Origin of the sequence: Clostridium sp. RTP31139st1_H3_RTP31139_211217 (assembly GCF_040227035.1) — a bacterium.
GTDB classification, from domain to species: domain Bacteria; phylum Bacillota; class Clostridia; order Clostridiales; family Clostridiaceae; genus Clostridium; species Clostridium saudiense.
In genome coordinates, this window is the sequence record NZ_JBCOAB010000001.1 from 115344 (window position 1) to 173014 (window position 57671).

The window sequence follows — 57671 nt, forward strand, 5'->3', positions numbered from 1 at the left end:
CCTTATAACTCATAGCCCAGTTCATCATTAATCCTAGTGTTGTAACTTTAGTAGTAGCTGGTCCTAGTCCTAACATTGATAATTGTGCCTCTGCTAAAATCCCACTTGAAATTTGTAGTATAAAAGCCATTACAACATATGAAGCAACGTAAGGAAGTATATCAGTTAACACTATTCTTATTAAACTATGACCTGAAAGTTTCGATAAATTAACATGATCTCTGTTTCTTAACGAAATAACTTGAGCACGAACTGATCTAGTAGTCCATGTCCAAGATGTTAATCCAATAATAGTAGCTACTAATGTTACACCTCTTGCATTTTGACCAACACTATAAGATATTAATATTAAAATTACGAATCCAGGTATTACAGTAAATAAATTAGTAAGAAACATAATAATATCATCAACTATCCCACCAACATAACCTGATAATAATCCAAATATTAGTCCTATCCCTGTTGCTATTACCCCTGCAATTAATCCAATTTTTAATGAAGTCTTAGTTGCATAAACTAATTCAGTTAACACATCTCTACCAAAATTATCAGTTCCTAAATAAAAGGTTCTTTGATTTGGTATATCATTAATATTAACAAATAGATCTGAAGTAATAGTTGAATTTACAACTAACTCACCAGTAGCTTCATCCTCATTAGCTATTACAATTTCAGTATCTTCTAAAATCCCATCTATCTTAGTATTTAATCTTACATAATACTTTTTCTTAGCAGCAATTAATCCATCTTGTTTATTATTAGGATCATAATATTTCTCCCAAAGCTTTATAAGACCTTTTGCATCTGTTACATCTATATCCTTTATATCAACACCTGCATAATTTTCTAACCATGTACCCATTTGTGATCTATCCTCCATAGATAAAGCACTTTCAAGTTTTACTGCAGATGTATCCATTTTAAAAGAATAATTTTTGCTTTCTACCGTATCAGATACAGATACATAAGTACCTGGTTTATAAAATAATCCTCCAACCATTTCAAGAGGACTATATGCTACAACTAAAGGATAAATTATGATTGTTGCCAAAATAGCTATAAAAATAATAAAGCCCATTATAAACTTTTTATCATGGAAAATTTGTTTTAATGTATTTTTCATTGTCTATCCCCCCTAGTCTTGTTGTGATGCTTTAATACGTGGATCTATAACACCATATAAAATTTCTACAAATAAATTTGCTAATAACACCATAATTGTTATTATTAATGTACATGCAGAAATCAAAGGATAATCACGTCCCTTAATTGCAGAAAGTATAGTTGTTCCTAATCCTGGATAACTAAATATTATTTCTGCAACTAATGCACCACCAATCATTGTACCAATAGACATTGCTAAACCTGTAATTTGCGGAAGCATTGCATTTCTAAATACATAACCTGTAATTTGCGGAAGCATTGCATTTCTAAATACATAACCTGTAATTTTTTTATCTTTTATACCTAAGAAACGACTATACTTAACATAATCAGCATTTAACTCATATATAGACATTGATCTCATACCAATAGCTTGACCACCTATTGTAATAAAAACGATTGACCAAAATGGTAATTGATAGTGATATAATATTTATTTAAAAAATGTCCAGCTGAAATTAGGAATTAAATCAAATCCATATCCACCACTAGTTGGGAACCATTTTAAATTAACTGCAAAAGTAAACAATAGTATTATAGCCATTCCGAATGCAGGTACATTACTAAAAAATAAGAATAATGGTAAAATTCCTTTATCATATATCCCTTTTCTATATGCTGCTACAGCACCTAGTATATTTCCTAAAAGCCAACCAAGGGTTATAGCAGGTAACTGCAAACAAGCTGTCCACCATACAGAAGATGATACTATGTCAGATACTGTTCTAGGATATTGGCTAAATGATACTCCAAAATCACCCTTTATAGCATTTTTAATAAAAGTAAAAAATTGTGTGGTCATAGGCTTATCAATTCCAAACTTTTCAGTATACTCTTCATATACTTGTTGAATAGCCGTTGAGTCAGTCATTCCCTCTGTTGCTCTTGCTGCAATAGATGCTACTGGATCTCCTGGCATTAATCTAGGCAATACGAAATTTAATATAATTGCTACAATAAAAGTTATAAGATACCATATTATTTTATTTGTGTAATATTTTTTATACCCCTTCAAACTTTTCACCTCATATCTCTGCATCATATATTCATTAATGTAAATTTAGCTAGTAAGAAAATTGACCATGTCATTCTTTCTTAAGACATGGTCAATACTTGTCACTAAATATTGCTAGTATTTAATAGCATATTATTCGACATTCTTAATGTGATATAAAGCTGCTATACCATATCCATCAGTACAATCTAGTGGTGGTATGTTAGTTCCGTCATCTAATTGAGGGAAGTTTGTCCAAACGCTTTCATTTACAGTATGGAAAACTTGTGGTCTATACATTAATGCAAAAGAAGGAACATCTTCTAGATAAATTTTACTTAACTCAGTATAATATTCCTTTAGCTTAGTTTGATCTTGTTCTAATGGAATTAAAGCTAAAAGTTCATCTGCCCTTTCATTTGTATATCCACCAAAGTTACCACTCCAGTTAACTTCTAAATCGTTATATGTGCTTGAAAGGAATCCCATAGCTCTAGTCCAAGGATTTGAAACTGATGCACCAGCTGGACTATACATACAAATTTCAAAGTTACCTGTAGTCATATCATCATAGAAGGTATTAGCATCAGGGAAATAAGTTTCAATATCTATTCCAATTTCTTTACCAGCAGCAGCCACTATTTCTAATGAAGCATTCCAATCTGACCATCCTTCTGGGCATTCTGCTTTATATGATAGGTTTTCACCATCTATTTCACGAATTCCATCACCATCGGTGTCAACTATGCCTGCATCATCTAATAGTTTCTTTGCCCCTTCTATATCTCCACCATTAAATTGTAAATCCTTCAATGCATCATTATCTACTAATGCTTGTTCTGCATCTGTTGGATTCATAATGCTTCTTGGTGCTTCTGAGAAAGATGGTGAATATCCTGACATTGCCGTAGATATTATTTGATCATAATCAACTGCCATTGCAATTGCCTTACGAACTTCAACTTTATCTAACCCTTTAACTTCTACATTAAACCAAGCTGAAGGCATTGTTGCACATAAATAATATGGAGAATCGTCAATATAAGTTGATATTGGTTTACCAGATTCCCACATTTTCCAAACTTCTGATATAAATTGTTGGGATACATCTACTTCACCATTTGAAAATGCTAAATCTCCTGAAGCATTATCTTTAAATATTGTATGTGCTATATACTTAGGAGCAGGTAAACTTCCCCATAGACTTTGTCCCCAATAATTATCATCCCTTTGAAAAACTACTTTTTGATCATCATCATAATATGGCTTATATGGTCCAGACGCTATTAAATCATCCATTCTATCTTCTTTTACCTTTTCAGCATCATTATTATTTCTTTCTTCTACAGTTTGTAAGTATGCTTTTTGCATAACATATATTTTAGGAATATATTCAATTACCTTTAAAGGATTTATAGGATTTCCACTCTCATCTAACTTAGAATAAAATACAACTGTTTTAGAGTCGGTTGCTTCAACTTTCTCAATATAATTCTTATAATCATTACCTGTTGATGATCCATACTTAACATGTGTGTCAAAGGTATAAACTACATCATCTGCAGTTACATCTGTTCCATCACTCCACTTTGCATCATTATTAATTTTAATTGTTAACTGTGTTTGCTCATCATTCCATTCATATGTTTCCCCTAATAATGGTTCTAATGATCCATCTAACATATTGTATAGAAATAAAGTTTCATAAATTAACACTCTAGCTGAATCATTTTGTGTAATTCCCATAGCATTATTAGAATTAGCACTCATTGGATTAAAGTTATTTATAGTCCCCCATTGTTGACCATTAAAATATAAAGTCTCGTTTCTTGGTGTTGAACCTTCTGAACTATTATCATCCTTTGTAGTTTCATCTTCTGAAGCAATATCTTCATTTGTATCATCACTTTTTGTATCATTACCAGTATCATTACTTGAACTTGAGCCACAGCCAGCAAAAAGTGTTGCTGACATCATGCTAGCTATAACCATTGCTAACACTTTCTTTTTCATATCTTCTCCCCCAATTCAATAAATATTTTATAATTTCAATAAGTTTTAAAAGGACACCCTTTCTATACTCACATTATAACGGTAAATTTTTACAAAATAAGTATACTATTTTTCGTTTTTAGTGTTATTTTTTTATATTTGTGATTTTATTATCATAAAGTAACAATCATCCTACCATTTTTAATATTTTTTCTATACTCAGAAGATGTTACACTATAAGCTCCTTTAAACACTTTTAAAAAATGTTTATCGTTTTCATATCCAACAGCTTCACCTATTTCAATAATCTTCATATCCGTTTCATCTAAAAGTCTTTTTGCTTCTTGTAACCTTATATCTTTTAAATAATTAACAAAGTTTTTACCAGTATACTCTTTAAAATCTAGTGAAAAAACTGAATAATTCATGGAAACATAATTAGATACCATTGTCATATTAATTTCATTTTTATAATTTTCATCTATATATTTTATTGCTTCTTCCATTTTTATTTTAATTTTATACTTTTCACATTCATTAGTAATCTTTATGTTAATTATTTTTACTAATTTAAATAATTCATTACTATAAGTATCAATATTTGTACATTTATAAATATTTAAAAGTTCTTTTATATTTAAATTTTTTTCTTCTATTATTCCACCATAATTACTTTGTATTTTATTTAATATTTCTGTAACTATACCTTCAAATTGAGGTATTTCAATTTCACAGCATTTTACCATATTAACTAATATTGCGAAATATTTACAAGCCGTCTCTAACCTTGCTGTCCCAATTAGCTGTATAATATTATCAATTTCACATACCTTTGTTGCTTTTTCTTCTCTAATACAATTAGGATTATTTAACCTTATAAAATAATTGTCTTTTCTTTTTCCTATAGCTTCTTTTGAAGCTAGATAAACTAAGTTTAAATCATTATATACTTTACTTACACCAACACCATAACCTTTAAGTTTTCCCTCAAGTAATTCATTAACATTTTTAGGATTTGTCATAATAATATTATGACCACTAATTGAATCAAAAAAAAATTCATTATCTGATATATTCTTTTCTTGCTTATAATTTGTACAAATAATAACATAGTTTGTTTCTTTAACTTTATGTTTTAACTTTATAATAGTTTTGTTAATTGAATCTCCATAAAAGTCTCTATGATAAAATGCATGTTTGATTTGATCATATAATAAATTGACATTATCCTTATATTCTTTTTTTTCATCATTTAGTTCATTTTGAAGTAGCCTCATTATATTAATCATATCATCTTTATTTATTGGTTTTAATAAATACTCTCTTACCCCACTTCTTAAAAGATTAACAGCATAGTCAAAATCATTATACCAACTAATAACAATAATCTTTGTATTACATCCTAATTTTTTTATTTCACGTGCAAGCATTATACCATCTAATTGTGGCATATTTACATCTGTAATCAATACATCTATTTCTTCATTTTTTATTATATCTAAAGCTTTTTCTCCATTATCACACTCTATTATTTCACTAATTGGAATATGTGCACTTTCTATAATTGAAATAACCCTATTTCTTACCTTCTTCTCATCATCCGCAATTACTAACTTGTTCATATCATCCCTTCTCCCCCTAGATTGGATATAATAAAAATTAAAGTTTAGAATTTAAAGATCTGTAAAAGTATTTTTGTGCCATCCATTTATTTACATATAATATATTTTATCATTCTTTTTATTTATTAAGAATAGAAAAATTAATTAAATTGAATTTCTATATAATATCATTGTAATAATTATTATCTTTAAAACTAAAAAAAGAATAGGCATTGCCTACTCCTCTTCTAATTAAATTTAAAAAGATAACCTTTTCTTATACATTTATAAGAATGCTAATAATTTTAAGCTTTATGCTTAATTTTAAACTTTTTTATAGTTGAAAAAATAGTTGCACATATAATTCCTAAAACTCCTCCAAGTGCAAAGAATAATAATATATTTTCTGCTATCGCACCAATAATAATTCCAATTCCAACACCACCAGCTAATCCTTTAGTTAAATATTCATAATCTTTTTCTGATAAAATTAATTTCTTCCACAACTCTTTTACACCTCATAATATATTGCCAAATTTTCTCTTATACTAATTAGACTTATACATTATAAAAAAAGTTCTCTATTATTTATATTTTCACATATTTATTTTCTCCAACTATAATAATATTGAATAACATTATTATATGAAAATTTTATATTATTGCTACTATAAATATATTTTATCTAAATATACTAATACACCTAGCTTAACAAAATCAAACTAGGTGTATTATAAGAAGTAATTATATTTTTTATTTTATAAACATTAATTATTTTTTTCATCAATTAATTCTTCAAGAATTTCAGCTGCATCTTCTACACAACCCCTACATGAACGTAGTACATTTCCTGTGCCTATTCCTTTTAACTCTTTGCATACTACAGATGAATTTTTTTCCTTAAATCTTTTTTCTATTTCATTTAATAACTTTACATCATCCCTTATTGGCTCAGCAGGATTATCTGGATTTACATTTCCTTTTAAATAATTAACTATAACGTATGCTCCCATTACAGCTCCACATACTTTATAAGCTCCTCCACTATATCTTCTAACCATATCTTTCATGGTAGATTCATCAACATCTACAAGATCACAAAAAGCACATGCTACTGCCTGTGAACATGTATATCTATTTTTGTGTAATTCAATTGCTTTTTCTTTCCTTAAGCCCATTTTAAATCCTCCCTTTTCATTTGACTCATAAATTTATTATACATTTTTCTCTTTGTAATGTCACTTACTTGGAAAAATATAGGTCTCCAAGGTAAGATTTAATTACCTTAAAGACCTATATTTTATTTAAATAAATTTATTATTCTTTCCCATAAAGTAGGACTTTTTTCTTCATCCTTTAAAACTTCTATAGTTGCTTTTTTTATTTCTGGCATCTTAATTACAAATTGTACTGATTGCACATTTGTATTTTTTTCTGAAGTAAATGATACTATTTCATCACTTGTTCCATCTAAATTATCAACCATTTTATCAATTTCATCTGTTATTTCTGTATCAAGATTGGCTGTCTTATCATTTAATTCTGTTGTTCCATTTGATAATTCCGTAGTTCCACCTTTTAATTCCGCAACACCTGAACTTAATTTTTCAGCTCCACTTTTTAAAGTAGATGTTCCGTTTACTAAATTTGTTGATCCTTCTACAAGTTGAGAATATCCTTGCAGTAATGTTTCTACTCCATTTGTATATTCATTAATTCCTACATCTAATTTATTATATTCTGATATTAATGTATTTATTGCTGTAGATAGGTTTGACATATTATATATCATATCATTTAATAATGCAGATAAACCTTGAATTGCATTATTAAATTCAGCATATTTAGTTTGTAATTCAGTTGCATAATTGGTGTTATTTAAAATTGTATTTGATTCTGCCAAAGTAGATATTGGAACCATAGTATTACTAATTATTGTTGCTGTTAAAACTATCATTATAATTTTATTTTTACTTTTTTTCATATAAATCATTCTCCCTTCGATTAGCCATTTACTGCTTTATTTTCATTTTTTATTTTAATTTTGCTTTTATTTTTAAAAACTAACTTGTTCTATTTCTTTTAGTTCATTACTTAACTCCTTTTCTGTTGCAAAATCACCTTTTGGAACCATAATAACTAATGAATTAGATTTACCAAAAGTATCTTCTATTATCTTTGTATCACTACCTAACTTAGTACTTTTATCAAATATTTTTGAAGATCCATAATCAAAAGTATTTTTTGTCTGTGCTAAATAGGATGGTACCATTACGATTAAAAAAATAATAACTAAAGGTATCATTATTTTTCTAACACAATTTGCAAATTTATCAAATTTAGGTATTAATAATTTATGTTCAGTTTTATCAATAATCTTGTAACAATACATTGTAAGTACAGGAAGTAAAATAATAACAGTTACTAAACTTAGAGCTATAGCTTTTGCCATTACAATTCCCATATCTGGACCAATTTTAAATCTCATTAATATTAAGGCTGCAAATCCAATAACTGTTGTTATCCCACTTGAAAAGATTGAGCCAACACTTTTAACAGATGCTTGTACCATTGCTTCCTCTGGTTCTAACCCCTGCAATCTAAACTCTGTAAATTTATGCAATAAGAAAATTGCATAATCCATAGATACTGCTAACTGTAATACATTTCCCGCTGCATTTGTTACAAAGGAAATCTCTCCAAATAAAAGATTCATTCCTTGATTTAGCATTATTGCTACGCCTATAGTTAACATAAACAATATTGCTTCAAACCAAGAAGTTGTTGTAATTGCTAATACGATTAAACATATTGGTATTATAAATAATATAATTTGACTAACTTCTTTAGAGGTAGCTTCTGTTGCAACTACAGTATTAACAACTGAACCTGCCATTGCATTATCATCACCAATTAAATTTCTTATTTCATTTACTGCTTCAATTCTTTTATTTTGATCAACAGTAACTGTAAATAATGCCGCTTCATCCTTGTAATAATCTTGAACTGTTTCTCTATCTAAAGTTTCAATAGGTTCTGTTATATTAACAACATCATCTAACCATGTAACATCTTGTACACCATCAATATTTAATAATTTATCTTTAATTTCTAAAGCCTCGGGTATAGTAATATTAGATACCATTACCCTTGCATTAGGTATTCCACCTTCAAATTCATCTTCCATAATATCTAAAGATATTGTAGACTTAGAATCATCTGGAAGATAATCGTTCATATCATAATTAACTGATACAAATTTACTGCAAATAAAACATAAAACTAGTGAAAGTCCAAATGTAAAAATTACAGTTTTTTTATGTTTAATAATTTGTCTAAAAAAAATTTCCATACTGCGTCTCACCTCTAACTAATTATCATTCGGTTTAAGTATATTTATGAAATACCAACAATACAATTACCAATAAAGTAATTCACTGTGGTATAATACACACATTGAGTACAAATTGTGTATTAATTTATTAAGGTTTTGTTAAAAGTATTTTATAAACTTATGTTTTGATAAATTAAGAGTTGAATAATAATTAAGTTATCTTTAAAATGTATAAAAAGTATAAATTGTTATATTATATAAATATTTTTATTTGAATGGAGCTTTTATATGGATAGACGAGTACGAAAAACCAGACTAAAACTAAATGAATCTTTAATGATACTAATAAAAGATAAAAACATTAATCAAATTACTGTTAAAGAACTTACAGACTTAGCTGACATAAATAGAAAGACTTTTTATTTACATTATAAGGATATCTTTGATATGGTAGACAACATTAAAGAGCAATTACTAGTAGAACTTGAGAGTGTAATATTATTTCACAATTCATCTTGTACTAACTCTGATGAGCCTTATTCATTAATGAAAGATATATTGGAATTTATTGATAAGAATAGTGAGCTATTATCAATTTTCTTAGGTCCTCATATTAATGCGGATTCTATTTTTATAGAGAAAATTAAGGAAATTATGAAAAGACTATGCATAGATGTTTGGAATAGATTATATCCTAATGCTGATCCTAAAAAATATGACTACTATTATTCTTTTACTTATTATGGAATAATAGGGCTAATTCAAGATTGGATAAATACTAGTAAACAAGAAAGTATAGAATACATGGCGAAACTTACTAGCGACTTGGTAGAAAGTTCCTCAAAAATATTATATTCATAAAATACAAAAATAATTAGACCATAGGTGGTCTAATTATTTCAATAGCTTATTTAAAATACTCAATTCCTATAGCATTTCTTACATCTCTTAATGTATTAGATGCTATTTTTCTTGCATTATTACTACCTTCTTTCAGTACCTCATATACATAATCTAAATTTTTCTCATATTCCTTTCTCCTATTTCTAATTGGTTCTAGCTCAGCTTGAATTATTTCATTTAAATATTTTTTTACTTTTACATCACCAAGTCCCCCTCTTTGATAATGCATTTTCATTTCTTGCAATTTATCTATTTCATTGCAAAAGGCATCTAAATAGATAAAAACAGTATTATTTTCTATAGTTCCTGGATCTTCTACTCTAATATGATTAGGATCAGTATACATTGACATTACCTTATTTTTTATTACATCTGGTTCATCACTAAGATAAATTGCATTATTTAATGACTTACTCATTTTTGCTTTTCCATCAATACCAGGTAATCTACCTAATCCTTCCTTTGGTAATATAGCCCTAGGCTCTACTAGAACATCTTCTTTATAAATATTATTAAAACTTCTTACTATTTCTCTTGTTTGTTCTATCATAGGAAGTTGATCTTCACCTACTGGTACTATATTTGCTTTAAACGCTGTAATATCTGCTGCTTGACTTACTGGATAAATCATAAATCCCGCAGGAATACTCATATTAAAATTTCTTTCTTTTATTTCACTTTTAACTGTTGGATTTCTTTCTAGCCTTGCAACTGTAACTAAATTTAAATAATGCATTGTAAGTTCATTTAATTCTGGAATTTGTGATTGAATAAAAATAGTAGATTTTGATGGATTTATTCCTACAGATAAATAATCTAAAGCAACCTCTATTAAATTATTTCTTATTTTTTCAGGGTTTCGTGCATTATCAGTTAATGCTTGTTGATCTGCAATCATAATATAGCTATTATATAATTCACTATTTTGCAAGGTAACCCTATTCTTTAAAGAACCTATATAATGTCCTATATGAAGTTTTCCCGTTGGTCTATCTCCTGTTAAAAGTGTTTCTTTTTTCATTACTTTCACTCCTTATTTCATAACTTTTTCTATCTATTGTTTATTCAAAACTTCTAGATGTATTATTCTTGAATAATAATTTTAAAAACAAAAAAACTCCCTCCTATAACTAATAGGACGAAGTTATTATCCGTGTTGCCACCTAAATTGTATAAATAAATTTATACCACTCTAACTAAAGTACTAACATACTTTAACTGCTGTAAGGTGCAGTTCACCACTAAGATACTCTTAAAACTTTAATTTCACCTTGTTCCTCAAAGGTCCATTCATTAAATTTTTTCTTGCTAAGCTTCCACCACTCCTAGCTCTCTTTATTGAACCTAAATTTAATTACTCTTCCTCTTCATAGGATTTTTTTATACTTTTAATGTATTATATTCCTCTATTTTGTAAATGTCAAACATTTGAGAAGACTAATTTAATATCGCCTTTAATTGTTAACCATTTAATATATTTTGATTGACAAACTATTTTATCTTCAATATAATACTTTCTATGGAGGTAATTATGTTAATAAAAGGAAAAGTTTTAAAAATTTTAGAAGAAAATAAAGGTAAAAATATTTCTGGTGAGGAAATTGCTAAAAAACTTAATATTTCGAGAACTTCCATATGGAAAGCAATTAATGCACTTAGAAGTGAAGGCTATACAATAAATGCTGTTACTAATAAAGGTTATTCCCTAGCAACAAATACAGATTTTATTTCTAAAGAAGGTATTTCTTTATATTTAAATAATGAATATTCAAACATTGATATCTATACTTACAAATTAGTCTCTTCTACTAATGATGTTGCAAAAACTTTAGCTTTAAATGGTGCTAAACATGGTACGGTTATAATTTCCGAAGAACAAAGTGTAGGTAAAGGTAGGCTTGGTCGAGTATTTTATTCACCAGCTAATACTGGAATTTATATGAGCATTATACTTAGACCTAATTTAACTGCAATGGATTCAGTTTTAATAACAACTTCTGCTTCTGTTGCTATATGTAATGCAATTCAAAAAGTAACAGGAATAGAATGCCAAATAAAATGGATAAACGATATTTACTTAAACAATAAAAAAGTAGGAGGAATATTAACAGAAGCTTCTACTAATTTTGAAAGTGGAACTATTGATTATTTAATTTTAGGAATAGGACTTAACTTTAATAAGCCTAAAGAAAGTTTCCCTAAAGAACTTGAAACAATAGCCTCTTCATTATTTAGTAATAACAATGGAAATATCAATAGAAATATTCTTTGTGCAGAAATAGTAAATAATATCCTAAGTATGATTCCTCAAATTAAAAGTTATGACTTTATATCTGAATATAAGAAAAGAAGTATTATTTTAAATAATGAAATTGTCTATATAAGTGCTGGTGTTTCATCCATTGGTAAAGCTATTGATATAAATAATGATGGTTCTTTAGTTGTTAAACATGATGATGGTTCTATAAAAGTTTTAAATTCTGGTGAAGTAACTATTAGGAGGTTAAATTAAATGAATAAATTATCAACGAAATCACTTATTTTATGTTCACTTTTTGCTGCATTAATTGCTGTTGGTGCTTTTATTAAAATTCCAATACCTGTAGTACCATTTACTTTACAAGTTTTATTTACTACACTAGCAGGCCTTTTATTAGGACCTAAACTTGGAGCTATTTCTGTAGGGATTTATTTACTTATAGGTTTAATAGGTATTCCTGTATTTACTCAAGGTGGTGGACCAAGTTATATTTTCCAACCAACCTTTGGTTATTTAATAGGCTTCTTAATAGGCACATATTTTACTGGATATATTGCGCATAAAGATAAGGATCCATCTCTTAAAAGACTAATATTTGCAAGCATTGGTGGATTAACAATTGTATATATTATAGGTATGATTTATTATTATTTAATTGCAAATTATTACTTAAATTCTCCAATCACAGCTAGTGCTGTAATGTTGTATTGTTGTCTTTTATTTATCCCAGGTGATATTGCTTCATGCATTGTAAGTTCATTAATTGCTAAAAGAACTCTCCCTATAATAAAAGGTCAATTACTTACAAATGAATTTAATAGTCAAACCTAAAGAAAAGATTATAGATAATATATTTTAATAAATATAAAACTTTAGTATAAAAAAACAATACCATATAGCATAATACTACTTATGGTATTGTTTTTATTATAAATTACTTGAAATATACCCTATCTTTTCTAACTATTTAATTCTTCTATTAATTTCTTAACAGTTGTAATTTTGTCTAACCTATATGCATTTTCACCACAAAATACAAGTGAATTATCAACATCACCTTTTACTGCACGCACTAAAGCACCTGTTATGCAATAAGGTATAGTTGCCATATCACATTTCTTTAAGCATTTATAACATTTACTTATTTTTTCATTTGTTAACTTTCTTTCTTCCATGAATTTATTACTTATAGCTCGCCCTGGCATACCAACTGGACTTTTTACAATCATTACATCTTCCTTTTTAGCATTTATATATGCCATCTTAAAATTAATATGAGCATCACATTCTTCAGTTGCTACAAATCTTGTTGCCATTTGAACTCCTGCGCATCCTAAATTCATATAATGATTAATATCATCTCTATCATAAACGCCACCTGCAAATATTACCGGTATTTTCTTATTATATTTTTCTTCATATACCTTTACTATTTCAATAATTTCAAGCACTTCTTTGTCATAACCTTTTGATTCATATTCTTTTAAACTTTCGCTTGAAAATCCTAAATGTCCACCTGCCTTTGGACCTTCAATAATTACCATATCTGCAGTTCTACCATAACGTCTATCCCACATTTTTAAAATAACACTTGCAGACTTTGGTGGAGATACTATAGGTGCTAATTTTATATTTGACCCTTCTGTAAACTTTGGTAAATCAGTAGGTAATCCTGCACCTGATATAATTAAATCAGCACCATTATCAATTGCGCATTTTACATACTCTTCATAATTTCTAGTGGCGCACATAATGTTAACACCAATTATTCCACCATTTGATATTTCTTTTGCTTTTTTAATATGTTTACCTAATGCCCTAATATTAGCTGTTAATGAATCTTTTCCAAAATCCTCTTCTAAAAATCCAGGTTGTGCTGCTGATATTACTCCTATTGCTCCTTCTTTTGCTACTGCTCCTGCAAGCGAAGACAAGCTTACACCTACTCCCATTCCCCCTTGAATTATTGGAACCTTTGCTTCTAAATCTCCTATAATCAATGAATTTAATTTCATATATTAATCCTCCTAGTTATTCCATCTAATTTATATAGTTTTTATAACTACATGTTATATCATTAGTATATATAATGTATTTTTAGTTGTCAATGTGCAATTATCAAATATTTTGATTCTAAAACTATTTATAAGAAAATAAAGCTAAGTCACTCTTAGCTTTATTTTAAAAATTTATTTTATTAATGTTTCAAATAATCTATTATATCTGTTAATGTATTTAAATCTACAAAACTAACACTTTTATTATATGTTTCTATTAAACCTTTAACATCTGCAGTTCTTTCATCTTCAGGTATCTTTTTTATTTTAGTATATAATAACTTCATCATAGACTTATGCAGAAAGTTTAATTTTGAATAATCTATTCCTCCTCTTAAGTTAAATATTTTAGCTTTTTCAAAGATTTCAGGTGAAAGCTGTTTAGAAATATTACTTTTTATAGACTTAATATTTTCATCATCTTTTGGATCTGCCAACCCAACTGTTATAATTATTATTTTTTTATTATTAGGATTACTAATTTTCTTAAAAGTTTTCTCCATGCCTAATATACCACCAGCATATAAACCCCCAAGATAAATAATCTCATCATAATCATTTATCTCTGTAACCTCTTTAAAATTTAAACATTTTAAATTTATTCTTTTAGCTAACTCTTCTGCATATTGTTGTGTTGTTCCATAATGGCTACCATAAATAACAATACTATTCATCATTTCCAACCCCTCATAATTCATTTTTAAATTCTCATATTTTAATTCTTAATACTAAATATAATTATATTTATAAATTATATAAATTAATATAGATTTATATTTTTATCATGTAATATTTCTCTAACTATATTATTATATATTGAAAAAGAGATATAGCTATTCAAGCTATATCTCCCTTATATTAAGAATTTCATTAATACTATCTATAATATAATCAGCTTCTTTAAGTTCTTTATCATTTCCATATCCATAAGCACATCCAATAGAATATAAATTATACTTTTTAGCTATTTCAATATCAACAAACCTATCACCAACAATAATAAAATCCCCTTGATGCTTTTCTTTAATAACCTTAAAAATTTCATGTTTAGGGTTAAAGTCAAAATCCTCGCTACAATAAAAATCTATAAAATACTTATCTAATCTAAAAATTTCTATGTGTTTTTTCATATAACTAACCTTACAATTGCTAAGAAATATTAATTTATAACCTAATTCATTTAACTTAACAAGTGTTTCTATAGTACCATCATATAATTCTGCTTGCCCTTCATCAATATATTGAATCATAGCTTCCCCTATGATTGAACTACATTTTTTCTTTTCATCCTCTGGTAAACTTGGCATAAAATCATTCCACATTTGTCTTGCAGTAAGCCCAAGGAACCTACTAACTTCATCCTCTTTAAATACCTTTTCTTCAGCATAACCATTGTTTACTAAATAATCATATGCTCTTTTAAATGCCGGTTCATAAATCCTTATGCTATTATGCAAAGTACCATCATAATCAAAAATAATATACTTCATAATATTAGAAATTATTTAAAAGATTAGCCATTTCAATTGCAGTAACTGCGGCATCATATCCTTTGTTACCACCTTTAGTACCTGCTCTTTCTATAGCTTGTTCTATACTATCTGTAGTTAATACTCCGAATATTACTGGCTTTTCAGTTTGAAGTGATACTGTTGCAATACCTTTTGAAGTTTCTGCACAAACATAATCAAAGTGGGGTGTTGATCCTTTAATAACTGCTCCTAAACAAATTACTGCATCATACTTATCATTTTGAGCCATTTTCTTTGCTACTAGTGGAATTTCAAATGCTCCTGGAACCCACGTTACTTCTATATTATCTTCATCTACCCCATGTCTCTTTAACCCATCTAAAGCTCCACCTAATAATTTTGATACTATAAATTCATTAAATCTACCTACTACTATTCCAACCCTTAGTCCTTGTGCTACTAAATTTCCTTCTATTATTCTCATTTCTTTTTCCTCCTAAAATTTTATTTAATATAAATTTCCAACTTACAATTTATCTAACATCTTTTTAATAAAATCTTATTCTAACCAATTAAGTCAAAATATATCTACCATCTATTAACCTAAATACTTTATCCTCTTATCTCTTTACTAAACATATACTTTTTTCTCTTATTATTTAAATTTAAATCATATGTCCCATTTTTTCTTTTTTAGTTCGAAGATAAAATTCATTTTTTTCATTGTGATTCATTGCAATTGGAACCCTACTTACAATTTCTATTCCATGACTTTCTAATCCATCTATTTTTCTAGGATTATTAGTCATTAAATTTACCTTAAAGGCTCCTAAATCCTTTAAAATTGCAGCTGCAACATCATAACTTCTCATATCTGATGGAAACCCTAAAATTTCATTAGCTTCAACAGTGTCATAGCCTTTATCTTGAAGTGCATAAGCCCTTAACTTATTAATAAGTCCAATTCCTCTTCCTTCTTGTCTCATATATAGTAAAATTCCAGTGCCTTCTTCAGCAATTCTCTTCATAGCTGCATCATATTGTTCTCCACAATCACATCTTTTAGAGCCTAAGGCATCTCCAGTTAGACATTCAGAATGTACTCTTATTAAAACTGAATTATTAGAAGTTATATCTCCTTTAACTAAAGCTACATGATGCTCTCCATTTAACTTATTTATAAATCCATACATTTTAAAATCACCATATCTAGTTGGCATTTTAATTTCAACAACTCTTTCCACTTTAGCTTCCTTATTTTCTTTTTCTTTCCTATACTTTATTAACTCTTCAATAGTTATTATTTTCAAATTATGAACTTTAGCAAATTCCACTAAATCTGGAGTTCGTGCCATTGTACCATCATCCTTCATAATTTCACATATAACTCCTGCACCTTTTAACCCCGCAAGTTTAGGCAAATCAACTGCTGCTTCTGTATGCCCATTTCTTTCTAAAACTCCATTTTTTTTAGCTACTAAAGGAAATACATGCCCTGGTCTTCTAAAATCCTCTGGTTTAGTATTATCATCTAGTACCTTTTGAATCGTAATTGCTCTTTCAAATGCAGAAATTCCAGTAGTTGTACTAGCATGGTCAATAGCAACTGTAAATGCTGTTTCATGATTATCTGTATTATTTTCAACCATTGGGCCTATTTTAAGTTCATTTAATCTTTCTTCTTCAACTGGCATGCAAATAAGTCCACGCCCATACTTAGCCATAAAATTTATGGCTTCACCTGTAACCTTTTCTGCTGCCATTAGCAGATCCCCTTCATTTTCCCTATCTGGGTTGTCTACAACAATAATTATCTTTCCATCTTTTATATCACTAATTGCTTCCTCAATAGTATTAAATTTATACATTTTACATACTTCCTTTCCCCTTAAAAAAATCCATTTTCTCTTAAAAATTCTTCACTTATTGATGTATTTGGATTATATTCTTCTTTTGATCCAAGTCCCATAAACTTTTCAACATATTTTGAAATAACATCGCATTCTAAATTAACAGTTTCACCAATAGATTTGTTTACTAAAGTTGTTTCTTGTGCTGTATGTGGAATTATAGAAACTTTAAATATAATTTCATCTACATAAGCAACTGTTAAGCTTATTCCATCTATAGTTATTGAACCTTTTAAAACAACATATCTTAATATTTCACTTGCTGCTTTTACCGTAACCCAAATAGCATTATCCTCTTTTTCTAATGAAATAATCTGACCTATTCCATCTATATGTCCACTTACAATATGCCCACCAAGCCTGCTTTCCAAATTTAATGCTCTTTCCAAATTTACCTTATTACCTATGTCTAAAAGTCCTAAGTTACTTCTTCTTAATGTTTCAGCCATAACATCAGCTTCAAAACTATTACCTTTTACATTAGTTACTGTCAAGCATACACCATTAGTGCAAATACTATCCCCTACTCTTGTTTTTTCTAATACTTTATTTGCCTTAATAATTAACTTTGAAGATTTAACTCCTCTTTTAACTTCTTTAATTATTCCAACTTCTTCAATTATCCCCGTAAACATATAACTATCACCTAACTTATATATCCTTCTACTAAAATATCCTCACCTACATTCATTGTAGTTATATTTTTTAGTTTAAAAGCATTATTTAATTTATCTATTCCTCTACCACCAACTGGAGTTTTAGCTGTTTCTCCTCCTATCATTTTAGGAGCCATATATACCATTACTTTATCAACTACCCCCTCTTCTAATGCAGAGTAATTTAATGTTGCTCCACCTTCTAATAAGATGCTATCTATATTAAGCTCTCCAAGCTTTCTCATAAGATCATTTAAATCAACTCGTCCATTTTTTTCATTTATAATTAAAACTTCAATATTATTTTTCAATAATTTTTGAACCTTTGTTGTATTGGCTTTTTTGGTAGTAGCTATTATTGTCTTATTATCATGATTTTCTAACACTTTTGATTTCAGAGGAATTCTTAATGTACTATCTACTATTATTCTTATAGGATTACTACCTTCAGCCATTCTACATGTTAATTCTGGATTATCCTTTATTATTGTATTTACACCGACCATAATTCCTGAAAACTTATTTCTTAAAATATGAACTTGTAACCTTGACTTTTCACTAGTTATCCATTTAGATTCACCAGTTTTTGTTGCTATTTTTCCATCTAGTGACATTGCTGTTTTCATAACTACAAATGGCTTTTTAGTAGTTATATATTTAATAAATACTTCATTAATCTTTCTACATTCTTCTTCTAAAATACCAACTTCAACTTCTATACCTGCTTTTTTAAGTTTTTCTATTCCATTTCCCGCTACTAATGGATTAGGATCAACCATACCAATAATAACTTTACTTATTTTATTTTCAATAATTCTATCTACACAAGGTGGTGTTTTTCCATAATGAGAGCATGGTTCTAAAGTAACATACATAGTAGCTCCTGTTGCATCTTCAGTTAAACTTTTAAATGCATTAACTTCTGCATGTCCTTGTCCATATTTCTCATGATAACCTTGTCCAATAATTTTATCGTCTTTAACAATTATTGCACCAACCAACGGATTAGGATTTACATTTCCTATACCTTTTTTTGCTAACTCAATAGCTATTTTCATAAACCTTTCATTCAAAATCATCATCTCACAATCATAATAATTTGAATTTAATAAATCTTTAGATTATAAAAAATAGCAAGCCCTAAGTTTTATCTCAGGGCTTGCTATTTTAAGTACACATAAAATTATTCATTTATTAAACTTTGATTATAATATAAAATTATTAAACTATATAATCCGTTTTAAAAAATAATATATACATGTCATAGAAATCTAAAAAAAGCTCTGAAATATAAAATATTTCAGAGCATAATATGCAAAATAAATATAGCATTTTAGATTACTACATTACTTTTATCTTCTTCCATCCAGACTTTACTGTCGGCCTCGGAATTTCACCGAATCATGCTAAACTAGCTCGCGGGCTTTACCGCCGGTAGGGAATTTCACCCTGCCCTGAAGATTTATTAAATTGTAATTACATATTATTACAATCATTACCACTTGTCAATATATTAAAATAATTTATTTTTATATTATTTAATTTCTATTAGCTACAATAGTATTACACAAATAATATCTAAAATAGTTTATAGTATTAATTTGCAATCTAAAAATTCATTTATATTACTTCTTTTAAATTAAATTTTTCTAGTAATTTAGCCCATGTATCACTCCCAACTATTCCATCAGCTCTAAGCCCTTTTGATTTTTGAAAGCTTATAACTAAAGCTCTTGTATTTGAACCAAAAATCCCATCAATTCTAATTTCTAAAATATGTTGTATTACTTTCGTTTCATTAGGTGTATATTTCCCATATTTACATATGACATTCTTAATTAAATCATAGCTTTTATTAAAACACTTGCATCCAAACATATAATCTTTATTTAATCCATAATTACTTTGAAATTCACCAATTGCCTTTGTAGTCAAAGGACCACAAACTCCATCAATTTCTAAATTCCATTCAAAAGAGTTAAGTAGCAATTGAACTAATTTTATTTTAAAAGAAGTTCCTAAATAAAATTTAGCAACTTCAACTTCCTTTCTTGAAATTCCTCTTGAATTTAATGAAGTACTGCTTAAATTTGATTTATTCAGCTCAAATAACCTTCTCTTATCATTTGTTTTACTAATTTTATTCTTAAAATTATACCATCTACTTCTATTATTAATATTCAAATTAATCAATACTCTTTTACTCAAATTATTATAAGAGTCTACTTTTCCTTGATTCATTAACATAATAATAATCCCCCTTAAATATATTATGAAAATTCATCATTTTTTGTTATACTTATTAGTAAATTTTATTATTTAATATAAATATCCCTGAAATGAATCAATATTTCAATTCATTTCAGGGATATAAACTACTAATTCTTGCTTATTACTTTACAAAAAACTTCGACTATATTTGGATCAAATTGTTTACCAGAACAACGTCTTAATTCTTCTATTGCTTCTTGTTTATTTCTTCCCTTACTATAAACCTTATCATTTATTATTGAATCATAAGAATCAACTACAGAGACTATTCTAGCTATTAATGGAATTTCTTCACCTTTTAATCCTAAAGGATATCCTGTTCCATCCCATCTTTCATGATGAGTTAATATTCCTCTAGCTATATGACTAAATTCAGGTAATAATTGTGCTAATCTATATCCCTTTTCAGAATGTGTTTTAACTATTTCAAACTCACTTTCTGTTAAAGGCTGTGATTTCAATAAAATATAATCTGGTATAGCAATTTTCCCTATATCATGAAGCCTTCCAAGAAGACTTAATTGATCAATTAAATCCGCTGTAAGATTCATTTCTTTTCCAACCTTTTCAGAAAGCTTCATTACTCTTTCAGTATGTTCTTCTGTTTCAATCTTTTTCTTATTAAGATCTTCTTTTAGTCTTTCTAAAGTAGATACTCTTATTGTCTTGCTATCAAAAATTTTTTGCTTATATGCTTTATCATCTGCCTCACATAAAACAGAATCAATACATCCTTCTCTTTCTAATAAAGCAAACCCCAAAGATATGCTTGTCTCTATATTACTATATTCATAATTAGAGCATTTTTCATTTATACTATTGATAATATTAGTACACTTTTCACTTGAGGCACTAGGAACTATAATACAAAATTCATCTCCACCAAATCTAAATGGAGTTTCTAAATCACTACAACATTCTTTTAAGCATTCAGCAACTCTTTTTAATAATTTATCACCTTCGTTATGACCAAAAGTATCATTCACTAATTTTAATCCATTGACATCTCCAGAAATAATCCCAATTGGAAATAGTTCTTCTTTAATATGTTCTTCGATTTTTTTATCAAAATAAGATCTATTATATAATGTAGTAAGTGAATCAACATAACTTAAATATGTTAATTTTTCTTCATTTAATTTATATTCAGTCACATCTCTAACAAGACCAACTAATCCTATAATTTCATTGCTATTATTTATTACAGGTGTTTTTATACTTTGAAACGTTTTAACCATATTTTCTTTAGGAGAGAATACTTTTTCTTCTATATAAAGTGGCTCTTTTGTATTTAAAACTATATTATCATGCTTATAACAAATCTCTTTAAACTCTTCTTCTAATGGAAATTCTAAATCATTTTTTCCTATAATGTCATAAACACCTTTTTCGTTATAAAATTTTTCACAAGCTTTATTTATCCCAATATATTTTAAATCCTTATCCTTATAAAAGACTAATGATGGAATATTATCAATAACAGTTCTTAACATAAGTTTTTCATTTGTATTTAATACTTCAATATCTTCTATTATACTTCCTATTAATATTTTTTCATTGTTATCAAAATATGTACTTATCTTATATTTATAACTTTTGTTTTTATATGTAAAGATATTGCTATTACTTGATTTTTCATTAACAATAGTCTTAAGAAGCTCAGCATACTCATCTTTATCATTTAAATGTTTTATCAAAATATCATAGTTAAAATTCTCATTTAAATTAAATGTATTTTTAAAGGATGAGTTTATAAATAATACTTTATTTTTACTATTTTTTATCCATATGGGATGCTCTAATACCTCAAATATTTCCATGTTGCTTATCATTTTACACACTAATTTCTTTCTAAATTTTTTACTTATTAAAATTTATAATTTATTAATTAAAGTTACTTAGTTAATAATTATTTATAAATTAATACTATATAATATTAACACAAACTATAATTTTCTTTAAATATAGTATTATTTTATCAACACTAAAATCCTATTGTCAAATGTCTATACAAACTTACGTTTGATAAATTAAAAGAGACAGCATATTATTTATTAAAATACTATCTCTTTAAAGTTTTTAATTAAAATTTATTAATATTTACTTTTAATATTTATTATTTTATCAAATTATATACTTGCAACATCTGAATCTTTGATGGTGAAGTAAGTTATAATAAATCCTGCTATATAAGAAATACATAAGCCTATAAAATAATTAAGCATTGAATTTGGTTGCATAATTGCAATAGCTACTAAACCTGATGGACCCCAAGCATTTGCTAAAACATGTGTTAACATAACATATGCTCCACCAAACCCAGCTCCAATACCAGCTGTAATAAATGGTTTAAACATAGGAAGAGTAACTCCATAAATTAACGGCTCCCCTACACCCAAAAATCCAGCAGGAAGTGCACCTACTATTACTTGTTTTAATCTTTCATTCTTAACTCTTCTAGCAATTAGGTATATTGCAATAGCTGCACCAACTTGTCCAGCACCAGCCATTGCAAGTACTGGGAACAATGAAACACCACCCATAGCTTCTAATTGAACTGCATATATTGGAATTAATCCATGATGTAAACCTAAAAGTACCATTGGTAAAAATAATGCAGCTAATATATAACCACTAATTACACTAACAACTGGATTAGAAGAATTAATGATAATACTTAACAATGCTACCAATCCATCTGATATAAATCCTGCTAGTGGCATTATAATAAATACAAATAATATTGCAGTAATAAGTAAAGATAATAATGGAGTTAAAATTAACTCTAAAACATCTGGCATTCTTTTACGAATTGCTTTTTCTATCTTAGCTAATATATATACCCCCATTATAACTCCAATAATACCACCTTTACCTGTAGTTAAGATAGAATTTAGGGGAACTGCCTCATCATATAGTCCAAATGTTTGAGAAATTGCTACTATATTTGATCCTATAGAAATAGCACCAATCATACCTCCTAAAGCTTCAGTTGCACCAAACTGCTTTGCTGAATTAATACCTGTATAAATTGCAAAATATCCTAAGAATGCTCCCCCTATTAATGAAAACATTAATTGTGTTACTTGCCAAAAACCTTCAGCTGGTAATGTACCTTGACCTTGAAGTGTTGTTATTAAACTTGCTAACCCATTGAAAATACCTGCTGCTATAATTGCAGGGATTAAAGGTATAAATATATTAGCTATTACATTAATAGCCTTTTTAAATTTATTTTCCTTTTGTGTACCTTTTATTGTAGCCTTATTTTCTTTCCAATCACCAGCTACTAAAGTATCCTTAGGTAACTTCAATTCCTCTATACATATATCTGCTACCTTTTTTGCCTTACCAGGACCTAAAACAATTTGTATATAACTACCATCTTGTACAATACCTAATATTCCAACTGTCTTTTTTAATTCTTCTGAATTTACTTTTGATTCATCCTTTAATGTTACTCTTAACCTTGTCATACAGTTTGCAACTTTCAATATATTATCTTTTCCACCTATTAGCTCAACTATTTTTTGTGCCAACTCTAAATTTGTCATATAATTATTCATCCCCCTTATAAATTGAATAATTTAAAACATCATGCAACTTTCATTAAGTGTAAATCTAGTAGAATTTTATTTTACATTTTTATCACCTCAATACTTTTAGTATATTATAATAATGATTTGTATATTTAATGCTCAAATAATAAATTATTGTTATAGACTTTTTAAACTAAATAATATAACCCACAAGATATATAATTATACATCTTGTGGGTTATATTATTTCTACAAATTTCAATTAAATTTTATTATCATTATAATATTGAACTAAATTTTAATATTCTATATTATTTTCTTCACACCATTTAATTGCAATATTTCTCTCTGCTTCTTCTCTATAATCATACCAGTCATTAATTAAATCTTGATTTTCAATTTCTTGTCTTAAGCCTCTAAATGAATCTTTATTACTTAAAAGCTTTTCTTTTACTGGTATATCTTCTATTGTATTACAAAAATCAATCATCATTCCATGCTCATTAATATCATTATGTGATGGAAGTTGAATATAGTCATTTGGATTCATCTTAAAATCATGTAATGAAAGTATAAGCTCCTTTTCCCACTCTTCAAATTCTTCAATTTTATGTATATCATCAGCTTTATATGTTGCCGTACTACTATCTTCTATGTACATTATAACTCCAGTGTTCTTATTATAGTAATGTGTAAGTAGTTCCCCTTCAAACTCTATACATTCAATTACGTCATTTAAATCAGCTTTCATTTTATTATCCATTTATAATCACATCTTTCTACTTTATATTTACAAACTATATGTTATTTTATTATACATCATCTTATTGTTTTTGTATCCTTATTATATTTTTTATTAAATAAAGTCAAATTATTGACATGCATTTTTTTTTATGATACTATTGTAAAAAAATATTGTTCGTCTTGAATTTTTAAAAAGACTATAAATTTTGTTGTTTCTGACTTTAAACAACGAGATTTATAGTCTTTTTTTCTGTTGAAAATTAAGACAACTACAAAAGATAACTATGTAAGTTTAAGCTTACTAATAAAAAGGAGATGTTAACAAATATGAATCAATCTTATATGAAAGAAAAACCAATTTTACCATTGCTACTTTCTTTAGCTTTGCCAAGTATGATATCTATGTTGGTAAATTCTCTTTACAATATTATCGATAGTATATTTGTAGCAAAAATGGGTGAAAGCGCTATGACAGCAATATCATTAGTATATCCAGTGCAAAATCTAATTATTTCAATTGCTGTTGGATTTGGTGTTGGTATTAATGCAATGATTGCCCTTTATTTAGGCGCTGAAAAAAAAGAAAAAGCTAATTCTATAGCAACTCAAGGAATGGTATTTAGTATTATTCATGGTATTATACTTACTATTATTGGAATCATTATTATGCCACAATTTTTAAAATTATTTACTTCGGATACTACAATAATAAATTTAGGAATACGCTATTCAAACATTGTATTATCTTTTTCAGTAATCGTTATGCTTGGAGTTACATTTGAAAAAGTCTTTCAATCAGTTGGTAAAATGGTAATTGCAATGATTAGTTTAGTAGCTGGTTGTATTGTTAATATAATATTAGACCCTATCATGATCTTTGGACTTGGACCTATTCCAGCTATGGGAATTGAAGGTGCAGCTTGGGCCACATGTATTGGACAAACAGTAACATTACTTATTTATATAATTGCTTATTTACTTAAAGCTATTAATATTAAAATGTCATTTAAATATTTAAAACCTGGAAATCATATTTGTTGGAAGGTTTATTCAATTGGAATTCCTGCCTCATTAAACATGGCTCTACCTTCATTATTGGTATCAGCATTAAATGGAATTCTTTCATCCTTCTCTCCAATGTATGTAGTTATACTAGGTATATATTATAAACTTCAAACATTTATATACCTTCCAGCTAACGGAATAATTCAAGGTATGCGTCCAATTTTAAGCTATAATTATGGTGCCAAAGAATATAAGAGAGTTAAAAAAATATATAATATTTCATTACTATTAATTCTTGGAATAATGTTTTTTGGAATGATTTTATGCTTAGTAATTCCAAATCAACTACTTGGAATGTTTACTGATAATCCTGAAACTATAAAAGCTGGTGTAATAGCTCTAAGAATTATAAGTATAGGATTTATAGTATCTGCTTTCTCAATAGCAGCTTCTGGTGCATTAGAAGCCCTTGGTAAAGGCTTAAATTCACTAATAATTTCTTTATTACGTTATGTATTAATAATTATTCCACTAGCATTTTTATTAAGCCTTCCTTTTGGTGTAAATGGTGTATGGAATGCCTTTTGGATTACTGAATTAATTACTGCAGTAATTGCATATATTATATATAATAAATCAGTTAATAATCAGTTAATATAAATAATATCTAAAAAATATCGCTAACTTACAGAAGCTAGCGATATTTTTTATTTAAAATTATGTTTAATTTTCTTCACTGATACAGTTTTTCAATTCTTCTTGATAATCTCTTACGGCTTCTAATGCATTTAGACATTCCTCTCCATCTTTTAAATTAATATATAATAAAGCAGATAAATTACCATCCCTTTCACTTATTCTTGTTGCAACTCTATAGTGATCCTCTAATTTTTTAATCTCCATTTTGTAAATTAAATCTAAATGCGTTGTTTTTCCATTTAATTTTACGTTTATATTATTTTTCTCTACTTCTAGTTTAACATCTTTTTCAGTAATTCCTTCACTTATATTTCCAAACTTAGTAAAAGTATAGGATGCTTGATTATAATCAAATCGATTGCTCTCTTTTAAATTTTTTAATATATATTCTCCATCTTTAACAGCTTCTATAAATTCTTCTTCTTCATAAAAATGATATTTTCCTACATAGTCTAAAGTATAACTTTTAAAAATATTATCATTTATAGCTTCGTTCATTATTAAATCACATCCATTTTTTATTGTTTGTTTAAAAGAATTTGATTACTTTATTATAGTATGTACTATATTTTTTCTTTTTATTTGATTCTCATTTACGAGTATATTATTTAAAAGTATAAATATAAAAATAATAGAGAATAGCTTTATAATAATTAATAAAACTATTCTCTATTTAGAAAAATCTATTACTTTTTATATGCTTTTGTTGCTTCAATGGCTTCTTCCTTTGAAGAAAAGATAAACTTACCAATATTAGAATCACTTACAGAATACGCCCCATTCCAATAATCACAATTATTGTCACTAGTTAAGAATATTAAATTTTCATTTCCTCTATGCTCTACATTTGATACCTTTAATTCCAGTAATGTTTTATGATCTGATTCAATAGTATAATAACTATCGCCTACGTTTATATTGTTCATTTTTATATCCTCTTTCTTTAATAAATTAATTAATTATTATTTATTAATATTTAAAACATTTTTTCACTTCCTATATCAAATCTATTTAGATGTGATTTTCTTTTTATCACCATTTTTAATAATGATTCTATATATTGCAAATTAAACCAATCAGCAAGATTATTATGTGCATATATGTTAAATTATATTCCTTTTTTAGTATTTTTTTCTCATTTTCTTACAAATGCATTAGTAATTATTTTTTATACAATTATATTTCTTTTATCATTATTGCTAATTATTAATCATATACTATATTAATCAATGCTGGGGGTACTTAATTTGGATAATAATAAAGATGATCAAATAATTACTACTAAAAATTCTTATAATGTTTTTGCAATCGTAGGATTTGTTTTAGGAATTATTTCTTTTTTCCTTAACTTTTTTGGTATTGTAGGAATTTTAGCTGTAGTTTTTTCTGCAATTGGTTTATCTCAAATATCTAAAAATCAACAAAAAGGAAAAGTCTTAGCTATTTTAGGTATAATCTTTGGAGCAATTAATATCATTTATGCTATTTGCGCTATTTCTCTTATTTTTTAACATTTTCAATTTTAATTGTACATTAATAAAGGATGGCATATGCCATCCCTTATCTTTTATTCTTCAGATTCATCTTCACTTACATTATTTGTTCTATAACTAATTTTAGCTACTGCTAAATCAACATTGCCTTCAATTACCATATCCTTTGAAATAGGTAAATCTCTAACAAGTATTTGGTTTCCTTCTTCTAATTTAGATACATCAATAGATATATTATCTGGGAACTTACCTACTTCCCCTTGTAATTCAACCTCATTAACAAATGATTCTAATAATAATCCTTTTGCTTCTAGTGCTTCTTGTCCATAGAATATTACTGGTATTTTTAGCTTTACTAATTCACCTTTACTTATGCTTTGGAAATCTATATGAATTATCTTTCCAAAAGGATCTTTTTGCATTTCTTTTACTATGCATTTCTTATAATCTCCATTTAAATTTAAAGATACTACAGAACTCTTAGGATATCCTAATAATCTAATCAACTCTCTTTTAGTGATTTTTGCAGATAAAGCCTTATTAAGATCTCTTCCATAAATAATACATGGAATTTGTCCATTCATTCGTACCCTTTTACCATTTTCACATCTTTCACTTATGTTGAATACTAAATTATCCATTCTAATCCTTCCTTTTCATTTATGATATATAGTTTTTTTATTCTGTACATCATATACTATTCAGAAAAGGTATTTAATATTACTTTAACTTCTACTCTTGACTGTTCTTATTTGTTATTTACATATAAATTTTTAACTAAAACATATCTTCTTAAACCACCATATTTTAATTTGTCTTTTTTTATTTCATAACCTAAATTTATAAATGTATTTACACTAAATTTATTATAAGGTGATGCTGTAGCACATAATAATTCATTATTATTTTCCTTTGCTATTTTTTCTAATTCTTCACACATCAATTTTTGAAGTTTATTTCCTCTATATTCATCTTTTACTATAGTTGCTTCTATTTGTCCGACCTTTAATATATCTTCGCCACATAAATCTAAATCATATGCATAATTAGATTCATCGTATCCCTTACTAACATATACGCCCATTGCTATAAGCTCATGATCACTTGTTACATATCCTATTACTTTTCCCTTACCATTTAAATATTCTTCAAACTCATCTTTTTCTGTTTCTGCATAAATTTCTTTATTTTCTAATCCATTTATTATAGCTTCTTGAAGCTCCATTATCTTATCTATATCTGATAATTTTAATTCTATTAATTGTGTATCTACCATTACTCCGTCTTTTCTTTTTAGTTTTAGTAAATTATTCATTTTTCTTTCTCCTTATATTGGTAATCCTAATTACTAAAGTGCATTATATCCCATGGAAATAAGAAAAGCAAGGATATGAACAACACCATATTAAACTTTAAGGTTTGTCCAATAATCCTTGACTTAAATAATTATAAACCTAATAATTTTTTCCAAGTATTAGGTCCTACAATTCCATCAGCAGATAATCCATTAGCTTTTTGATAAGAAATAACTGCTGCTTTAGTATTAGCTCCAAAAATTCCATCAGCACTTATACCTAATTTTTCTTGAAGTAACTTTGTAATATTGCCCCTAGCACCTTGCTTTAACATAGGGCATCCATTTAAAGTATTAGGACCTGCAATACCATCTACCTTTTGATTTGAAAAACCTTGTTTATTGCATTCTTCTTGTAATCTAGCCACCCAGCTATCATAATTAGTAGTTGGTGGGTTTGATGGAGTAGGCTCAGGTGTTGTAGAGTCTGTTGAATTTGTAGAACTATTGACTATAGCCTCTGCTATTGTCTTACCAATTTTATCATAACCGAGCTTCTTATATAAAGCAACATCTTCAGTTGCTTCAACAAAACAAACTTCTACTATCATTGATTTCATGCTAGTATGCCTCAATTCATACAAACCAGTTCTTACTTTTTGTCCTCTATTTTTAAATCCTAAAGAAGCCATTTTATTAACGACTCTTTTAGCTGTATCATATTCAGAATAAACACATACTTCAGTTCCTAACGCTCCATTATAAGAGCTATAAGCATTATTAAAGTGTATTGATACAAATAAGTCAGCACCCCAATTATTAGCTTCATTAACCCCATAACTTAAGTCTGAAGATGAAGATGAAGTTGTATCTGGTGGTGTAACATCAAGAACATTTATTCCTAATTGTTTTAAATATTTAATTACTGCATTTTTTACTAATCTATCTTCTGTCAATTCATCTATTAAAGCACTTGATCCTGGAACATTTGGACAATGTCCTCCTCTAACTGCAATTTTCATAATTAACACACTCCTTTAGTTTATATTATGAAAAGTCTAATGCTATTGTTCTGAATTTGTGTCATAATTCACCACTTTTCTTTTAAAACTCTATTTTTCTATTTTTTTTAACATTATATATTCTAGATTTTCATTCTAAATCGCTACTAAATAATGAAAATATTAAAGCCATATTTTTTAACTTTTCATTTATATAATACAAATACTCTCTTTAATTTTTACAAAAAAATAAAGTTAATTTCATTAAAAAAATTAACCTTATTTATTGCTTATTTCTTATTCTATTTTATGGCCAGTATTTTCTATGCAACTTCTTATTTCTTGTTCTGTAGCTGGGTTGTTATATATAACTTCAACACTTCCCCTTGACATATCCACACAAACATTATTTACTCCATCTATTTTTTCAAGTGAATTTTTAATTTGTGTTTTCATATTTTCATTTGCTATTCCATTTACTATATAATGTTCTCTTTTCATTAATTCGTCTCCTTATGTTTAAAATCACATAAATAGTATTTACAAAAAGATATAATAATATTAAATTTATAAAAATCTATTACAAATTAGGTACTAACAAATTATTATAATTTAGTACTAATAAATATATTAGCTACATATATTTTTACTAAAAGATATCTTTTGTAAACGTTTCATTACTGCTGTTATATTCAAAAATAATTATTCAAGGAGGACTTATTTTGATTAGTTTTTTTGTCTGTCTAGCTATTTTAATTCTTGGCTATTTTCTTTATGGTAAACTTGTTGAAAAGGTATTTGGTCCAGAATTTGATAGAAAAACTCCAGCTTTAGTTCATCCAGATGGAGTTGACTATATGCCAATGAAACCTTGGAAATCTTTCTTAATTCAACTTCTTAACATAGCGGGTCTTGGACCAATATTTGGTGCTTTATCTGGAGCTATATGGGGACCATCTGTATATCTTTGGATTGTTTTTGGTACTATATTAGCCGGAGGTGTTCATGATTTTCTAAGTGGTATGTTATCAGTTAGAAATGATGGTGCTAGTATTTCTGAAATAGTTGGTATTTACTTAGGAAAAGTAATGAAAAATGTTATGAGAGTTTTTTCAGTAATTTTACTTGTTATGGTTGGGGTCGTATTTATGGTAGGCCCTGCTGGTCTTTTAGCAAAGCTTACTCCAAATTTTATGAATATTACATTTTGGACAATCGTTGTATTAATTTATTATTTTTTAGCTACCTTATTACCTATTGATAAAATCATAGGTAAACTTTATCCTATATTTGGTATATGTCTAATAGTTATGGCTCTTGGTATTGCAGGTGCAACAATTGCTCATAGTGGAACTAATCCAATGATGGAAATTACCTTTGAAAATCTTCATCCAAATGGTGCTCCAATTTGGCCATTAATGTTTATAACCGTTGCATGTGGTGCTATTTCTGGTTTCCATGCAACTCAATCACCAATAATTTCACGTTGCATTAATAATGAAAAAAACGGCAGAAAGATCTTTTATGGCGCAATGGTTGCTGAAGGTATAATTGCTCTTATTTGGGCTTCAGCTGGTGTTGCTTTCTATAAGGGTACTGGTGGATTACTTGCAGCTGGTGGTGGTAATTCATCTACTGTTTATGAAATGTCTATTGGTTTACTAGGTAAATTTGGTGGTGTACTTGCAATGATTGGTGTTATTGTTTGTCCAATTACTTCAGGTGATACAGCCTTTAGAAGTGCAAGGCTTACCATTGCAGATTGGTTTAAAATTGACCAAACTAAAATTCCTAAGAGACTTATGTTAGCAGTACCTCTTCTTGGAATTGGATATTTAATTTCCCTTATCGATTACTCTGTTGTTTGGAGATATTTCTCATGGTCTAACCAAACATTAGCTATGATCGTACTTTGGGCAGGCTCTGTATATCTTGCTAAATATGCTAAAGTTGCTAAACCTGCTTCATCATTAATTGCAGCATTACCGGCAACATTCATGTCCGCTGTAAGCTGTACTTATATTTTATATGCAGAAGAAGGATTTAAACTTTCAACAACAATAGCATATCCTATAGGAATAATCTTTGCAGCTGTTTGTCTTTGCTTATTTTTGTTTAAAACATTTATTCCTGCATTAAAAGAAAAAGCCAATTACTAAAATTTACTAATTATATAAAAATAAAAGATTCACAAAGCACTTTTACTTTGTGAATATTTTTCATTTAATATATTTTTCACTCCAAAATCATTATTATAAATTATTTCATACCATATTATAATTCATGTGCAGTTTAATTTTACTTTTGTAATATATTTGCATCAATCATCATATCTAAAGTTATTCCCTCATCACTTACTAAAATAGAATTTAAATCTATTCCATTAAAATTTTCTTTAGAAATTATTACTTTATTATTTTCATACGCTACTATAATATCACTATTTACAAACCAGTCTTTAATGAAAGTTTTTAATGCTAAATTTACAATAAAATCAGCTAACTTTAAATCAAGAATCTTTACTGATCCAATATTAATAACTAGGTCCTTATTTTCATTTAAATTAGGCGATATATCAACCTTAATAGGTGTACTAATTTTATCTGTAACTGCATAATTAACATATAAACTAATATTATTGTCTTCAGTAACTGCTTCTAAGTTACTCATTTTATTATTTTTTGTCTTTTCTAAAAAGTAATTTATACCATTTACTATTGATTCTTCTGGTACAAATATTTTACCTTTAACTCCAATTATAGGGTTATTTATTATTTCTAGTTCTTCAGCTTTAACTCCCGCAATTGCATTAAGGAAATCCATTATATCTGAATCTACTTTTTCATTTGTTTCCTCTTTTTTTATATCTTCTTTTATTTCAGGTTGCTTTTCAACCTTTATAGCTACAAATACTATACTTCCTAAAATAAATAGTCCAAGTAGTATAGCTATTATTATATTTCTCTTTTTATTCATAAGATACCTCTTTTGTGTATAAAATAATTTTACTATATTATAATTCCATTACAATGATCTATTTCATGTTGAATAATTTGAGCTACAAACCCAGTAAATTTTTGCTTTTGTTTATTAAAATTTGCATCTAAATATTCTACTTCAATTTCTTCATATCTTATAGCTTTTCTAAAACCAGTTAATGATAAACAACATTCTTCTGCTTCATATCTTTTTTGCTTTTTTAAAATAACTGGATTTACCATTGGTACTATTAACTCTCCAGCAGCAAACACTATAATACGCTTTTTAACGCCTATCATATTTGCAGCCATTCCAACACACTCTTCAATATTTGCTCTTAATGTATCTATTAAATCTTCAATTATGCTTGCATCTTCTTTATTGGCATCTTCTGATTTTTGAGCTAAAAATAATTCATCTTTTACAATTGGTCTTATCATCTTTACTTCCCCTTTTCTACTATTACTCTTTTATTTTTATATAGTTTTCTCAAAAGCTATTCTTTTTGCACCATCTTCTAAAAAGATAATTCCACAATATTTGAAATTATTTTTCTTAAGTAAATTTTGCATTGGTATATTTTCCTCATGAGTATCAACTCTAATACTATGTATATTATTGCTTAAGCAAAGCTCTTCTGAATATTTAATAATTTCATGCGATAAACCTAATCCTTTATAATTACTATCTACTGCTATTCTATGAATTACCCCGTATTTATCATTTGTAATCCATTTACCATCAATAATATTTTCATATGATTTTTCTTCTTTAAATGAAACAACTGTAGTTGCTACTATATTATTATCTTTTAACATTACATAGCTTTGCCCATTATCTATGTCATTATTTATTACTTCTTTGTTTGGATAATTATTTTGCCATTGATTAATTCCTTGTAATTTAAAATACTCTTGAGCCTGTCTAATAATTTCCATTATTCTACTAACATCTGATTTTATCGATTTTCTAAATTCCATTTTATTCTCCTTAAGCTCTAGATTTTTCTTGCCAATACTTCTTTATATTTTCATTCATTTGTTTTTATAAGTTTAAATAATTTAACCTTTAACTGTTTTAGTATAATTAAATTTAGTTTAAACTTCAACTTTTTCCAATATATTTGCCAAAATTTAATCCACTAAGAAAGAGGTAAATTCTTATTGGATTATTAAACTCTATAATATACTTTTTAAAAATTGCCTTATTCTTTCATTCTTTGAATTAGTGAATTAGCTGCATTTTAATTCCATCTAAAAAAAACAAAGAGACGGTGTTGTTTAACAACATCATCTCTTTGTGTATATTATATATATATTACAATAATTTATAAATATATTTTAGATATATATTCTTATTTTTCAATAAGTAATCAAAGAAATAAATCTTTATTACTTTTTTCTATATTAAGCTACCTGTTCAAATTGACTATTATACAACTCTGCATAGAATCCATCCTTAGCAAGTAACTCTTCATGATTTCCACTCTCTAAAATATCTCCATCTTTTAATACAAGAATAACATCAGCATTCTTAATAGTTGAAAGTCTATGAGCTATAACAAAAGATGTTCTTCCTTCCATAAGCTTATCCATTGCACTTTGAATTAAAAGCTCTGTTCTTGTATCTACTGAACTTGTTGCTTCATCTAAAATTAACATTGGAGCATCTTTAATCATTGCTCTTGCAATTGTAAGCTGTTGCTTTTGTCCTGCAGATAAATTAACTTTATCATTTAAAATTGTGTTATATCCATCATGTAATGTTTCAATAAAGTGATCTAAACCAACTGCTTTACATGCCTCTTTTATAACCTCATCACTTACTCCTTCTTTGTTATATACAAGGTTTTCTCTAATTGTACCTTCAAATAACCATGTATCTTGTAGTACCATGCAGAATAAATCATGAATATTTTCCCTTGTTAAATCACTTGTAGGAATATCATCAATTAAAATTTCACCACTATTAATTTCATTAAAACGCATTAGTAAATTTACTAGTGTAGATTTACCTGCCCCTGTAGGCCCAACTATGGCAACTTTTTGACCTGGCTTTGCAATTGCAGAAAAATCATTGATTATTATTCTATCTGATCCTTCATAACCAAACTTAACATTTTTAAATTCTACTTTTCCTTTAGCATTTTCAAGTGATTTAGTCTTATGACTTTCATCTTCCATTTCTTTTGCTTCTAAAAATTCAAAAACACGATGACTTGCAGCAGCTGCTGATTGTAAATTTTGAACTCCTTGAGCCATTTGAGCTAAAGGTTGAGTAAAGTAACGAACATACATTATAAATGCTACAATTACCCCAAAAGAAATATTACCATTCATTGCAAGAGATGCACCTACTACGCAAACTGCAACATATCCTAAATTTCCTATAAATGTCATAATAGGCATCATTAATCCTGATAGGAATTGAGCTTTAAATGTACTATTTTTAAGTGTTGAATTTAAAGCCCTGAACTTATTATCCATTTGTTCTTCTGCATTATAGGCTTTTACAATAGTATGCCCTGAATATACTTCTTCAACATGTCCATTAATTTTTCCTAAATATTCTTGTTGTCTCATAAAATACTTTTGAGAGCTTTTCATAATTATCATCATTAGTGCAAAACCAATCATTGTAGCTAGTACTGCAGTTACTGTCATTATGACATTTGTCTTTAACATCATAATTAAAGAACCAAAGAATAAACATATTGCACTAATTAATGTTCCAACACTTTGATTTAACGCTTGCCCTATAGTATCTACATCATTTGTAACACGAGAAAGTAAATCCCCAGTAGTATTATTGTTATAATATGACATTGGTAATTTATTTATTTTCTTAGAAATATCACTTCTTAAGTTTTTAGAAACTTTTTGTGTAATAGTTGCCATAATATAACCTTGAGCAAAAGTTAAAATTGCACTAATTACGTATATAGCAACTAATGTTAGTCCTATTGATGCTATTTTATCTAAATCAATACTAGTCATTATCCCAGCTGTAATAATATCTGTCATTTCTGATAGCTTATCAGGTCCTATTATAGTTAATATAGTTCCTATAACTGCACTGGTCAAAGCAATAATTATTACTGGAATATATTTTTTACAATAAGTTATAAGCTTACTTAAACTTTTTTCTGAATTTTTACTTTTGTTTCTATTCATTATACAACCTCCTCCTCTGAAATATCTGAACAAGCTGCTTCCATGTCCACAGCTAATTCCTCCTTTGAAAGTTGAGAGTATGCAATTTCTTTATATACATTACATGTTTTCATTAATTCATCATGTTTTCCTATACCAACCATTTGACCATCTTCTAATACAATAATCTTATCTGCATCTCTTATACTACTTATTCTTTGAGCTACGACAAGCATTGTTGTTCCTATACTTTCTTTTTTCAAGAATTTACGAAGTTTGCTATCTGTTTTGTAATCAAGAGCTGAGAATGAATCATCAAAAATTAATATTTCTGGATAACGTGCTATTGCTCTTGCTATTGATAAACGTTGCTTTTGACCTCCTGAAAGGTTAGTACCACCTTGTGAAATATGAGCATCATATTCTCCATCTAAATTTTCAACAAACTCAGCTGCTTGTGCTGCATATACCCCATAAATAACATCATTTTTTGTAATTTCTGATTTGCCATTTTCTCCAAATGCTACATTTGATTCAACTGTTCCTTCGAATAAAGTAACCTTTTGAGAAACATATCCTAATTTATTTCTAAGATATTTTTGATCATATTCTTTTACATTAACTCCATCCACTAATACTTCACCTTCTGTAGCATCATAAAAACGTGGAATAAGATTAATTAATGTACTTTTACCAGCACCAGTTGCTCCTATAAATAATATAGCTTGAGTTTCAATTTTAGAAAGATTTAAAACATTAGTAGCAAGTGATGTTAACCTTTTAGATTCTTCTATAATTATATCTAAATATTCATTTCTTTCTTCTTTAGAAAGATCATCATCCTTTAAAATTTCCGCAAAGCCTTTAATAGATATAATTGGTGTTTTAAATTCATGAGAAAAATTATTTATAAAATCTGTACGTAATACTTCAATACTACCTAATTCTTCTGCCATTGTATTAAAATTTTTAGATAATATTCTAAATTCAGGTGGCTTTCTTATATTTAAACGGGCTGAAAAATCTCCACGTGATAGTTTATCTGTTGCTTCGATAAACTCTATAACATTTTTTAATACAGCTCTACTTGAACATGCAGAAACTACAACACCTATTAAAATACATGAAACTAATGTAATTATAGGTAATACCATTATATCTGTAATATTTTTTTCATTTAAAATTCCTAGAGCAAATGATATATACATTAAAACCCCTGTAATAACTGTAGTAATTAAATTAATAATGATACTAAATAATAAACTTAACATAAACAAAATGTTTATTACTGTTAAATACATTAGAATAAATCATCATATTTAATATTTTACAATAGATTTATTTACCAATCCATAATTCATATTATAATAATAAAAAGAGAAGTTGTACCCTATTTACTTAGTTGTGCAACTTCTCTTTTTTATAATTAAATCCTTATTTCTTTTTCATTGAACGTATAACTTCAACTCTTGTTACAACATTATTTGTTATTTTTGCTACTCTTAATGCAAATCCTGGATAATAAATACATACTCCTGTGCCTAACTCTAGTTTTCTTGCTTCTATTTCCTTTAGTACAATATCTTCTAATGTATCTTCTTTATTTTCATGTGGTATATCGATATGTTCTAAAAAGTTTATCCTTTTTACTCTTTCACTACTTCTATAAATAGTTTTATCAACTTCATCAAAGTTATAAAATAAGTACTTTCTTGTAGCAAACAATGCTGCTATAGCTAGTACCCCTATTAAATTTTGGAATATTGTCATGTGTTCAACTATTAATTGTCTTGCAATAGCAAAAAGTAAAACTTCAATTACAGTTTCTGGTGTATGTTTACATAACATCTTTATAAATTCTATTCCAATAACAAAGTTAAATGCTATTGAAAGATAATCATTAAATGCATCTAAATTATTTCTAAATGAGAATACCGATGTAATATCAAAAATTAGATATATAACAGATATTCCAATACAAATTGCTAAAAGTACCCCTATTATAGTCTCAAGTGTATCTACTACTTTTAGCACCTGTTCTTTTATAAATTTCTTCATAATATTTACTCCCCTACTTAATATCTAATTATTTAATAAAACTAAATATAAAAATAACATAATTATATCTCGTATTTTTACATTCTTATTTTTATTTATTTTTTTATTATATCATGAAATATCCCTCTTTTATGTGATAACAATTACATTTTTCTATTATTTTTACATTAAATATATTATTTTTTAAGTTAAAAGAGCTTTCTTTGTTATAATAGTTATAATAAACACTTTTTACTGGAGGTAATGTATGCTTATAAGAGAGATACAAGAAAAAGATAATAAAGCCTCCTAATCCAATTTGAATAATTGACTCGGAGGCTACATCATTTTTTGTCTCTATTACTTACTATTAAATATACTATTAAACGTATCTATCCTAATAGTTTTCTCTGGCTTAAAATCTTTACTTTCCATATATTTAATTAAACTATATTGAAGCCATTCTGCTGGACTACTATCCACTATTTCTTTAAGGGGTGAATTGCAAACTAAAATTTTAGCTTCATTTACTTTAAATTCATAAACTAATCCTAACAAATGATTTCTCTCAAAATTATCAATCATTTGTACAATTGGATCAATCTTAACATTATCTAAAATAGATAAACGGGAATTCATAATAATATCCCACCATTGTGGAGTTGAATAAAACTCGCATGGAAAATTCATTAATGCAGGATGTTTATCATTTATTAATAATCCCATTGTTCCTACTGGTATAGGTTTACCCATACTTTCTGAAATAGATCTAAACATTGGATAACACCAGAAATCTGTACAATAAGTTCCTTCAATTGAATTTATATTTTCCTCTTCTTTTGGATAATATAATATCTTTTTATTATTTGAAACTCCACTTATCACTTCTAATAAATCATCAGTAATAATAATATTTTCTTTATCTAATTCTGGGACTATAGGATATACCCATAACTCATAGTGATTTAATATATCTAAATCTTCAATTGTTAATTTAAATGTATATTTTTGTGGTACTTCACATTTTGGTAATTGAAAGCTTACAGTTGATAAATTATTTACACCAATAGCAAGTTTACTTACTATTACTTCTTCCTTCCATAGACAACTTGTTTCATTCACAAGTTCTATCTTTAAAACCATATTGCAATTTTTAATTTCTTTTCTATAATTAGTAAGTTTTATATTACAGTTAAATTTTTCTCCTGCATCCCATACATACTTTGAAAACTCTCCAAGCAATATACAATCCGAACAGAACTCTCTCCATTCTTCTGATGATATTATTCCCTTATTATCCATAAAAGCATCTAAAATCCCTACTAAAGCAGTTCCTTGTCCACTAAAATCCTGCAAGTCTAGCAATTGGAATCCTGCTAATTCATTGCTTCTAAATGCTGTTTCTAATTCACCTTTATAGCATTCTGCTGCTAATTTACCTGATGCTTTAAAGTACATATCAGCCTTATCAATTAATCCTTTTTCCTCTAAACGCTCTTTAAACACTTCGAAATTCCTAGCTTTTAATACTCCAGTATATTTATCTATTTCTTTGAAATTAGGAAAAGTTTCATATTGTCCAATTTCATGTGAAATAACTGGTACCTTAGGAATAAACTCTTCTGTTTCAGACACAAGTACTTCTTTTACTCCAGTTCCATATTGAATTTGCTTAACTCCAACTTCCCCTGCTGAACTTTTTTTCTTTGAAGTTGGTCTTATTATTTCATCATAATTATGAATTGTATTTGGTGCGTCTGTTTGTATATGACCTTGTGGAGCATCACACATTGCATAAGAACCTCTATATAATCTATCACCTGTAAAACGAACTCCACTAAAGAAATCATCCTCTTCTAAAATACATGGTGCCCATTGGAAGTTATTACATCCTTGTACATAAAGATGTCTATTATCATATTCTTTATATCCCTTTAAAATAGAATTTAGAGTTTCCTTGCTTCCCCATAATTCATTACCTAAAGACATCATAACAAATGATGGATGATTACCAAATTCATCTAACATTCTATATCCTTCTTTAATTAAATACTCTTCCATAGCTTCATCATGATTTTCATCTTCTTTTGTTGTTATTGTCCCCCAGAAAGGTAGTTCTGGTTCCATATAAATACCAACAATGTCTGCTGCCTCAAAAGCAGCTTTAGGTGGACAGCATGTATGGAATCTATAATGATTAATACCGTATTCCTTTGATGTTTTTAAAACCTTTATCCAGCTTTCTAAATCTGTTGGTGCATATCCTGTTAAAGGAAAAATTAACCCATCATGTTTTCCTCTAAGAAAAGTCTCTTGTCCATTTATTAAAAACTTCTTTTCATTAGTTTTAAAAGATAACATACCAAATGAATAAGTATCTTCATTTATAACTTTTTCTTCATTTTGAATTTGTATTTTCATTTTATAAGTATGTGGATTATATTCACTCCAAAGTTGAACATCCTCTCCCATTAAGTACTTTACTTCAAATGAATTATTATTTATGTTATAACCTTTTTTATCAAATACTTTAATCTCATCAAAAGCTGTCAATGAAACTTTTTCTATTTTATTACCTAAAATATTTCCTCTTACTATAACAGATTTATCTTCGATATTAGGATAAAACTTAACATTTGATAATCTAGTTTTATTAGTAATTTTAATAGAAATTTCCCCAGTAATTCCATTCCAATTTGTTTGAGTATCTGGTGAAGTCATATGTCCACCTTTTGTTGGATATGAGGTATTATCAACCATTATAGTTACCTTGTGCTTGTTATTGTTTACATAAGGGGTAATATCGTAATGATGAGATGTACATAAACTATTATATGTTCCCACATAATTATCATCTATCCAAAGGTGTGTTATCCTTGTTCTTTCCATTATTAATTCTATATAATCATTTTCACTTTTATTTGGAAATTCTACTTCTTTAGAAAACCAAGCAAATCCTTCGAATTTGTATAAATCAGTAAGATATCCAACTTCTCTATCAGTATTTATTTCACCTTTCTTTGCTTCAGAAGTTGTTGTTGGTAAAGTAATTGTATCATTTAATTCTTTTTTATATAATTCATTATTTAATCCTTGTTTATCTTTATCTAATTGAAAATTCCATTCACCATGCAAATTTATTTTAGTCATATCTATTCCCATCCTTTTATATAGTTAAAATTTATAATCTAATTATTATAAAAATACAATTAAATTTTATATGTAATTAATTATAATATTAACCTTTTACTTTAAATACCCGAAAAATATCACCAAAATTATAGTATTTATTTTATTACCTACATGAAAATTCAAATTATTTAACTATTAAATAAATATATTTATTAATTAATTAATAAAAAAAAGTGCACTGATGTAAACTGATATCTATAAACTTAAACACTTTTTTATAAGTGTCTAGTCTATAGGTATCAATTTATAAGTGCACCTTTTTATTAATGTCTTCTTGCGAAATCTACAAATACAAATTTATCTGGCCTATGTCTTGACTCTGTATACTGAAATAAACTTGTATCATCTAAATATGTATAGCTTTTAACTACTACTATCATATCAAAGCCCTTCATATCTAAATACTTTTTATCTTCCTCTGAAGCATTTTGAACTGTTATTTCTTTTTTTGCATATGCTATCTTTAATCCTAACACATTTTCAACATATTCATATAAAGAATTCTTGCATATATCTTCAGTAAGATTTTCTACAAATTTTTGAACTACGTAATCCTTATCTAATATTACCTTTTCTCCATCTATAGTTCTTGCTCTTACTATTCTCCATACTTTCTCATCTTCATTTATCTCAAGCCCTTTTGAAATGTTTTTTTTAGGAATAATACACTCTAAAGCCTCAACTGTTGTTTCAATAGCCCTTCCTGACTTTTCACTAAGCTCTTTAAGACTAACTACACCTGAAACTGGGAAATTAAACTTATTTATATCTAAAACAAATGAACCTTTTCCTTTACTTTTTTGAATATATCCATTTTGTTCTAGCATATTTAAAGATTTTCTTACAGTATCCCTTGAGACATTATACTCATCCATTAATTCCTTTTCAGAAGGTAATTTATCATTTGCTACATATTCTTTACTTTCAATTTTATTAACTATAATGTTATATATATTTAAATACTTCTTATCCATTTCATCACCATAGTTATTTTATCATAAATATCTACTATTTCTCAATATAATAAACTATTGACTCATATGGTCTAAGTATTATTTCTTCCTTTAATTTTCTAGAATTTGAATAATTTGATATTAATGTATTTACTTTATATTCATTGCATAATAATTCTGATGGTAATTTTACCATTGTTTCTTCACCATAGAAGTTATTTAAAACTACTAAAGTTTTATTTTCATAATTTCTTGTATAAGCTAATACTTTGTTATGTTCTTCTAATATCATTTCTATATTACCTTTTGAAATAACATCATATTCTTTTCTTAAAGATATTAACTTTTTATAATGGTAAAATACTGAATCCTTATTTTCTAATGCCTTTTCCGCATTTATTTCTTTATACATTTTACTAACTGGTATCCATGGAGTTCCTACAGTAAACCCTGCATTTTCTTTACTATTCCATTGTATCGGAGTTCTTGAATTATCTCTTGATTTTGATCTTAATATTTCTAAAATATCCTCTTCAGTTTCACCTTGTTCTTTTAATATATTATAATAATTTATAGATTCAACATCTCTATATTCTTCTATTGAATCAAAGTAAGGATTAGTCATTCCAAACTCTTCACCTTGATAAATATAAGGAGTTCCCCTCATCATATGAATAGTTGTTGCTAACATTTTACCACTTTCATTATGATACTTTTTATCATTTCCAAATCTAGATATTGCTCTAGGTTGATCATGATTGCACCAAAATACTGCACTCCATCCATTACCCTCTTGCATTTCCTCTTGCCATTGTTTGAATATATCTTTTAACATCTTAAAATCAAAATCCATCATTGTCCACTTATCACCATTTTTATAGTCAACCTTTAAATGATGGAAATTAAACACCATTGAAAGTTCTTTTTCTTCAGGATTTGAATACTTAATACAATTATCTACTGATGTTGAAGACATTTCTCCAACTGTAATTATATCTTCATACTTACCAAATGTATTTTTATTAAGTTCTTTTAAATACTTATGAATATTAGGTCCATCAGTATAAAATCTTCTTCCATCACCTATATTGTCACTTTCAAACACTTCTGGCTTTGAAATAAGATTAATTACATCTAATCTAAAGCCTTTTACCCCTTTATCTAACCAAAAGTTTACTACTTTATAAATTTCACTTCTTACTTCTTCATTATCCCAATTTAAATCACCTTGTGTAACGTCAAATAAGTGAAGATAATATTCATTAAACTCTTCTACATACTCCCAAGCATTACCACCAAATTTTGAAACCCAATTAGTTGGAGGTTCATTATTTTTCCCTTCCTTAAATATATAGAAATCTTTATACTTCTTATCACCTTTTAAAGCTTTTTTAAACCACTCATGTTCAGTAGAAGTATGATTAAATACCATATCTAACATAATATCAATATTTCTTTTTTTTGCTTCCTCTACAAGATTATCGAAATCTTCCATAGTCCCCATTCTTGGATCTATTTTGTAGTAATCTGCAACGTCATATCCATTATCTTTTTGAGGAGATACATAAACAGGAGTTAACCATATATAATCTACACCAAGTTCTTTTAAATAATCTAGTTTTTCTGTTACTCCGTTTATATCTCCAATTCCATCTCCGTTTGAATCATTAAATGACTTAGGGTATATTTGATAAACTACACTTTCTCTAAAATCTTTCATTTTAACTATCTCCTTCTATCTAGCAAATAATGGACGATATATGCCTAGTAATTTTATACTATTCATATATCATCCTTTTATAATTTTTTATATCTTATTAAGCAGCTTTCTTTACTTTAGCATCTACTGATGCATTTCCTAATTTTTTTCTTCCAACAATTATTGTTAATACAAATGGAATTACTATTGCTACTACCATAGCTACAGCAAACATTAACATATGTTGAGGTTGAATTGAAAGTATTCCAGGAATACCCCCTATACCAATTGCATTTGCCATAACTCCTGTTGCTACTGATATTACTGCTGCAATACCTGAACCAATCATTCCACAAATAAATGGGAATCCATATTTTAAGTTAACACCAAACAATGCTGGTTCTGTTACACCTAAATATGCTGAAATACATGCTGGTATTGAAACTTGCTTTTCTTCTTCATTTTTTCTTTGTAAGTATATCATTGCAAGTACAGCTGATCCTTGAGCAATATTTGATAAAGCAATCATTGGCCATAATAATGTACCACCAACTTGTGACATTAATTGAAGGTCAATTGCATTTGTCATGTGATGTAAACCAGTAATAACTAATGGAGCATAAACAAATCCAAATATACCTGCAAATAACCAACTAAATGATGAAGTTAATCCTGAATAAACAACTGTTGAAATCATATCTCCAATTTTCCAACCAATAGGTCCAAGTACTGTATGTGCTATAAGTACTGATGGTACTAATGCAAAGAATGGTACTATTATCATTGAAATTGCAGCTGGTGATATTTTTCTAAAGAATTTCTCTAAATAAACTAATACAAACCCTGCTAATATCGCTGGAATAACTTGTGCTTGATATCCAATCATATTAACTTTAGCAAATCCAAAATCCCAGAATGGAATATCAGCTCCACCTGATACCGCATATGCATTTAAAAGTTGTGGTGATACTAATGTAATACCTAATACTATACCAAGTATTTGAGTAGTTCCCATCTTCTTAGTAATTGCCCATACGATTCCTACAGGTAAGAAGTGGAATATCGCTTCACCTATTAGCCATAAGAAACTATAAGTTCCTGCCCAAAATTGTGATATTTCAATTAATGTTTTTGTTCCATCTTCGAAGAACTTTACATCACCTATGATATTTCTAAATCCTAAAATAAGACCTCCAACTATAATTGCTGGAATAAGTGGTGAAAATATCTCTGCTAAATTTGCCATTAACTTTTGAATAAAGCTCATATTTGATTTAGCTGCATCTTTAACACTATCCTTACTTACTCCTTCAATACCAGAAACCTTTACAAAGTCATTGTAAAAATCAGTAACTGTATTTCCAATTATTACTTGGAATTGTCCAGCTTGAATAAATGTTCCTTTTACACATTTTAATGCTTCTATTTTTTCTTTATCTGCTTTACTTGTATCCTTTAATACAAATCTCATACGAGTTACACAATGTGTAACTGCACTAATGTTTTCTTTTCCGCCAATGTATTCTAGTAACGCTTTTGAGTCATCAATATACTTTCCCATCTTTTTACCTCCTAACATAATGACCTGTACGCATATTATTGTCCTACGCTATCAACAACCTGTACGTACATCTTGTCTATGTATCAATAATAACTTGTACGTATATGTTTGTCAACACATTTTGTAATCATTTTCTTAAAAATATTTGATTTATATATTTTATAAGTATTCTCAAAATGAATTATTTTATATGTATTTTCATATACTCTATTAGCACTTACTTGGAGGTTAATATGAAAAAATTTAGTGAAATAAAAGAAGATTTCACAGATTGGATTATCGGAGCTACTAAAGAAGATTTCTTAAATGTAGTAATTATTTATTCCAAAAGATTAGGATTAATAGCTTTAGGTTTTGTTTTAGCACTAATTGTAAACGTTATTTTTTCAACACCTGTAGAAGGAACTGAAGAATACAAAACTTTAAATTCTCTCTATGAAAGCTCCAAGGAATATGGTGAATCACTTAATGAAAAAGTAACTGAGTTAAAAAAATCTATTAAAGACTTAGAGGAAGAAAACTCACTCCTTACAAAAAAGGTAGAAGAAGCTGCTCCTTGGTTTGAAATGAAAGAAGAGGAACGTAAAGCCGAAGAAGAAAGAATTGCGCAAGAAAAGGCCCAAAAAGAAGCTGAGGAAAAAGCAAAAAAAGAGGCTGAAGAAAAGGCTGCTGCTGAAAAGAAAGCACAAGAAGAAGCCGCTGCTAAAGAAGCTGAAGCTCATAAATATGAAACTGGTCTAACTTGGGAAGACATAGCTAGAGAGGGTAAAATCGGAACACTAGGTCAATTCGAAGGTAAAATTATTCAAGTCATGAATGGTAATGGATATACTCAATACAGAGTAGCAATAAACGGAAACTATGATACTATAATGCTAGTTGAAATTGATGATAGCATAAAAACTGAAACTTTATTAGAAAATGACTATATATACTTTAAAGGTTCATCTGCTGGTAATATGACTTATACCACAGTTTTAGGTGCCGAAATGACTATACCAGCTTTTATAGTTGATGAAGTTACTAGATAATTATCTAATTTAAATTAAAAATAGATTTTACAGACCTCTAATAAATAGTATTAGTAGTCTGTAAAATTTATAAATACGATCTCTATTTTTTTGCCTTTAATTAGTATACTAAAACAAACTTATGAAAACTTATTAATTATAAAATCTACCTTTATAAAATAATCTATGTATTCATAAACTAACTCTTTATATAAGTTATATAAAATCAAACCTCATAGGATAAGAAAAAATATTATTTTTTAAGTTTAATCATAAAAAAAATTTGTAACTTTACCTTTCATATGATATCTTTCTATTTAGCACATAATTTTTATCAAATTTTTGGAGGATATACTATGTCATTTATTCTTTTAATTATAGGTTTCTTTTTTCTTATAAAAGGAGCTGATTTATTTGTTGATGGAGCTGCTTCTATAGCAAGAAAATTTAATATTCCATCAATGATAATAGGACTTACCATAGTTGCAATGGGGACAAGTGCTCCTGAGGCTGCTGTAAGTATTACATCTTCATTATCTGGGCAAAACGATATGAGCGTAGCTAATGTAGTTGGTTCAAACTTTTTTAATATTCTTGTAGTTCTTGGTGTTTCTTCACTAATATCTAAGCTACCTGTACAAAAAAATACAATAAAAAAGGATACACCTTTTTTATTAATTGTAAGTGGTTTGCTTTTAGTATTTGGAATTAATAAATATATAAGCAGAATTGAAGGATTAATATTATTAATTGTTTTTGTATACTTTTTATATTCCACAGTTAAAATGGCCAAATCTGCAACAAATTTAGATAGTTCATCTGATAATGAAATTGCCTTAGCTGAAAGTGATACTACTACACAAACTCCAATATTAAAAACTGTTATTTTAAGTGTAATAGGAATTTTAGGTATTGTTATAGGTGGAGATATGGTTGTTGATTCTGCTACTTCCATTGCAACTTTATTCGGTATGAGTGCAAATTTAGTTGGTTTAACTATTGTTGCTATTGGAACATCATTACCTGAATTTGTTACTTCTATAGTTGCAATAAAGAAAGGTGAAACTGAAATTGCAATTGGAAATGTAATTGGATCAAATATATTTAACATATTACTAGTTTTAGGGCTAGCTACTTTCATTTCCCCAATAACAATTAGTACTTTAGCATTAATAGATATTATTTTTATGTTATGTATAACAATACTATTATATCTATTTATGAAAAAAGATTATTCTCTATTAAAAAAACATGGCATTATTTTAGTAGGAATTTATATAGTTTATATGAGTTATACAATAATTAGATAATATTTATAAATAAAAAGAAATCTTAGTTGCTTTTTTCAGCTAAGATTTCTTTTTTATATAAAACATATTTATTTCTATAATCTTCTTTAACTTCTAGAATAACCAAATACTAAAAATTAAGCTCTTTATATTTATCACGTACTATTTTACATGAATTATCGAAATTTCTTTGTTCCTCTTCTGTTAAATTTAATTCAACAATTTCCTTTACTCCTTGGCGATCAATTATTGCTGGCACACTTATAAAAATATCATGTTCATTATACTCTCCAGACAATAAAGTAGATACTGGTAAGATTCTATTTTCATTATGTAAAATAGTTTTTACTATTCCAGCTACAGATGCTGCAATCCCATAAGATGTGTTTCCTTTTTTATGGAATATTTCCCATCCACCTTTAATAGTTTCTTCTTCAAGAGAATCATATGGTTCTACCCCAACTCTCTCTTTATTATCTCTTACAATACTTTCAAAATCTTTTCCGCCTACTGTAACAGTGCTCCAAGATACAAGCTCACTATCACCGTGTTCTCCTATAACAAATGCCTCAACACTTCTTGGATCAACATCTATACGTTTTGCTAAGTAATATTTAAGTCTAGCTGTATCTAAAGTTGTTCCGCTTCCAATAACTTGATTCTTCGGAAGACCTGATATTTTCCATGTATAATAAGTCATAATATCAACTGGATTAGATACTACGATAAAAATCCCTTCAAATCCACTTTCCATTACAGAATCTACAACTGATTTAACTATGTTTTGAGATTTTTCTAACATTTTTAAACGATCATTATCTGTAATTGCCATAGGTGCAGAAGCTGTCATTACTACAATATCAGCATCCTTACAATCTTTATAATCTCCTACACTTATTTTTACATTTCTATTCATAAATGCACCTGCATGATTTAAATCAAGAACTTCACCTAATGCTTTATCCCTATTTATATCTATTAATATAATTTCATCACAAAGCCCCTGATTTTGTAAACAAAAGGCTGTAGTCACACCTACATTCCCAGCCCCTATAATTGCAACTTTACTATTTTTTATTAGCATATTTACTGCCTACCTTTCTGTCTTTCATTTATACTTCGCCCCTATTTTTATATCCTATAGGATAATTATAAAGAACATATTTTATTTTCATATATGATTTTACCATTTCACTTAATTTTAGTAAATATTTCTTAGCATGACATAAGTAACATATCTCTTTCTCTATATTAACCTTATCCTTTTCATTTCATATATTAATATTATTAATTCTTTTAAGGCGCAATATGAAAATATACGAAAATATAAATATAAATGAACTACAACTATTAGGAAAAGGTACTCAAGGAAGTGTATATAAAATAGATGATAAAAAATTCATAAAACTATTTAGATAACTCCAACTGCTGACTTTATTGTAATATTAGGAGATTCAGTAGCTGGAGGTAATAATTCTAATGCCTTATTAAGTCAGCTTAACGATTTTAGAAACATAGTAGCTAGTTATTATGAAACAAAGCCTTTAATTCCTGTTTTAGGTAATCATGAAGTTAATATTAATCCTACTGATGATACTTTTGAAAAACTATTTAGCAAATGTTATGCTGATCTTAATGTAACTGATTATTTAGATGAATATAATAAAACAGTTTATTATATTGACTTTGATAATTATAGATTAATATTTCTTAATTCATTTCATTATAACGAAATCCATAAAATCACTAATAACCAATTAAAATGGTTTGAAAACATATGTAAACAAAGTAATAAGAATAAATTACTTTTTCTTCACTCACCAGCTTTTCCTACTGGTGCACATCTTGGGCATTGTCTTGATTTATATCCTAAATGTAGGGATGATTTTTGGTCAATAGTTGATAAATATGAAATTAAATTAGTATTTTCATCTCATGAGCATAATTATTCACGTCGTGTTGTATCTGGTAAAAATGATATTTATCAAATTATTTCTGGAGGTGCTGGTGAAAAACTCCGAAATAAATATAATAGTAAGAATGGAGTTATAATACCACCTATTGCTGTATATCATTTTGTTGTTATGGATTTACTTCCTAACACAATTGAAGTATCTGCTATTGATTTAAAAGGAAAAATACTTGATGAATTTATTATACATTTAAATGATAACTAATTTATGTTGATACATTATGTTATCCTACTAAAAGAAAATAGCAGTACTAGATTTTTATCTACTACTGCTAACTATTTTATATATTCACTTCATAAAAGTTGTATACATGCTACTATTATACCCATCATAATTAATGTAATAACTAGAGATACACATTGTACTACTATATAACCAACCAAATTTATTTTTGTTTTTCCACAATGCTTAAAGAAAAAATACCTAATAGCTCTATATGATACTGTTATTAAAAATACACATATAATAATTGTTATCATTTTGATAAGTATGCTAACTTCATTATTTATTGTTAGCCAATTTAGAAATACAATTATAGGTAACCCCAAAAATACAAACATTAAAAAAACTACTCTGAAATCCGGAATCTTATTCTTTTCATTTTTCATATATATGTTACCCCCTCTCATAGTATATTTTATGAAAGGTATTTTAAAATATAACGATGAACTTATAATATAAATAAATTAAAGTTAGCTTATTTTATTATCACCCAAAAGTTCTTTAACAAAGATATTCTTAGGATTTTTAATCAATTGTTCTGGTGTATCAATTTGTATTAACTCCCCCTTATCCATTACCATAATCCTTGTTCCAAGTTTTAATGCTTCCTTAATATCATGAGTAATAAATATAATTGTCATATTATATTCCTTATAAATTTTTAATATTTCATCTTGCAGTAATTTTCTTGTTATTTCATCTATAGCTCCAAATGGTTCATCCATTAAAATGATACTTGGATTAATTGCCAAGGCCCTTGCAATACCTACTCTTTGTCTTTGCCCGCCAGAAAGTTCATTTGGATAATTATCTAACATTTCTTCTTTTAACCCAACTTTATTTATTAATTCTTTAACTCTATTTTCAATGCTATCCTTTTTTTCTTTTTTTATTAAATTAGGTACATATGATATGTTTTTTCTTACAGTCATATGTGGAAATAAGCCAATTTCTTGAATAACATAACCTATTTTTCTCCTTAAAGCTATTTTATCTACTTTTGAGATGTCATTACCTTCTACATAAACTTTTCCATCATCTGGTTCAATTAAACCATTAATAAGCTTTAAAAATGTAGTCTTACCACACCCTGAGCTACCAATTACAGTTATAAATTCACCTTTATTAATTTTTAAATTTATATTTTTAAGTATTACTTTATTACCATATATTTTACTTATATTTTTGACTTCTATAATGCTTTTTTCCTCCATATTATCTCCCTTTTTTAAAAGATTACTTTACCAAACCTTTTTCTATTAAAAAGTCTTTTGCAACCTTACTTTCATCTTGTCCTTCTGTCTCAACTAAATAATTTAGCTTGGCCATTTCTTCTTCATTTATAATATTATCTAACTTCATAATAGCTTCTTTTAACTCTGGATATTTTTCTAAAGTATCATTACGTACTACAGTGCCACAATAATAAGTTTGATAAAAATCCTTATCATCTTCTAAAACAACAACATCTGAATTTGAAAGTTGACCATCTGTAGTAAATATATTCATTACATCTATTTGCTTAGAGTTTATTGCATTATACTTAAGACCAATATCCAAATCTACAGATTTTTTAAAATTCATATTATATTCTTCACATAAAGCATCAAACCCGTCATCTCTTTCATAAAAATCATATTCAGCTCCAAATGTAAGCTCTTCTGGATATTTTGCCAAATCAGAATAAGTTTTTATATTGTACTTTTCTGCTAAATCTTTTCTTATTACTAACCCAAATGTATTATTAAATCCAAACAAATTAACCCAAGTTAAATCATATTCACTATTATATTTTTCTTGTAATTGTTTATATAAAGTTTCATCATCTGGGATTTCTGTTTCCTTCAAAACAAAACTCCAACCAGTACCAGTATACTCAGGATACATATCAAAATCTCCCTTTAATATAGCTGGATGAATATTACTTGTACCTCCACCTATTCCTTTTGTAATTTCTACATTTAAATTTGTATTTTCTTCAATAATTATCTTTAACATTTCGCCTAATATAAACTGCTCTGTCATTGGTTTTGTAGCAATTTTTAGGCTCTCACTCTTCTTAGAACATCCTACTGGAATAATAATTAGTAAAATTGCCAAAATACATATTAATACCTTTCCCTTCTTTTTCACCTTTATAACCTCCACTTTCTTTTTATTATTTTCTCTATACCTCCAATAATTAAATCACATAATAAAGCTAATAATGCAATTAATAAACTTCCTGCTATAGTCATGGTTTGGTTATTTGTTGTTATTCCCCTATATACAGCAATACCAAGACCTCCTGCCCCTATAAATGATGCAATACCAGCAAGTGCTATAGTCATTACAACCATATTTTTAAAACCTGCTAAAATTACTGTTGTTGCTAATGGAATTTTTATTTTATATAATATTTGAAATTCCGTACTTCCCATTCCTCTAGCTGATTCTATAATCGACTTGTCTATATTATCAATTCCTGCATAAGTATTTCTAATCATAGGTAGTAACGCATATATAGTAAGTGCAATAATTGCTGTAGTATTCCCAATTCCTGAAAAGGGAATCAAAAAACCAAGTAAAGATATTGATGGTATAGTGTAAAGAAAGTTTGTTATGGATAAGACTAATGTTGATGTTTTTTTGTATTCACTTATTAATATTCCTAAAATTCCACCTATAAGAGTTGCTATTATTATAGAAATTCCTGAAATTTTTAAATGTTCTAATGTTAACTTTAAAAAGAAATCATACCTTTCTATATAAAGTTTTATTAATTCACTAATCTTTTTCACCTCCCATAAGTCTTATTTAAATCAGTTTACCTTCATAAATAACATAGTAAATGCTTCATTATATAATACTATTAATATAAAAAAAAATTCCTAAATTAAAATTTAGGAATTTTTTATGTTAAAGGCTTTCTTTTTTAATACTATAAAAATTGCAAATACTCCTATAGTAAAAATTAATAACCCTGGAAAAAGCCATACCTTACTTAAATTATAAACATATGATGATATTAAGGGTCCAATTGCATATCCAAGTGCTTCACATGCACCTACAAATCCAAATACAATTCCTTCACTTTTCTTATCTTCTCCAAACTTTAAAAGTGAATTTTGTAATCCTGAATTTAAAAATGTTGCACCTAAAAAATATATAATAATAGCTATTGTAAATATGCTTATTCTTCTTACAATTGATAATGTAGCTAAGGAAAGTATCATAAATATAAATGATATTATTAGTAATAATTTATCCCCAATTTTATTTGTAACAACTCCAAATGGTATTTGTATTAAAGCCTTTGCAAAACCATAAGATGACATAACTGCACCTATAATTAATGTGCTTATTCCTAATGAATTAAAATACAAAGGTATTATTGGTATCATTAAACTATAACTAAATCCAAAAGCAAACCTTTGAATGCAAAAATATAAAAGCTCTTTTTTAGTGAATAATATATTGTTTTTTATATTCATAATAAACCCCTTTGATTATAAGGAAGACTTTATCTGCTGACTAGTCATAATAACCTACTATAGATAGCAAATTCTAAACTTCAAATGAAGTTAAATCCCTATCTAAAGTTAAGAAGTCAGTTTATTTTATTATTTATCACTATAGCTTTTTTATACTCTAATATTATTTCATATTGATTTTTCTTTTAGTTAATATTTTTATATTCCTGATTTATTGAATAAAACCACATAAATTGCAGTAATAAAAATAGATACCATTAATAAACCTAAAAATAAATAATTTTTATTATATTCATAAATATAATATGAAACCAGTGGTCCAACTGCATATCCAAGTGACTCTGATGCCCCCACAACTCCAAAAACAAAACCTTTAATTTTAGGATATAATCCAAATTCCGAAAGACAGCTTTGTACAGAAGCATTTAAATATGTTGCACCCAAGAAGTACAATATAATTATTATAGTAAATATAGTTACATTTCTAGTTATAATAAGACCTAACAATGTAAAATTCATAGTAAAAAAAGAATATAATAATTGCTTTTTATTTCCTATTTTATCACTAACCCATCCTGCTATTGGCGCACCTAATCCAAAAACTAATAAGTATACTGATATAATGGAAGAAGTATAAGACGTTGATACATGAAGTACATCCTGTCCATAAAAATGAATTAATGCTACAACACACGAATAAATATAATCTCCTAAAAAGGCACTACTTGATAAAATAATAATTTTATAAACAAATTTTCTTCTTCTTATTTCATATAAAATTTCCTTTATACTCTCTTTCTTATTATCTTTATCTTTCATAGGTTTTACTTTGTTAACTCTAATGATTACATATATTAATGTAAAAAATATTCCAAGAGATGATATATTAAATGCCATACTAAAGTTATTTAACTTTGTTAATATAAAACTTGCAATTGCAGCACCTATTCCCCCACCTAAAGTAAACACTGCTGAAGCAAGGCCAGTACACTCTCCTCTTCTTTTAACATTCAATGTCCTAGCAAGTACTGAATAAGTTGCAGGTGCTGCCATTCCAAGAATAGCACCTTGAATAACATATAAGCTTCCTGCCTGAAGGCTTGTATTTGATAATATATAGCCAATAGGTACTAACCCCATTAACAATAAAGCTAACTTTAGAGTTAATTTATCCCCTATTTTATCACAGACAATTCCAAAGGGAATTTGCATTATTGTCTTACTTACTCCATATAATGAAATTACCATTCCTATAGTTACAGTTTCCATTCCTATTGACTTAAAGAATAGTGGTATTATTGGTATCATAATGCTGTAGCTTATTCCAAAAAGCAGCCTATATATGCAAAACGCTCTAAATTTTTTATCATTTAATATAAACTCATTTTTCATAGTTTCTCCTAATAAATTTTCGATACTTCATAATAAACTTATGTGTACAAATAATTTATTATTACTTAAGTTAAATGAGTATTTAATTACCTTAATGTTTCATTCATACTTCCAGTTCTATAACCCTCTAAATCAAGAGTTATATAATTAAACCCTATTTCTTTAAATTTTGCTATAATTACCTCTGATAGTTGTAACACTTTTGGAATATCTTCTTTTAATACTTCTATTTTAGCTAAATCATCATAATACCTTACCCTAAATTGCTTAAAATTATTACTCAATAAAAATTCTTCAGCAATTTCTATCTTCTTTAGCTTCTCTCTTGTTATTACACTACCATAAGGTATTCTTGAAGCAAGACATGCCATAGAAGGCTTGTCCCATGTTGATAAGCCTAATTCCTTAGATAATTCTCTTATTTCATTTTTAGTTAGTCCCGCTTCTTTTAATGGACTAATTATTCCTAATTCCTTTAATGCTTTAATTCCTGGTCTATAATCCCCTTCATCATCTAAATTACTTCCATCTGCAACAATATCAAAACCTTCTTTTTTGGCTATTTCCTTTACCTTAGAAAATATACCTTTTTTACAAAAATAACATCTATCCTTACTATTTGCTACAAATTCTGGTACACTGTATTCATTTGCATCTAAAAATATATGTTTTATTTTAAGTGACTTACAAAATTCCTTACTTTCTTTTAATTCCCTATCTGGATACATAGAAGATCTAACTGTAATAGCTAATACATTTTCTCCTAAAACATTTTGTGCAACCTTTAATAAAAATGTTGAGTCTACTCCCCCCGAAAATGCAATACATATTTTTCCCTTTTCCTTTAGACTATTAATTAAATTATTATACTTCTCTCTCATAATCTCACCCTTTCATAATAATATAGTAGTTATATAAAACTGTTAAAATTATCTTTAGTTAATTATATATTTTTCTAAATATAACCTCTTAAATATTTTGTATTTACTAATATTTTTATGGTAATCTTCTTATAATTTATATAATTACACTATACCATTTAAGTTAACTCTAAAGTCAATGTTTTTTATCTATTATTGAAGAGTAAAAATAAAATTATCATTGATACTAAATACTTATTATTAAACTAATTCTTTAAGAAAATTAAATAAAAATATAATCTAGAAATAGAATATCACTATCCTACCTCTAGACTATTTTAACTTCAAAAGACACAAAGTATCTTTAGCTGAAAAGTTGGTATTTTTTATTTATTATTTTTAATCTTAAAAACTTTTATATATTTAGCTATTAATTTTTATGTATTTTTTCTAATAATATTGACATACTAATAGTGAGGAAAAGATTCCAAAAGCTTCTTTTTCTAAAAAGATAAAATACTAATGCATTGCTCTTATGTCATTAGTATTTTATCTTTTCTTTTTTATTCTTTATAATACCGATAATCATAACTTATTTGATAAATCATACTTTACACAAATTAAATATTATTACTTATATTATTTATACATGCACTTAAAGTTTGTGAATTCAGCATAATTAAAAGAATTTGATGCACATGCATATAATCCAATTACAACACCCGTAAATCCACCAGCAACTTCTGAAGATAAATATCTTGTTTTAGCATATCCAAGAATACTTTCTTCATTTTCACTTTTAATAGAAAAACTATAATAGCTATTACTTGCATTAATGATAAGTGAAATATTATTTTTATTTTCTAGATAGATAGATTTTTCAACTGATTTTATATCACCAATATTAAGACGTTCAATTGCTTCATACCCATTTTCACACTTACGTATTGCTAAATCATAATGGTGATTTTCATCCATATATAGAGTAATACCTGCTTCACCATCTGTAATCTCAACATTACATGATATAGTAGCATTGAAATCTCTTTGCCTTATTCCTATAAATGTAGGTGAATCAACATCATCTAATGTAATATCAGTACCTTTTAATATTAACTTATTTTTATCAAGCTTATAGTTTTTCTTATTAGGAATACGTAAATAACACCAATCATTATCCCACTTAGTATTTTCAAATGTATAATGTTTCTTTTCTTTTTGAATTACATCATTATTTATATAATTAATCTCAAAGCTCTTAGTAGTCCTTCCATTATCACCTGCCGTAAACCAGCCATCTTCTCCAAATATAACTGGAGTTAGGAAAACTTCACGTCCTAAATGATGATAAGCTTCCCACTGTCCACTTTGGCGGAATCCAAGATGTAAAAGCCACCAATTACCATAATTATCTTGAATAAGATCACCATGTCCTACCCCTTGAACTTCGTATCCACCTAAATTACGATTAGTCAAAACTGGATTATTCT

The 57671-nt window shown here is 27.3% G+C and carries 54 protein-coding genes, 2 pseudogenes, 1 riboswitch and 1 other annotated feature (2 of these 58 cut by a window edge); of the genes and pseudogenes, 9 read left to right on the forward strand and 47 right to left on the reverse strand.

Annotated elements, in window-relative coordinates; genetic code table 11:
- The 9 genes from ABUA17_RS00595 to ABUA17_RS00635 form a co-directional block, all read right to left on the reverse strand.
- On the reverse strand, positions 1-1123 hold the 5' portion of the coding sequence (locus ABUA17_RS00595) for an ABC transporter permease (RefSeq protein ID WP_042398345.1). It extends 125 nt beyond the left edge of the window; the window shows 1123 of its 1248 coding nt (coding positions 1-1123); the start codon lies at positions 1121-1123; the stop codon falls past the left edge of the window.
- Positions 1124-1135: 12 nt separating this feature from the next.
- Positions 1136-1597: an ABC transporter permease gene (locus tag ABUA17_RS00600; protein ID WP_349817900.1), complete on the reverse strand. Its 462-nt coding sequence runs from the start codon at positions 1595-1597 to the stop codon at positions 1136-1138.
- Positions 1598-2188 (reverse strand): ABC transporter permease, encoded by a 591-nt coding sequence (locus tag ABUA17_RS00605; RefSeq protein ID WP_349824090.1) that lies wholly within the window; start codon positions 2186-2188, stop codon positions 1598-1600. It lies immediately after the preceding gene.
- A 123-nt stretch (positions 2189-2311) separates the two neighbouring features.
- Complete coding sequence (locus ABUA17_RS00610; RefSeq protein ID WP_055277769.1) at positions 2312-4171, reverse strand: ABC transporter substrate-binding protein; 1860 nt, start codon at positions 4169-4171, stop codon at positions 2312-2314.
- 152 nt (positions 4172-4323) lie between these two features.
- Entirely contained in the window at positions 4324-5772 is a 1449-nt protein-coding gene (locus tag ABUA17_RS00615) for a response regulator transcription factor (RefSeq protein WP_195951283.1), read from the reverse strand.
- 284 nt (positions 5773-6056) lie between these two features.
- On the reverse strand, positions 6057-6257 hold the full coding sequence (locus ABUA17_RS00620) for a hypothetical protein (RefSeq protein ID WP_042398338.1): 201 nt from the start codon (positions 6255-6257) through the stop codon (positions 6057-6059).
- A gap of 261 nt (positions 6258-6518) precedes the next feature.
- Positions 6519-6929: a C-GCAxxG-C-C family protein gene (locus ABUA17_RS00625; RefSeq protein WP_042398333.1), complete on the reverse strand. Its 411-nt coding sequence runs from the start codon at positions 6927-6929 to the stop codon at positions 6519-6521.
- A gap of 122 nt (positions 6930-7051) precedes the next feature.
- Positions 7052-7735 (reverse strand): hypothetical protein, encoded by a 684-nt coding sequence (locus ABUA17_RS00630; RefSeq protein WP_195951282.1) that lies wholly within the window; start codon positions 7733-7735, stop codon positions 7052-7054.
- Positions 7736-7807: 72 nt separating this feature from the next.
- The gene (locus tag ABUA17_RS00635) at positions 7808-9103 is read right to left on the reverse strand and encodes an efflux RND transporter permease subunit (RefSeq protein WP_195951281.1); all 1296 of its coding nucleotides are present in this window, start codon (positions 9101-9103) and stop codon (positions 7808-7810) included.
- A 270-nt stretch (positions 9104-9373) separates the two neighbouring features.
- Between ABUA17_RS00635 and ABUA17_RS00640 the strand changes: the two genes are divergently transcribed.
- Positions 9374-9946: a TetR/AcrR family transcriptional regulator gene (locus tag ABUA17_RS00640; protein ID WP_042398328.1), complete on the forward strand. Its 573-nt coding sequence runs from the start codon at positions 9374-9376 to the stop codon at positions 9944-9946.
- Between the two features lie 46 nt (positions 9947-9992).
- Here the strand turns inward: ABUA17_RS00640 and trpS are convergent, their stop codons facing one another.
- Positions 9993-11009, reverse strand: a complete 1017-nt coding sequence (trpS, locus tag ABUA17_RS00645) for a tryptophan--tRNA ligase (RefSeq protein WP_042398325.1) — start codon at positions 11007-11009, stop codon at positions 9993-9995.
- A gap of 110 nt (positions 11010-11119) precedes the next feature.
- Positions 11120-11368 (reverse strand) — a binding site (T-box leader).
- Positions 11369-11519: 151 nt separating this feature from the next.
- On the opposite strand from trpS, the gene ABUA17_RS00650 reads away from it, so the two are divergent.
- A complete protein-coding gene (locus ABUA17_RS00650; protein ID WP_195951280.1) occupies positions 11520-12500 on the forward strand; it encodes a biotin--[acetyl-CoA-carboxylase] ligase in 981 nt (326 codons plus the stop codon).
- Positions 12501-13079 carry a biotin transporter BioY gene (locus ABUA17_RS00655; protein WP_042398320.1) on the forward strand — a complete coding sequence of 193 codons (579 nt, stop codon included), beginning with the start codon at positions 12501-12503 and terminating at the stop codon, positions 13077-13079.
- Between the two features lie 128 nt (positions 13080-13207).
- Here the strand turns inward: ABUA17_RS00655 and ABUA17_RS00660 are convergent, their stop codons facing one another.
- From ABUA17_RS00660 to ABUA17_RS00710, 11 genes are all read right to left on the reverse strand, one after another.
- A complete protein-coding gene (locus tag ABUA17_RS00660) occupies positions 13208-14263 on the reverse strand; it encodes an NAD(P)H-dependent flavin oxidoreductase (RefSeq protein WP_042398317.1) in 1056 nt (351 codons plus the stop codon).
- 182 nt (positions 14264-14445) lie between these two features.
- Positions 14446-14982 (reverse strand): flavodoxin domain-containing protein, encoded by a 537-nt coding sequence (locus ABUA17_RS00665; RefSeq protein ID WP_198133987.1) that lies wholly within the window; start codon positions 14980-14982, stop codon positions 14446-14448.
- A 165-nt stretch (positions 14983-15147) separates the two neighbouring features.
- Positions 15148-15795 carry an HAD family hydrolase gene (locus tag ABUA17_RS00670; protein WP_052330664.1) on the reverse strand — a complete coding sequence of 216 codons (648 nt, stop codon included), beginning with the start codon at positions 15793-15795 and terminating at the stop codon, positions 15148-15150.
- 4 nt (positions 15796-15799) lie between these two features.
- The gene (ribH, locus tag ABUA17_RS00675) at positions 15800-16261 is read right to left on the reverse strand and encodes a 6,7-dimethyl-8-ribityllumazine synthase (RefSeq protein WP_042398308.1); all 462 of its coding nucleotides are present in this window, start codon (positions 16259-16261) and stop codon (positions 15800-15802) included.
- 181 nt (positions 16262-16442) lie between these two features.
- A complete protein-coding gene (locus ABUA17_RS00680; RefSeq protein ID WP_055290886.1) occupies positions 16443-17645 on the reverse strand; it encodes a bifunctional 3,4-dihydroxy-2-butanone-4-phosphate synthase/GTP cyclohydrolase II in 1203 nt (400 codons plus the stop codon).
- Positions 17646-17665: 20 nt separating this feature from the next.
- Positions 17666-18322 carry a riboflavin synthase gene (locus ABUA17_RS00685; RefSeq protein WP_042398302.1) on the reverse strand — a complete coding sequence of 219 codons (657 nt, stop codon included), beginning with the start codon at positions 18320-18322 and terminating at the stop codon, positions 17666-17668.
- 11 nt (positions 18323-18333) lie between these two features.
- Positions 18334-19416 (reverse strand): bifunctional diaminohydroxyphosphoribosylaminopyrimidine deaminase/5-amino-6-(5-phosphoribosylamino)uracil reductase RibD, encoded by a 1083-nt coding sequence (gene ribD / locus ABUA17_RS00690; protein WP_042398299.1) that lies wholly within the window; start codon positions 19414-19416, stop codon positions 18334-18336.
- 277 nt (positions 19417-19693) lie between these two features.
- A riboswitch (FMN riboswitch) is annotated at positions 19694-19809 on the reverse strand.
- A gap of 154 nt (positions 19810-19963) precedes the next feature.
- Entirely contained in the window at positions 19964-20590 is a 627-nt protein-coding gene (locus ABUA17_RS00695; RefSeq protein WP_042398296.1) for a peptidoglycan-binding domain-containing protein, read from the reverse strand.
- A 131-nt stretch (positions 20591-20721) separates the two neighbouring features.
- Positions 20722-22434, reverse strand: coding sequence for a sensor domain-containing diguanylate cyclase/phosphohydrolase (locus tag ABUA17_RS00700; RefSeq protein ID WP_052330663.1), 1713 nt, complete (start codon positions 22432-22434; stop codon positions 20722-20724).
- Between the two features lie 309 nt (positions 22435-22743).
- Positions 22744-24168 (reverse strand): PTS transporter subunit EIIC, encoded by a 1425-nt coding sequence (locus ABUA17_RS00705; RefSeq protein WP_042398290.1) that lies wholly within the window; start codon positions 24166-24168, stop codon positions 22744-22746.
- Positions 24169-24451: 283 nt separating this feature from the next.
- On the reverse strand, positions 24452-24916 hold the full coding sequence (locus ABUA17_RS00710; protein WP_242833244.1) for a UPF0158 family protein: 465 nt from the start codon (positions 24914-24916) through the stop codon (positions 24452-24454).
- A 308-nt stretch (positions 24917-25224) separates the two neighbouring features.
- On the opposite strand from ABUA17_RS00710, the gene ABUA17_RS00715 reads away from it, so the two are divergent.
- On the forward strand, positions 25225-26562 hold the full coding sequence (locus ABUA17_RS00715; RefSeq protein ID WP_042398287.1) for an MATE family efflux transporter: 1338 nt from the start codon (positions 25225-25227) through the stop codon (positions 26560-26562).
- A 63-nt stretch (positions 26563-26625) separates the two neighbouring features.
- Here ABUA17_RS00715 and ABUA17_RS00720 read toward each other — a convergent pair whose 3' ends face one another.
- Together ABUA17_RS00720 and ABUA17_RS00725 are read right to left on the reverse strand one after the other, a co-directional pair.
- On the reverse strand, positions 26626-27099 hold the full coding sequence (locus tag ABUA17_RS00720; RefSeq protein WP_042398284.1) for a hypothetical protein: 474 nt from the start codon (positions 27097-27099) through the stop codon (positions 26626-26628).
- Positions 27100-27287: 188 nt separating this feature from the next.
- Positions 27288-27527, reverse strand: coding sequence for a hypothetical protein (locus tag ABUA17_RS00725; RefSeq protein WP_055275902.1), 240 nt, complete (start codon positions 27525-27527; stop codon positions 27288-27290).
- A gap of 321 nt (positions 27528-27848) precedes the next feature.
- On the opposite strand from ABUA17_RS00725, the gene ABUA17_RS00730 reads away from it, so the two are divergent.
- On the forward strand, positions 27849-28112 hold the full coding sequence (locus tag ABUA17_RS00730) for a DUF4190 domain-containing protein (RefSeq protein ID WP_052330662.1): 264 nt from the start codon (positions 27849-27851) through the stop codon (positions 28110-28112).
- Between the two features lie 56 nt (positions 28113-28168).
- On the opposite strand, the gene ABUA17_RS00735 is transcribed toward ABUA17_RS00730, so the two are convergent.
- The 4 genes from ABUA17_RS00735 to ABUA17_RS00750 form a co-directional block, all read right to left on the reverse strand.
- Positions 28169-28735 (reverse strand): 50S ribosomal protein L25, encoded by a 567-nt coding sequence (locus ABUA17_RS00735; protein ID WP_195951279.1) that lies wholly within the window; start codon positions 28733-28735, stop codon positions 28169-28171.
- 107 nt (positions 28736-28842) lie between these two features.
- On the reverse strand, positions 28843-29409 hold the full coding sequence (locus ABUA17_RS00740; RefSeq protein WP_042398274.1) for a GNAT family N-acetyltransferase: 567 nt from the start codon (positions 29407-29409) through the stop codon (positions 28843-28845).
- Between the two features lie 131 nt (positions 29410-29540).
- Positions 29541-30410 (reverse strand): N-acetylmuramoyl-L-alanine amidase, encoded by an 870-nt coding sequence (locus ABUA17_RS00745; RefSeq protein ID WP_042398271.1) that lies wholly within the window; start codon positions 30408-30410, stop codon positions 29541-29543.
- A 276-nt stretch (positions 30411-30686) separates the two neighbouring features.
- Positions 30687-30890 (reverse strand): heavy-metal-associated domain-containing protein, encoded by a 204-nt coding sequence (locus ABUA17_RS00750; RefSeq protein ID WP_042398268.1) that lies wholly within the window; start codon positions 30888-30890, stop codon positions 30687-30689.
- A 221-nt stretch (positions 30891-31111) separates the two neighbouring features.
- On the opposite strand from ABUA17_RS00750, the gene ABUA17_RS00755 reads away from it, so the two are divergent.
- Positions 31112-32548 carry a carbon starvation CstA family protein gene (locus ABUA17_RS00755; RefSeq protein WP_195951278.1) on the forward strand — a complete coding sequence of 479 codons (1437 nt, stop codon included), beginning with the start codon at positions 31112-31114 and terminating at the stop codon, positions 32546-32548.
- 139 nt (positions 32549-32687) lie between these two features.
- Here ABUA17_RS00755 and ABUA17_RS00760 read toward each other — a convergent pair whose 3' ends face one another.
- From ABUA17_RS00760 to treP, 11 genes and pseudogenes are all read right to left on the reverse strand, one after another.
- A complete protein-coding gene (locus ABUA17_RS00760; RefSeq protein WP_042398262.1) occupies positions 32688-33365 on the reverse strand; it encodes a hypothetical protein in 678 nt (225 codons plus the stop codon).
- Positions 33366-33397: 32 nt separating this feature from the next.
- Positions 33398-33808, reverse strand: coding sequence for a peptide deformylase (locus ABUA17_RS00765; protein WP_042398259.1), 411 nt, complete (start codon positions 33806-33808; stop codon positions 33398-33400).
- Positions 33809-33844: 36 nt separating this feature from the next.
- A complete protein-coding gene (locus ABUA17_RS00770; RefSeq protein ID WP_042398256.1) occupies positions 33845-34348 on the reverse strand; it encodes a GNAT family N-acetyltransferase in 504 nt (167 codons plus the stop codon).
- A gap of 426 nt (positions 34349-34774) precedes the next feature.
- Positions 34775-36541 (reverse strand): ABC transporter ATP-binding protein, encoded by a 1767-nt coding sequence (locus ABUA17_RS00775; RefSeq protein WP_195951334.1) that lies wholly within the window; start codon positions 36539-36541, stop codon positions 34775-34777.
- Positions 36541-37476 carry an ATP-binding cassette domain-containing protein gene (locus tag ABUA17_RS00780; protein ID WP_279325358.1) on the reverse strand — a complete coding sequence of 312 codons (936 nt, stop codon included), beginning with the start codon at positions 37474-37476 and terminating at the stop codon, positions 36541-36543. Before ABUA17_RS00780 ends, ABUA17_RS00775 begins: the two co-directional genes overlap by 1 nt.
- Positions 37474-37821 (reverse strand): annotated as a pseudogene (locus ABUA17_RS00785) (HAMP domain-containing protein); the annotation flags it as partial. The pseudogene ABUA17_RS00785 and the gene ABUA17_RS00780, both read right to left, overlap by 3 nt.
- A gap of 133 nt (positions 37822-37954) precedes the next feature.
- Positions 37955-38578, reverse strand: coding sequence for a hypothetical protein (locus tag ABUA17_RS00790; RefSeq protein ID WP_042398243.1), 624 nt, complete (start codon positions 38576-38578; stop codon positions 37955-37957).
- Between the two features lie 339 nt (positions 38579-38917).
- Complete coding sequence (locus ABUA17_RS00795) at positions 38918-41707, reverse strand: DUF8487 domain-containing protein (RefSeq protein ID WP_195951335.1); 2790 nt, start codon at positions 41705-41707, stop codon at positions 38918-38920.
- A gap of 305 nt (positions 41708-42012) precedes the next feature.
- Entirely contained in the window at positions 42013-42723 is a 711-nt protein-coding gene (gene treR, locus ABUA17_RS00800; protein WP_042398237.1) for a trehalose operon repressor, read from the reverse strand.
- Positions 42724-42757: 34 nt separating this feature from the next.
- Positions 42758-44422: an alpha,alpha-phosphotrehalase gene (gene treC / locus ABUA17_RS00805; protein WP_042398235.1), complete on the reverse strand. Its 1665-nt coding sequence runs from the start codon at positions 44420-44422 to the stop codon at positions 42758-42760.
- A gap of 97 nt (positions 44423-44519) precedes the next feature.
- Positions 44520-45962: a PTS system trehalose-specific EIIBC component gene (gene treP, locus ABUA17_RS00810; RefSeq protein ID WP_195951336.1), complete on the reverse strand. Its 1443-nt coding sequence runs from the start codon at positions 45960-45962 to the stop codon at positions 44520-44522.
- 233 nt (positions 45963-46195) lie between these two features.
- On the opposite strand from treP, the gene ABUA17_RS00815 reads away from it, so the two are divergent.
- Both ABUA17_RS00815 and ABUA17_RS00820 read left to right on the forward strand, forming a co-directional pair.
- Positions 46196-46993, forward strand: coding sequence for a hypothetical protein (locus ABUA17_RS00815; RefSeq protein WP_052330661.1), 798 nt, complete (start codon positions 46196-46198; stop codon positions 46991-46993).
- A 335-nt stretch (positions 46994-47328) separates the two neighbouring features.
- Positions 47329-48282 (forward strand): calcium/sodium antiporter, encoded by a 954-nt coding sequence (locus tag ABUA17_RS00820; protein ID WP_042398229.1) that lies wholly within the window; start codon positions 47329-47331, stop codon positions 48280-48282.
- Positions 48283-48391: 109 nt separating this feature from the next.
- On the opposite strand, the gene ABUA17_RS00825 is transcribed toward ABUA17_RS00820, so the two are convergent.
- Positions 48392-49345, reverse strand: coding sequence for an L-lactate dehydrogenase (locus tag ABUA17_RS00825; protein WP_042398226.1), 954 nt, complete (start codon positions 49343-49345; stop codon positions 48392-48394).
- A 352-nt stretch (positions 49346-49697) separates the two neighbouring features.
- On the opposite strand from ABUA17_RS00825, the pseudogene ABUA17_RS00830 reads away from it, so the two are divergent.
- Positions 49698-50198, forward strand: a pseudogene (locus tag ABUA17_RS00830) (metallophosphoesterase family protein); the annotation flags it as partial.
- Positions 50199-50527: 329 nt separating this feature from the next.
- Here ABUA17_RS00830 and ABUA17_RS00835 read toward each other — a convergent pair.
- From ABUA17_RS00835 to ABUA17_RS00870, 8 genes are all read right to left on the reverse strand, one after another.
- Entirely contained in the window at positions 50528-50842 is a 315-nt protein-coding gene (locus ABUA17_RS00835; RefSeq protein ID WP_042398224.1) for a hypothetical protein, read from the reverse strand.
- An 84-nt stretch (positions 50843-50926) separates the two neighbouring features.
- The gene (locus ABUA17_RS00840; RefSeq protein WP_195951338.1) at positions 50927-51670 is read right to left on the reverse strand and encodes an ATP-binding cassette domain-containing protein; all 744 of its coding nucleotides are present in this window, start codon (positions 51668-51670) and stop codon (positions 50927-50929) included.
- 22 nt (positions 51671-51692) lie between these two features.
- Positions 51693-52589: a glycine betaine ABC transporter substrate-binding protein gene (locus ABUA17_RS00845; RefSeq protein ID WP_288160823.1), complete on the reverse strand. Its 897-nt coding sequence runs from the start codon at positions 52587-52589 to the stop codon at positions 51693-51695.
- A 2-nt stretch (positions 52590-52591) separates the two neighbouring features.
- Complete coding sequence (locus ABUA17_RS00850; protein WP_042398219.1) at positions 52592-53236, reverse strand: ABC transporter permease; 645 nt, start codon at positions 53234-53236, stop codon at positions 52592-52594.
- Between the two features lie 102 nt (positions 53237-53338).
- Entirely contained in the window at positions 53339-53929 is a 591-nt protein-coding gene (locus ABUA17_RS00855; RefSeq protein WP_052330660.1) for an MFS transporter, read from the reverse strand.
- Between the two features lie 198 nt (positions 53930-54127).
- A complete protein-coding gene (locus ABUA17_RS00860; RefSeq protein WP_349818022.1) occupies positions 54128-55321 on the reverse strand; it encodes an MFS transporter in 1194 nt (397 codons plus the stop codon).
- 86 nt (positions 55322-55407) lie between these two features.
- Positions 55408-56202 (reverse strand): ATP-dependent sacrificial sulfur transferase LarE, encoded by a 795-nt coding sequence (gene larE, locus ABUA17_RS00865; RefSeq protein WP_154820670.1) that lies wholly within the window; start codon positions 56200-56202, stop codon positions 55408-55410.
- Positions 56203-56820: 618 nt separating this feature from the next.
- Positions 56821-57671, reverse strand: partial view of a glycoside hydrolase family 43 protein gene (locus ABUA17_RS00870; RefSeq protein ID WP_154820669.1) — the 3' portion only. Its footprint extends 646 nt past the window's final position; the window shows 851 of its 1497 coding nt (coding positions 647-1497); its start codon lies beyond the right edge, outside the window — the gene reads right to left on this strand; it ends in the stop codon at positions 56821-56823.

Excerpts from the sequence above, each read along its gene's own strand:
- ABUA17_RS00610 (WP_055277769.1), bottom strand. The coding sequence starts at position 4,171 with ATGAAAAAGAAAGTGTTAGCAATGGTTATAGCTAGCATGATGTCAGCA.
- ABUA17_RS00615 (WP_195951283.1), bottom strand. The coding sequence starts at position 5,772 with ATGAACAAGTTAGTAATTGCGGATGATGAGAAGAAGGTAAGAAATAGG.
- ABUA17_RS00625 (WP_042398333.1), bottom strand. The coding sequence starts at position 6,929 with ATGGGCTTAAGGAAAGAAAAAGCAATTGAATTACACAAAAATAGATAT.
- ABUA17_RS00630 (WP_195951282.1), bottom strand. The coding sequence starts at position 7,735 with ATGAAAAAAAGTAAAAATAAAATTATAATGATAGTTTTAACAGCAACA.
- ABUA17_RS00635 (WP_195951281.1), bottom strand. The coding sequence starts at position 9,103 with ATGGAAATTTTTTTTAGACAAATTATTAAACATAAAAAAACTGTAATT.
- ABUA17_RS00640 (WP_042398328.1), top strand. The coding sequence starts at position 9,374 with ATGGATAGACGAGTACGAAAAACCAGACTAAAACTAAATGAATCTTTA.
- trpS (WP_042398325.1), bottom strand. The coding sequence starts at position 11,009 with ATGAAAAAAGAAACACTTTTAACAGGAGATAGACCAACGGGAAAACTT.
- ABUA17_RS00650 (WP_195951280.1), top strand. The coding sequence starts at position 11,520 with ATGTTAATAAAAGGAAAAGTTTTAAAAATTTTAGAAGAAAATAAAGGT.
- ABUA17_RS00655 (WP_042398320.1), top strand. The coding sequence starts at position 12,501 with ATGAATAAATTATCAACGAAATCACTTATTTTATGTTCACTTTTTGCT.
- ABUA17_RS00660 (WP_042398317.1), bottom strand. The coding sequence starts at position 14,263 with ATGAAATTAAATTCATTGATTATAGGAGATTTAGAAGCAAAGGTTCCA.
- ABUA17_RS00665 (WP_198133987.1), bottom strand. The coding sequence starts at position 14,982 with ATGATGAATAGTATTGTTATTTATGGTAGCCATTATGGAACAACACAA.
- ABUA17_RS00670 (WP_052330664.1), bottom strand. The coding sequence starts at position 15,795 with ATGAAGTATATTATTTTTGATTATGATGGTACTTTGCATAATAGCATA.
- ribH (WP_042398308.1), bottom strand. The coding sequence starts at position 16,261 with ATGAGAATAATAGAAGGAAATTTAGTAGCACAAGGACTAAGGGTTGGA.
- ABUA17_RS00680 (WP_055290886.1), bottom strand. The coding sequence starts at position 17,645 with ATGTATAAATTTAATACTATTGAGGAAGCAATTAGTGATATAAAAGAT.
- ABUA17_RS00685 (WP_042398302.1), bottom strand. The coding sequence starts at position 18,322 with ATGTTTACGGGGATAATTGAAGAAGTTGGAATAATTAAAGAAGTTAAA.
- ABUA17_RS00695 (WP_042398296.1), bottom strand. The coding sequence starts at position 20,590 with ATGTTAATGAATCAAGGAAAAGTAGACTCTTATAATAATTTGAGTAAA.
- ABUA17_RS00700 (WP_052330663.1), bottom strand. The coding sequence starts at position 22,434 with ATGGAAATATTTGAGGTATTAGAGCATCCCATATGGATAAAAAATAGT.
- ABUA17_RS00705 (WP_042398290.1), bottom strand. The coding sequence starts at position 24,168 with ATGACAAATTTAGAGTTGGCACAAAAAATAGTTGAGCTAATAGGTGGA.
- ABUA17_RS00710 (WP_242833244.1), bottom strand. The coding sequence starts at position 24,916 with ATGGATAATAAAATGAAAGCTGATTTAAATGACGTAATTGAATGTATA.
- ABUA17_RS00715 (WP_042398287.1), top strand. The coding sequence starts at position 25,225 with ATGAATCAATCTTATATGAAAGAAAAACCAATTTTACCATTGCTACTT.
- ABUA17_RS00720 (WP_042398284.1), bottom strand. The coding sequence starts at position 27,099 with ATGAACGAAGCTATAAATGATAATATTTTTAAAAGTTATACTTTAGAC.
- ABUA17_RS00725 (WP_055275902.1), bottom strand. The coding sequence starts at position 27,527 with ATGAACAATATAAACGTAGGCGATAGTTATTATACTATTGAATCAGAT.
- ABUA17_RS00735 (WP_195951279.1), bottom strand. The coding sequence starts at position 28,735 with ATGGATAATTTAGTATTCAACATAAGTGAAAGATGTGAAAATGGTAAA.
- ABUA17_RS00740 (WP_042398274.1), bottom strand. The coding sequence starts at position 29,409 with ATGAATAATTTACTAAAACTAAAAAGAAAAGACGGAGTAATGGTAGAT.
- ABUA17_RS00745 (WP_042398271.1), bottom strand. The coding sequence starts at position 30,410 with ATGAAAATTGCAGTTAGAGGAGGACATTGTCCAAATGTTCCAGGATCA.
- ABUA17_RS00750 (WP_042398268.1), bottom strand. The coding sequence starts at position 30,890 with ATGAAAAGAGAACATTATATAGTAAATGGAATAGCAAATGAAAATATG.
- ABUA17_RS00760 (WP_042398262.1), bottom strand. The coding sequence starts at position 33,365 with ATGAATAAAAAGAGAAATATAATAATAGCTATACTACTTGGACTATTT.
- ABUA17_RS00765 (WP_042398259.1), bottom strand. The coding sequence starts at position 33,808 with ATGATAAGACCAATTGTAAAAGATGAATTATTTTTAGCTCAAAAATCA.
- ABUA17_RS00770 (WP_042398256.1), bottom strand. The coding sequence starts at position 34,348 with ATGGAATTTAGAAAATCGATAAAATCAGATGTTAGTAGAATAATGGAA.
- ABUA17_RS00775 (WP_195951334.1), bottom strand. The coding sequence starts at position 36,541 with ATGAATAGAAACAAAAGTAAAAATTCAGAAAAAAGTTTAAGTAAGCTT.
- ABUA17_RS00780 (WP_279325358.1), bottom strand. The coding sequence starts at position 37,476 with ATGGCAGAAGAATTAGGTAGTATTGAAGTATTACGTACAGATTTTATA.
- ABUA17_RS00790 (WP_042398243.1), bottom strand. The coding sequence starts at position 38,578 with ATGAAGAAATTTATAAAAGAACAGGTGCTAAAAGTAGTAGATACACTT.
- ABUA17_RS00795 (WP_195951335.1), bottom strand. The coding sequence starts at position 41,707 with ATGACTAAAATAAATTTGCATGGTGAATGGAATTTTCAATTAGATAAA.
- treR (WP_042398237.1), bottom strand. The coding sequence starts at position 42,723 with ATGGATAAGAAGTATTTAAATATATATAACATTATAGTTAATAAAATT.
- treC (WP_042398235.1), bottom strand. The coding sequence starts at position 44,422 with ATGAAAGATTTTAGAGAAAGTGTAGTTTATCAAATATACCCTAAGTCA.
- treP (WP_195951336.1), bottom strand. The coding sequence starts at position 45,962 with ATGGGAAAGTATATTGATGACTCAAAAGCGTTACTAGAATACATTGGC.
- ABUA17_RS00815 (WP_052330661.1), top strand. The coding sequence starts at position 46,196 with ATGAAAAAATTTAGTGAAATAAAAGAAGATTTCACAGATTGGATTATC.
- ABUA17_RS00820 (WP_042398229.1), top strand. The coding sequence starts at position 47,329 with ATGTCATTTATTCTTTTAATTATAGGTTTCTTTTTTCTTATAAAAGGA.
- ABUA17_RS00825 (WP_042398226.1), bottom strand. The coding sequence starts at position 49,345 with ATGCTAATAAAAAATAGTAAAGTTGCAATTATAGGGGCTGGGAATGTA.
- ABUA17_RS00835 (WP_042398224.1), bottom strand. The coding sequence starts at position 50,842 with ATGAAAAATGAAAAGAATAAGATTCCGGATTTCAGAGTAGTTTTTTTA.
- ABUA17_RS00840 (WP_195951338.1), bottom strand. The coding sequence starts at position 51,670 with ATGGAGGAAAAAAGCATTATAGAAGTCAAAAATATAAGTAAAATATAT.
- ABUA17_RS00855 (WP_052330660.1), bottom strand. The coding sequence starts at position 53,929 with ATGAATATAAAAAACAATATATTATTCACTAAAAAAGAGCTTTTATAT.
- ABUA17_RS00860 (WP_349818022.1), bottom strand. The coding sequence starts at position 55,321 with ATGAAAAATGAGTTTATATTAAATGATAAAAAATTTAGAGCGTTTTGC.
- larE (WP_154820670.1), bottom strand. The coding sequence starts at position 56,202 with ATGAGAGAGAAGTATAATAATTTAATTAATAGTCTAAAGGAAAAGGGA.